Origin of the sequence: Bacteroides sp. PHL 2737, assembly GCF_004115325.2 — a bacterium.
GTDB classification, from domain to species: Bacteria; Bacteroidota; Bacteroidia; order Bacteroidales; family Bacteroidaceae; genus Bacteroides; species Bacteroides hominis.
The window spans coordinates 2883572-2941242 of record NZ_CP040630.1 but is presented as its reverse complement, the minus strand read 5'-3'; the positions used below and the strand labels follow the sequence as shown (position 1 = coordinate 2941242).

Below are 57671 nucleotides of genomic sequence, written 5' to 3'. Positions count from 1 at the left end.
TAATAGTTAGGATAGATCATTACGCTGTTCTGGTAAGAAACGATACCTTCATAATATTTGCCAGAGATCAGGAATGTCAGCTTCTTAGAAACCAATTGTCCTTTAACTCTATAGCCAATAATACCATAACCGCTCAATACGCTGATTTTAGCATAACCAACCTTCTGTACGAAACCGGCATTCTTATTCAAAGCTTTAGCAGCATTTGCAAGGAAAGCAGCCTGAATATCAGTAGAAACAGCGCCTTCTGCTCTTGTTGCAGGAGCAGCCACTTCTTTTACATCACCTGTAAGTTCACAACCTTCATTGTAGAAGTAAGGAACCAAGATAGCGGCATCTTTAACAGAGTTTGCAAATTCAAACGGAGTAGTAACCAAAATCGATCCATCAGCCTGAGCCTCAGCAGTAGTAGCTCCAGTAGTAACGTCACCGGTCAACTCTTTTGTAGTTTCCAGACCAGCCTTTTCCTCAGCTGTAGCTGTTGCGCCATCCCACATATTCTTAACTGTTTCAGCAGAAGGTTTAGCTTCTTCAGCTGCTTTAGTTACCAATGCTCCGGCTTCAGATTCAGTAACATCAGTCTTAGGATCAGTCGGAGAAACTACCGGAGGAATAGTTGCTGCTTCAACAGAAACCAAAGCAACGTCTACAGTAGCAACACTTGTCTGGCCGTCACTAACCTGGTTCAGGTATACTTGTCTTGTTACAGAATAATAACCGGTTGCAGAAACTTCCAAGCTATATCCTTCTGCTTTATAAGTAACTTCTTTGTTGAATGTAGCTCCAACTGATTCGCCACCCAATGTAACTTTAGCAGTAGTCAAAACCTGACCTGTAGTTGCGTCAGTAATAGTACCGGCAATATAATACTTTGCAGGGGCTGGTTTTGTTGCTTCATCAACTTCTGCTTTCTCGTAGCAGCTTGTAAACAGTGTACCGCAAACTGCCAAAACGGCTAACGCTAACTTAGCGCCATTACCGAAAAATTTACTTTTCATTTTCATCTCAATAAAATTAAAAATTTAATAATTCTGATTTTACAAAATATGGATTAAAACTATTATCATTCATTACATTATCACTTGCCTGAGAGTTATACCCTTTACCATATATACGTTCATTACCCGCATTATATTGGAATCCGAAATTATTAGGCATTACTCTTGGGATATACCCCTTTCTCTTATATTTGTATGGAGGCAAAGCTATCTGAAACAAGAAACCTCCATTCAGTCCTTTATTACCTGCATGTTGCACTTTCATTCCATAAAAGCCAATAGAGGCATAGCGAAAATGGCGAACCATATCAAAACGGACTCCATATTCTTCCTCCAAATATCGCTCTCCTTTTAAACTAAACTGTGTATTGTATTTCGGCCAATAGAAATTAGCTCCGATAGAACCGGTCAGAGTCCATTTGGTACCATGATAAAAGGCCCAATCTTCAAAATACCCTCTTCCGGTATACCCGATGCGCGCATCTACTGAAAAGCGCTCATCTTTAAAGAAGTGTTTTGCTTTTAAATCACCTCCCCAGCGAAACTTATTAAAAAATCCGACTGAGGCTGTCAGAAATGTGCGTTGAGGCAAACGCACAGTCTGTGACAAAGTCACAAATCCGGGACGGATCTGCTTATACCTTTGACCATAATCATTATAGATAGGGAAAATCACTTGTCCGGTCAGTTTCATTCCCTTCCACAAAGAAACTTCTATGGCAGGAGAGACATTAACCACAATTTCATAGACCTTAGACAAAATATAGTTTCTGAATAATAATTCCGGATATACCACTATATCTACCTTAAACAAAGAACTGTTTTGCTTCTTAATACGTCTTGCCTGCTTCCATCCTTCTCCCAAATCATAACTTACATTCCAGTCAGCCCGATTTGCTTCAGCAATACTATCTCCTTTCATCGGCTGATAATAGAGAGATATCTGAGGTATATTATTGTCCAAAACTATTAACCTACATGGCTTATTTTCGGGTAAACCCATCTTTTGAATCAAATCAACAGCTTTACCTATTCCGACTCCTTCAAGACGATAGGCTGAATTCTGTATCACAAAAACCCGTTCCTCATTATCTTCTGTCCACCCTACATTCTCAAATCCCATTTTCACCAGTGCGTCAACAGTAGCCTCTCCTGTTTGACATACACCTTTTAAAGGGAGTAAACAGAATGATATGAGTAAAATTCTGAGCAAAGTAGCGTCAATTGTTATGTTTTTCCTCATGTAAGGGCTTTTGTGATTCATTTGTTTGCTTTAAAACTTATGTACCCTAAAAATTATAGATACAAAATATGGTGCAAAAATAGACACAATTTTAATAATACCAAAGAGTTTTACATGTTTTTTCGCAGATTTGTATCAGTTTTTTTTCATTCGAACTCCTGCTTACTTAAAAATAGACCAGAAAAACCATTTATAATCTTAAATAATATCCATCATATATTTTAGAATCACTAATAGAGCAAGTTATATAAATAAAGAAATGATAAAATAAAATAGAAATATATATTAATACTAAATTTCCAATAAAATACCGCTATATTACAAATTTACTAAATCCAGGTAAAATCAAGTAGTAGCTAATCTAACCAAATCACAATTATTAACAACTAAAACAGAAATGCATCGGCAAGACCAGTATATATATAATAATGTATTCATATATTAATATAAACCTACTATATAAAGCAGTTGAATTAACAATGTTAACTACAAAAGCAGCCAATTATATTCTTAGATTTACGAAGTTAACCTTATGTATTTACGAAGTTAATATCTTGGGTTTACGAAGTTAACTTTAACACTGTGTTAAAGTTAACTTCGTAAACCCAAGATATTAGTATTTAATGTCACTGTTTGTCAACATCTTATGTCTTATTAGCTTTTTATCGTTACTCCACAACATTCAGGCATAAGATTGAGGTTCACATTTTCGCAACTACATACCCGAACCATTTATCACCCTCTCAAGTTATATCCGGAATCAGATCAATAGCTTTCTCTTTACTTTCATCTACTATCTTGGCATATATCTGAGTTGTTTGAATGTTAGTGTGTCCCAGGAGTTTGGACACGGTATAAAGATCAGCCCCAAGAGTAATCATCATCGTAGCATGAGTATGGCGTGCCGAATGAAATGTGATATGTTTTTGAATACCGGCTTTAGCAGCCCATCTTGGCAATATCTCATTGGTCCTTCCTAAACTGATCAGTCCTTTGAATACTTTCTCTGTATCCTGAGCCTTCCCACGGACCGGGAGTTGTTTTAAAGCTTCATTACTCAAAGGAAGCGAAAGGATTTCCTGAGTTTTCTGCTGTGTCATATGCAGTTCTATTTTCCCTATCTTATTTTTTTTCAGATTTCCCCATGTAAGTGCCACTATATCACTATGTCTCAACCCACAAAAACAACTAAATAGAAAAGCCCTCTTCAAAGTCTTATTATGAAAATCCGTTTGCGATAATGTTTTAACTTCATCAATAGTTAAAAAGGCCCTTTCGGTTCTTTTACGTTTAGGTTTTTCCTCTTTTTTTATCTTATCCATCGGGTTTGAGATTATAATTTCATCAATTATGGCACTATTAAGGCAATAATGAAAAACTTTATAATAATATACCTGAGTATTGGCATTTATATGCTTTATACTTTTGCAATGCTTCTGAGTTGCAGTTTTCAAGTACTCAATAAAGCCGAGTATATACTTTTTATCTATCTGCCTAAGCTTAATACCTAATTTATCATAACGCTGGAGATGATATATCAAAGTATACATAGACACTTTTCTTGAAGTTTTTTCTATATCCCTGTCTGCCAAATACTTTATATAGTCTATCAGTGTTATATCCTTTTTCTCTTTTTGATGGTTAAAGCCATATATTCCATTCTGCAATTCTACAATTCTTTGAGCTTTCACCGCATTAGCAAGCTTCATAGTACTCTGATTTAAATCTTTGTCTTCCCGCGTATGCTCAGGTATTATATATAACTTTAAAAACTCATATTGTCTCTTTCCATCTATATATATATCTAAATATATAGACTCACAACCATTCGACAGACACTTGGTTCTAATTCTAACCGGTTCTTTAATCCTTACTTCTTTTTTCATATTATTTGTTTGCATGTTATTAGTTATAAATATAGACATTATTCCGTTATAAGTAACAAAAGTCTCAGAAAAAAGATTTCTAAAGAAAAATGATTAGACGATATCCGCCTGCAGAATTCAAATAAACATCTGTTTTTTAGCTACTTATCAATTTCACAAAGATTCTTTATGAGTCTTAATTAAAGTAGCAGCTCGGTAACATACATACTTCATGAAAGTAAAGATCAATCAAAATCATAATAAACCAGGCAAAAGCAACATTTGCATAAAACACTATATATCAACAATCTAAAATCAAACAACAAGCAAAACCATATTATGCAAAACCATATATCGATTTCCCGAAAGAAAGCCATGTCGAATTATCGTTTTGAATAACAACGTTCCTCAGATTTCTCTTTATTATCAGCCATCTAAAAAAGACAGAACCATAGATATTAGCAAACAAGACTGGGAAGTCAGCTATAATCTTGGAAATAGCTGGAACAAAGTAAAAAGGAATAAAAAAAAGAATAGCTCTTTGTATAAAGTAGATATCACAATATATCCGGAATTATCACTAAAAAATCTGGTAATAACGCAAATCTATCAAGTACTTTTCAATTTATCACCCGCCATAGAAGTCTCTTTATGGAGAGGGATGAAATTCACCGCTCAAATGGTGATTCCGGTATACAATGACGGATATGCCAGCAGATACGATAAAGTGCATCCGGGTTTCCTTGAACTATCACAAACGGTCCGTTTACCTTATAACTTATGGGCAACACTGTCTGTAGGTAATTTTAATAATAGCCGATATGGCATTGATTTCAATCTGATTCATCATTTCAACGATGAACGTTTCAGCGTAGAAGGACGTATAGGATATACCGGAACCGGATATTGGGAAGGTTTTACTATGCACTACGGCACAAAGATGCGTACAACATGGTCATTGGGAGGAAGTTTCTATTGGCCCCGCTATAATGTAGAACTAAATGCAAGAATGGAACAATATCTACTGCAAGAAAAGGCGGTCAGAGTAGAAGCAATCCGGCATTTTCGCTATGCCTCTATCGGCTTTTATGCCATGAAAGCCAAGAATGTAAAAGCCAATGGAGGTTTCCGTTTCCAGATAGCCTTACCTCCTTACCGATATAAACGTAAAGGATATATCCCCCGGATCACGCCCTCCAACAATATGGGAATGTCCTATAATGCAGGAAATGAACAATATTACTATAAAACTTATCGGCCGGCACCCGATGACAACATAATGAAGAATAATAGTTTTAATCCATATTTTGTAAAATCTGAGTTATTAAATTTTTAATTTTATTGAGATGAAAATGAAAAGTAAATTTTTCGGTAGTAGCGCTAAATTAGCGTTAACCCTGTTAGCAATGTGCGGTATGTTCGCAAGTTGCTACGAAAAAGATGAGATTGATGTACCTAAAGTGACCGAGCCTACAGCAACAACATATCAAGTTGCAGGTATTGTTGCAGATGCTGAAAGCAATGCTGTGATGGATGGTGTAACGGTAACCAATGTTACAAACTCAAAGTCAATGACCACCGCCGCAGACGGTAAGTATGCTTTGGAAGCCAAAGTAGGAGAAACCAACGTAGTGACTTTTGCAAAGAGCGGCTACAAAACAGTGACAAGCTCTGTATTTGTTACCAAACAGGAAAATGGTTCTATCGTTGCCTATACGATTGATGCCAGAATGGAAAAAGGCAAAGAAACAAAACCGACAATGGATGTAGAATATCAGATTGAAGGTTCCGTATTTGATGCAGAAAGTGGTGAAGCCGTAGCTATTAAAGCTGCAACCATTCCGGGAGTACTGACAGCAACCATCCAGAACGGTAACAAATTCACAATGTCTAACGTAAGTCTGGGTCAGCATACAATCTATATTACTGCTGACGGATACAAACCGACTACTGCCAATGTTGCCATCAGTGAAGTAACAGGTCCGGAAGGCGAAGGTATTTTCATTGCAAAAACTCCGGTAACCGTTTCTATGCAGAAAAACGAAGTAGAGATTGCTCCTAAATATTATCTGTCAGGAAACATCTATAATCAAGATGGTGGTATGGTAACCAAGGCTGAAGTTACACTAAACCTTTCAGGATATGAAACTGTCGCAACTGCTTCCAACGGTTTTTATAAGTTCGAAATTCCAGCCGACAAGATAAAAGGGTTGACTAAAGCAACTGTAACAATCCGCCACAATAGCTATAAAATTTATGTATATACCGCATTTATAGCACCGGAAGGTAATGGTCAAGTATCTAACACCGTAGTCAACGTTACACTGATTCTGAAACCTGACACAGAAAAACCTGCTGATGACGATAATGTATTTATCGGCGGTAATGTAGATATCGAACTTCCAACAGAAAATGCCGTAGAAGCTGCTCCGGAAAAAGCAGAAGGTGAAAAAGTACCGAGCAAGTCTGCAGTAGAAGAATCAATCAACAAGGTATTGGAAGCTACAGGATCGGATATCAAGATCACTCCGGCACAAGCAGAGCAAGTGGTTAACACCATGGAGAAATACATCGCTAACGGAACTTTGACAGAAATCGATAAAGTAGCAGTTCTTCCGATCGAAAAAGAAACTACTTTCGAACTGAAATCTAAAGTGATCGATACCAATAACGACAAAGAAGAGATGGTTACTGACGAAATTGTTCTTCCGGCCAACACAGTGGTTATCTTCACAAGCGGCGTGGCAAGTACTCTGAACATCAGCCGCACCGACGAAGGTAAGGAAGGTGCTTCTATCCGCGAATATGACGGTACTCCTACCGGTACTATCTTCGTTACTCCGATGGAAGTGAAGTTCACACCTGCAGTTGTTGTTGCTCAGGGAGAAACTCCTGAAGTTGCACTGGCTACTCTCTACTTCAACGAAAAGACCAGCACTTGGGAAGCTGAAGAAAACTACGCAACTTATCAAAATGGTGTATTTGTAGGCAATGTTCACCACTTCTCTAAGTTTAAATTCGGTTTTGAAGAAGCTGACAGCCAAGCTGATGCAGAAGCTGCATTAGACACTATGAATTTTGATAAGGCATGCTACACTGAAGGTGAAACAGCTAAAGTAAAAATGGAAATCAACTGGAAGGGTGGCATCAAGTGCGAAAACGGTGCTTCTGTAGAAGAAATCGTTAAGAAAGCTCATTCTTCTTTGACCTCAACCACCATCAAGATGGTTGCTGCTGCTTTGGAAGAAGCTATTAAAGATGACAACGCTAATGTTACTCCGGGAGCAGCCTTTACTACAGATACAAAATTCACATACGAACTGGAAGTGCCCGCTTACACACAGTTGACCGGTTTCAAGGTAACAAGAAACGTTATCAAAACGACTTATACATTACCGTTTGCCGTTTACAACAAAGCGACCAAAGCTATTGAAAAGAAAACAGCTACAGTTACAATCAGCAAGGTTTCTTCAGTAGTAGTGGAAACTATAGAAGCAATCGGTCACGGACATGGTCACGGACACGGTGATGATCTGAATGCCGGTGGTGGTATCATCATCTCTGAATAATTGAGAAAATAAATGTAGTAATTGAAATCATTGAACCGAAAGCGTAGAGAATGTATACAATAAATTTAAAACGAATCCTCATCGTATCGCTATTTATAGCTATACCCTTTATGCTTTCGGCTCAATTGACCTACGGTACTACGGGATTACTGCATGCCCCTTCGGCAGAGATGCAAAAGGATAAAACAGTGATGCTGGGTGCTAACTTTATGAATAAGGAGATAACTCCTCCGACGTGGTATTATCATACGTACAATTACTACCTGAATGTAACCATTCTACCTTGGATGGAAGTGGCATATACTTGTACTTTGTTCAAGGCAGAAGCTCTTGGATTAAAGCCTTATGGTTACTCAGGGTTCACCAATCAGGACCGGTATTTTTCTCTCAGATTACGGGCATTGAAAGAGGGACAGTTCTGGAAATACATGCCCGCTGTGGTAATAGGAACCTCCGATCCTTTTACCTCGTCCGGTGACGGAGTTGTCGCCCCGACCGAAGGTAACGGATATTTCAGCCGTTTCTATGTCGCAGCCACCAAACATATCCGATTGGGATCAGAGACAATAGGAGTACACCTCTCCTACCTTTATAACAAACGGATAGAATACAAACTGAATGGGATCGCGGCAGGTATCAGCTACAATCCGTCTTTCCATCCGCAATTGAGATTGATTGCCGAATATGATTCGAAAGATTTTGCGTTAGGTGCCACCTATTTGCTTTTCAACCATCTACACGCACAAGTGGAATTACAAAAGATGAAGTACGTTACGGGAGGATTGACACTCCAGTTCCGCTTGTCAGGGAAAAATGGAATAAAAAAGCAAAAACGAAACAAAGAGTTAAAATAAAAAATGAAATAACATGAAAAGTAGAATAGCAATATTGTCTTTACTGTTGACAGGCGCAGCCATCTCCGCCTCAGCCCAGACCAAAGAGCATTATTATAGCGAGAAAGCTAAAGATAATATCTTTATCAGTGTGGGTGTGGGAGCACAGGGATGTGTAAACCCTGACAACTTTGATTATGGCTTCGGACATGCCATAACTCCGCTGATCCATGCATCAGTCGGTAAACTGTTCAACCCTATCTGGGGTATCCGCGGTCAGGTAGCCGGATGCTGGAGCACATTATACTCCGAATACGGCATGCCGGAAGGAGAATATAACAAAATGAAGAATAAAAAGTACTTCACTTTGCGTGCCGACGGATTGTTCAATTTGTCAAATGCCATCGGAGGCTACAACCCCGACCGTTTGTTCACCGTATCAGTGTTTGCCGGTCCGGGACTTACGTTTGCCAAGGCTTATGGCAACCAGGATAAACTGGATGCACTGATTAATGGTTCTGTTGGTCTGATGGGACAATTCAACATCAACAAATACCTGGACATTAATGTAGAGGCAAGAGGAGAAGTTTCCCCTTCCGTATTCGGACGCTATAGCTCAGCTCATACGGATGGCGCTGTTTCTCTGACAGCAGGTGTTACTTACACATTCGGAGGTAAGAGATTCGTATCTTGTGGTGCCCAGGTAGACCAAAGTGCTATTAACGAAGAGTTGAATCGTTACAGAAGTGAATTGTCAAAAGCTCAGTCTGACTTGGCTGATGCTAAGAACGCACTGGCTAACGTGAAACCTGTAACAAAAGAAGTTGTAAAAGAAGTTGAAGTAGCCGGTCCTCGTGCTGTTTTCTTCCAGATTGGCAAATCTAAAATCGATGACTACGGCATGGTTAACATCCAGTTGGCAGCTAAGATCCTGAAGGCTAATCCGGATAAGAAATACAAAGTGGCAGGCTATGCAGATGAAGCTACCGGTAGTGCAAAGTGGAACCAGAAACTATCTGAAGCACGTGCCCAAGCTGTATATGACGCTCTTATCAAAGAAGGCGTAAGCAAAGATCAACTGGAACTCATCGGTTTCGGTGGAACTGCCAACATGTTTGGCAAGAACTTCCTGAACCGTGTTGTAATTTTAGAATAATAGGGTTTCGATTTCCTAATAGAGCGGGAAACAAATTGCTCTATACTTTGAAAAGGTACGTCGCTGAGACGTACCTTTTTTTCTTGCCTTGTCAAGTCATGCCCCTCTCCGGAATATTTTCTTCCAATGTAAACTAATAAAAAAAGATGTGTCCATTATTCATGAACACATCTTCGCTTATCCTTTTCGTCTGACAGAGTCCTAATATACTAACTTCACATTGTCAATATAGAGCGAGTTTCCAGGCGATCCGATATATGCACCACCATGACTGGACGTAAACTGGAGTACCATATGTGTCGGTACATCGTCAGCTTCTCCCCATGCTACTTCATGGATTGGGACACTCTCCCCCTTACTGTTCACCGTAAAATACTCAGAAGCCTGAAGACGCATCATATGAGCCTTATATGCCGGATCATTAGTTATATCGCCATACATAATATTGTAAGTGGCACCATTTTTCCAATCAGTCGAATGATAATAATAGTTCACCATTGTCCCGATACGTTTGGCATATACATTCCCTTTGGCATCCTCCCAACGTTTCTGCAACAACAAAATAACAGCAGGGAAATCCTTGCCCGGCACGTCTGTTATCTTACTGAATCCCGTTGCCCGTATGCGGTTTTCACGATCGGACATTTTCACTTTATAGTCAAACTGGATAGCTGACGGACGTTCGGTAAACGGCACTCCCATCTGTAACATTTTATTAGGATTCTTAGTGCTTTTAATCGGTTCATGTACTGTCCCCAGAAACATAGATCCTGCCGCCAGAACTGTGATATCTACAATTCCGAGCACTTTCACACTCTCCATACGGGTATCCAGACGTGCACAAAAGCCATCTCCTCTTGCTTCAGGAAACACCGAAGTATTGGTCTTCGTAATCCCTGACACGCGTGCCATAACGTTAGAAGTAGCCCATGGAGACCCTCCTTTATTCGTATAAGGTTTCGCACCTACAATGGTTTCCGTAGGTCCAATGGCATATACTTTTTTGGTATTTCCACCAATAATACCCGATTCTTTTATCTCACGTGTCACCCACTGATCCATATTCCCAAAAGAGAACATCTCCACCTTCTGCTGCGCCACAGCAGGAGCAGAACACAAAGTTACCAGACCTGCCACCCATAAGCGATATGTCTTCTGAATCATCTTTCCTCCTTTCTTTTATAAACTATAATCCCATTGCTTCAGTGCAAAATCCCAATGATCCTGCACCAGCTGAACAGTACGGTCATCATACTTATATTTGTTTTTCTTATATCCTTTTTTACCTCCCACATACTTTTCTATTGCACCACGTGCTTCGGAGAATCCGGGAATATCCAAAGCATGATAAATATTCTCAGTCATTCCCATAGCGTCTGCCTCAAAATCCTCAAATTTCACTTCCATCAGGTTTCCCTTGGGAATGAACTGCTTATCAGCTTCATATTTATGGTACAATTTAGCATAAATGGAAAGAATATTGTCCTCCAACTCGGCGGGAGTAATATCCTGCAATTTCAATGGCTGAATCGTATTGGTAAAGAAACTCCGTGTAGATTCAAATACTGTATACGGATTGCGCATCAGATAAACAAACTTCGCATTGGGGAACATTTTCACCAGCTCCTTCACCCGTCCTGTATGAGGGGGATTCTTACTGAGAAACTGGGTACCTTGCGTATTCCATAAAGAAATCTTGATCAACTTGGTAAATGTCTCCTCAAAAACCTTCAATTCAGCTTCGCTGATATCATCAAAAAGCAAATATTTATCAGCATATTCTTGCTGGTATTTGGGTAGGAACCAGAAATTATAGTAGGTATAAGGCATCATATTGGCAAGTGCGAACTCTTCTTCCTGCGGTAAATCGACGGCCAGTTCCATATTATCCGTCGGACGCTTATCCGGCATAAGCCAACTCATATTTTTCTTGAAGAACGGCTGGCCCCACATCATTAAATGTGGAAATACGGTTTGATAAGTCGTGTTATAGCCGAAATGTGTATCGCATGAAAAAACATTGTGCACAAAAGTAGTTCCACTACGCCAGTGACCAAGAATAAAAACCGGATCATGCTCTAATGGTTTATCTGCCAGTATCTTCTCATAACGCTTATCCTGAAGAGGGGCCAAAGTAGACAGTAAACGGCAAACAGCCTTTGTCAGACGATATTTACCTTTATAGGGCGCATCGACCTCCCTTCCTCCCGTAATAGCTTTAAATGTTTGCCAGTCTGCACCCACCAGAGTATTTATAGGAAGTTTATTAAATTCAAGTAATCCCATAATAATGTGTTAGTTGTTAATGTGTCAACAGGCCGTAACCAGCCCGTCGGCACATCGAATCATTATTTACTTTTCTATTCTGACTTCGAAACCTTGTTCACTCAACGATTTCACAGCCTTTTCAATCGCTTCATAATGCTCAGTCGTTATGCCCAGTTTTGGCAGGTTCAGAACCGGAAGATCATCAGAAGCATTCATGTCTTTTCTTTCAACCCGATCGATAATCATCCCCACAGCACTGGTATTATTGGTAATCGGATCAATCAGAATGAACGAGCCACACGATTTATTCTTCTGATACGGATCAAAGAACAACTCTTTGGCTGTAGTAAACACCACACGTGCTATTTCGTTCAAAGAAAGGAAAGGGACAGATGAATGTTCCATCGTATTGACATCCACTTTATACTTAATGCTATCAATACGGGTACGGCTAACGTTCGTTGTCTGTTTGATAAAGAACGATTTGTTGACATCCATCGGTTCTTCATCCATCCACACCAACATCGCTTCAAAATTACGGTCTACAATAGGCAGGTTGTCCGGATGAACCAACATTTCTCCTCTCGATACATCTATTTCATCTTCAAGTGTCAGTGTAACCGACTGTGGAGGAAAAGCATACTCCTGTTCACCATCAAAAGTAACAATACTCTTAACATGAGATACCTTACCGGAAGGCAAAGCCATCACTTTATCCCCTTTACGTATAACACCGGATGCCACCTTACCGCAAAACCCGCGGAAGTCAAGATTCGGACGAAGTACATATTGTACGGGAAAGCGGAAATCATCAAAATTATTATCACTGTCGATATGCACCGTTTCCAGAAAATCGAGTAAGGAGAGTCCTTCGTACCACGGAGTTCTTTCCGACCTATCCACCACATTGTCTCCATCGAGTGCCGAAAGAGGAATGCAGGTTACATCAGGAATCCCCAGAGGAGCTACAAACTTTTTATACTCTGTTACTATTTCGTTGAAACGCTCTTCCGAAAAATCGACCAAGTCCATCTTATTGACTGCCAACACCACATGCTTGATTCCCAACAAAGAAACCAGGAAGGTATGACGTCTTGTCTGAGTGATCACTCCCATGCGGGCATCTACCAGAATAATAGCCAGATTGGCCGTAGAACCACCGGTTATCATATTACGGGTATACTGTTCGTGCCCCGGAGTGTCAGCAATGATAAATTTGCGGTTATTGGTAGAGAAGTAACGATAGGCCACATCAATCGTAATGCCTTGTTCGCGTTCGGCCTTCAGCCCATCCAGCAACAGAGCATAATCAATGTGTTCTCCTGCATTACCCAACCGTTTACTATCGCGTTCCAGCGCATCGAGCTGGTCTTCATACAATTTCTTGCTATCGAACAGCAGTCGCCCGATCAATGTAGACTTTCCATCGTCTACCGAACCTGCCGTCAACAGACGCAGCAAATCTTTCTGTTCGTCTTTATCCAGAAATGCTTTTATATCTAATTTATCTGCCATAGTTGTAATATTTAAAAATATCCTTCGCGTTTCTTCTGTTCCATGCTACCTTCCTGGTCGAAATCAATAACGCGGGTTGTACGTTCGCTCTTGGTAGTAGTCATCATCTCTTCCACAATCTTCTCAATGGTGTCGGCTTCGCTCTCGACAGCACCTGTCAACGGCCAGCACCCCAACGTACGGAAACGTACCATTTTCATCTCAATCTGATCACGGTATTTCTCCGGCAGACGCTCATCATCAGCCATAATCAGATTTCCGTCCATCTGCACCACAGGACGCTCCTTGGCATAATACAATGGTACAATCGGAATATTCTCCAAGCGAATGTATTGCCAGATATCCAGCTCGGTCCAGTTGCTCAACGGAAACACACGTATGCTTTCACCTTTATGTACGCGGGCATTGTAAATATCCCACAGTTCCGGACGCTGGTTTTTAGGATCCCATTGATGAAACTTATCACGAAAAGAGAATATGCGCTCTTTGGCACGTGATTTTTCTTCATCACGGCGGGCACCGCCAAATGCGGCATCAAATTTATATTTATCGAGTGCACGCAATAAAGCTTGTGTTTTCATCAGGTCGGTATGTACCTTACTTCCATGTGTAAACGGTCCTACTCCCGCATGAAAAGCTTCCATATTGCTTTCCACAATCAGATTCCAACCATACTTTTTAGCATATTCATCACGGAACTGAATCATTTCCTTAAATTTCCATTTAGAATCGATGTGCATTAAAGGAAACGGCACCTTGCCCGGATAGAAAGCTTTCTCGGCGAGGCGTACCATGACTGAAGAATCCTTTCCGATGCTATACAGCATAACCGGATTCTCAAACTCCGCCGCCACTTCGCGGATTATGTGAATGGACTCGGCTTCGAGTTCCTTTAAGTGGCTTAATTTATATTCCTCTTTCATTGTTATGATTATTTCTTCATCTATATTCTATTCATGTCTGCTCACACGGGGCAATACAATGTCCAACAGACGCTTGACTGACTCTTCAAGTGAAAGTGTTGAAGTATCAAGTGACAAGGCCGGATGCTCCGGAGCCTCAAATGGAGCGGATATCCCGGTAAAGTTTTTTATTTCTCCCCTACGGGCCTTGGCATACAACCCCTTCACATCGCGTTTCTCACATTCGGCAAGCGGAGTGCTGACAAATACTTCTAAAAAATCATCTTGCCCGATAATGCGGGCTGCCATCTCGCGGATATCATTATTAGGACTGATAAAAGCAGCAATCGTAATAATACCGGTATCAATAAAAAGTTTGGAAACCTCAGCTATACGACGAATATTTTCCACCCTGTCGGCTTCAGAAAAGCCTAAATTATTGTTTATCCCCGTACGGATGTTATCTCCGTCCAAGATACGGCACAACAATCCACGTTTATGCAATTCGCGTTCCAAAGCAATTGCAATCGTACTTTTGCCCGATCCGCTCAGACCGGTAAACCAAATCATCACGCCATGCTGCCTCAGGAGTCCTTCTTTATCCTGCCGGGTCAGCATCCGGTCGAATATTGGATATATGTTATTATTTTCTTCCATTATAATATGTTAGATGTTGTTTCAGTCATTAAAACGGCCAGATTAAAGGAATCAGGAAAATAGAAATCAGGAATGTTATAAGATTTAAAGGTAATCCGATACGGACAAAATCCATAAACTTATAGTTACCGATACCTTGTACGATCAGGTTAGTCTGATAACCAATCGGTGTAGAGAAACTGGCCGATGCAGCCATACAAATGACCACAAAGAACGGCATCGGATCGACTCCCAACTGGGTTGAAAGCGACAAAGCCAACGGAAAAGCCAACGCAGCGGCCGCATTGTTTGTAATCAGTTCCGTAAACAGATTGGTAATAATAAATAGAACCGCCAGCAATACATGGGGACCGTAATCATCGCTCATGCCGATTATGAACTCTGCCACCTTATCGGCCACTCCCGAGTTCACCATTGCCTTACTGATGGCAAAAGCACAAGCGATCGTTATCAAAATATCCCACGAAATATATTTAGTGTACTTGCGTGCCGGGAAGATTTTAGTCCAGGCCATGATAATAGTAGTAACGGAAACAAAGAAAAACATATCCAGTTTCATGTCCGGAAACATTTCCTTCACTATTGGAAGTTCTCCGACAGTAGCACCTGCTATCATCAGAATCAACAGAATCAATGCAAACCAGCGTTTCCCTTTTCCCGGTACAGGTTCGTTATCATTGCCGTTGGCCAACAACACAAACACAGAAGATTCTCCCCAAGTAGGAATAAATGTATCATCTGCCATCACTACCAATGTATCACCTTCACGCAAAACAACCTCTTCCAGGTTATTGACGAACCGCTGTCCGTTGCGTTTCTTGATTTCTTTGACCTCAGCACCATAATGACGCTTGAAATTAAACTCACCCAACGTTTTATTAATACCCGGAAAACGGGCACCAAGCACAGCTTCCACCCGGTGGAGTTTATCTCCTTCTTCTATCTCCTCATCAGGTACGGCCGTATCGGGACGTGCATCAGGGAGCAACTTTTTAGAAAAAGCAAACAGATAAATGATGCCGGCAATTGCAATAAAGATCCCCACTTTACCCAATTCAAACATCGTAAATCCTTCATGTCCGGATTCCAGTATCATTCCGTGCACAACCAAGTTGGTAGACGTACCGATCAAAGTACAAATACCTCCCAATATAGTCACATACGAAAGAGGAATTAAGAATTTGGTAGCAGGTAAGTGGACGGTACGCGCCCATCGTTTAATGATTGGAGCAAAAATAACAACAACCGGAGTATTATTCAAAAAAGCCGAAATAAAGGCAACGGAAGGTAATAAACGCAATTGTGCCCTGAATACCGTCGTTCGCTTCTGAGGAAGCAACTTTTTAATGACCTGCCCCAACGCTCCCGACTGGCGGATACCCTCGCTTACCAAAAAAAGCAGGGCTACGGTTATCATCCCTTTATTACTGAATCCCTCGAGCATCTCCTTCGGAGTCAAAATACCTGCACAGAGAAACAACACCACTACTGAAAAAAGTATCATGCCGGGACGCATCTTGTCCAGAATCAAAGCAATAACCATCCCCAATAAGGATAATAACACAAACGCAATTTCAAATGTCATAAACGCAAACAATTAGTGGTTTATCTTCTCTTCTCAACAATAAACCAAGGATTCAGCAAATTTTCTTTATTATACTGCAAGGGAACATCTTTTTTATCCGCCTGATAAACCTCCATTCCCGCAGCACGTGCTATAGCATGTCCGGCAGCAGTATCCCACTCCATAGTAGGAGCAAAACGAGGATAAACATCCGCTTTACCTTCAGCAACCAAACATATTTTAATAGAACTGCCACTGGATATCAACTCCACATCGCCGTGTTTCTGCTTCAATGCCTCAATGTATGTCTCTGTCTCCGGAGTCAGATGTGAACGGGAAGCAACAACCACAAATTGATTTTGCCGACCGCCCTGCGGTAGCCGTACGGAAGCGGCAATCAATTTATCAAGTGTGGCATTATCCTCTAAAGCTGTAATATCCGACAATTTATAAGCACCGATCTCTTCACCGGCAAAATAGAGTTCTTTTTTCACCGGCAGATAAATAACTCCGATAATAGGAACCCCCGCTTTCACCAAAGCTATGTTCACTGTAAATTCACCGTTTCGCTTGATAAATTCTTTCGTACCATCCAAAGGATCGACAATCCACAACATTTCCCACTTACGACGGGTATCATAATCCAAATGTCTCCCTTCTTCGCTCAGAACAGGAAAAGGAGTTTCATTCAAAATAGTGGAAATTATTATATGTGCTTTCCGGTCAGCAATGGTCAAAGGAGAATTGTCAGCTTTCCGCTCTATTTCGAAGTCCGAAGCCGGATCGGTATAAATAGACAATATCTCCTCTCCTGCTTTCAGGGCTGCATCAACAGCAATAAATAAGTATTTATGTTCCATTTTATTACGCAATTAAAACCTTGTTTCCGACAAGGCGTAAAATCCCCAGGTAAATAGAGACACAAAAGTAAAAACTTTATCTCTTTAAAAAGTTTTTAAATAGCTAATTATAACTTCTTTTAGTAGAAACCGGCAAAACCCTAAAAAACCTTTCATATCAAAAAAACTATTCAGCTATACCTCCAATTTTTTATATGACACAGACAGTGCTAAAAAGAAGCTTCAAAGATAAAACATACGCTCCAAACAACTTCTCTGACGGAGCGTACAAATTAACATTGTTAATTCCTCTTTTGTATCATTTGCTTTCCATTCACAAACATCAAACCTTTTGCATTAAAAAGACTTGATATTTACCCACAAAAGACTTGGTTTAACACAATGTTAAACCAAGTCTTTTCCAAGCTTAAAACAAGCACCGCCATATCACTGGTTATAAGCAAAATAGTACAATACAGCCTTCTTTATCTAAAGAATCTTTATCTTATAGTTTCGGAAAAGATAATTGCTATTTAAGCAAGTAGCAACTCTCCCATCTGAATATATGAAAATAACGAACGGTAATTATACAGCTTAAAAGATGATTTATATAAAGAGTTTGCAAGCCTCTTGCGAGTATTAGACTTTTTTAATAACTTCACGCCGTACTCCGCAAGGATTACGAAACCAACCTATTAAGATTTAAAATCAAAAAAAAAACACCAATAACTGATTATCAAAACCTACCACAATGAAGAAAAGCATTATTCTGCTATTTATCAGTCTACTTTTATCCCCGCTATGCATTAAAGCGCATCAGCCAGAATTCTCCACCGCCGGATTTTTCCGATTGGCCGATTCCGGTCGGGAGATCTATTCCATGAATCCTGCATGGCGCTTTTATAAAGGAAATTGCGTTGGCGCCGAAGCTGTTAACTTCAACGATCGATCATGGGAGGTAGTTTCCTTGCCCCATGGCATCGAATACTTGCCTACTGAAGCCAGCGGCTGTGTTAATTACCAAGGTGAAGTATGGTATCGCAAACATTTTACACCGGATGCAACCTTGAAAGGCAAGAAATTATTTCTGCACTTTGAAGCCATTATGGGTAAAAGTAAAATATATGTAAACGGTAAACTGCTATCCGAACACTTTGGAGGTTATCTACCTGCAGTTGTCGATGTGACAGATGCCCTGGAATTTGGCAAAGACAATCTGATTGCCGTATGGGCCGACAATAGCAATGACCCTAATTATCCCCCCGGAAAACAACAGGAAGTGCTGGACTTCACTTATTTCGGAGGAATATACCGGGACTGCTGGCTGGTGGCACATAATCAGATATTCATTACCGATCCGAATTATGAAAACGAAGAAGCAGGCGGAGGATTATTCGTCGCTTATGACAATGTATCGGATCTCTCGGCCGAAGTATTGCTCAAAATACAGATTCGGAACTCCGGAAAAAAAGCTTTTAAAGGAGTCGTCGAATACGAGCTTCAACAACCGGACGGACAACAAATAGCTTTTCTGAATTCCGTCATTCGTGTCAAATCCGGTAAGGCAGCCAGTTCATCTGATAAGCTGACGGTAAAAAATCCAATGTTGTGGAGCCCGGAGACACCTACACTATACAATCTGATTGTCCGCGTTCGTAACGAACAGGGCAACGTAATAGACGGATACCGCCGCCGAATCGGGATCCGCAGCATCGAATTCAAGGGAGAAGCCGGATTCTGGCTGAACGGAAGGCCTTATGAAACACCATTGATAGGAGCTAACCGCCATCAGGACTTCGCGATAGTGGGCAATGCAGTGCCAAACAGCATTCACTGGCGCGATGCCAAAAAGCTGAGAGATGCAGGGATGAAAGTAATTCGTAATGCACATTGCCCGCAAGACCCGGCTTTCATGGACGCTTGCGATGAACTTGGACTGTTTGTAATTGTCAATACACCGGGTTGGCAATTCTGGAACGATGCCCCTGTCTTTGCGCAACGGGTATACAGTGACATCCGGAATATGGTTCGACGGGACCGTAACCATCCCTGCGTATGGATGTGGGAACCAATCCTGAACGAAACCTGGTACCCGGCCGACTTTGCCCAGAATGCACATGATATAGTAAAAGCAGAGTATCCGTATCCATATTGTTACAGCGGATGTGATAGTGAAGCCAAAGGAAAAGAGCATTTCCAAATACTTTTCACCCATCCGCTCAATGGAGGCGGAGGAGCCTACTCAACCAACCATATCAAGAAACAGATCACTTACTTCACACGTGAATGGGGTGATAATGTAGATGACTGGAATTCTCACAACTCTCCCAGCCGGGTGGCACGCAACTGGGGTGAACAAGCCATGCTTATACAAGCGCAACATTATGCTTGCCCACCTTATAAATATACCAGCTATGATGCCTTATACCGCACTCCCCGACAACATGTAGGAGGCTGTTTATGGCATTCGTTCGACCATCAACGCGGTTATCACCCCGATCCGTTCTACGGAGGTGTGATGGATGTATTCCGACAACCCAAGTATTCTTACTATATGTTTATGTCCCAACGATCTCCCCGGAAAGAGAAGCGTCTTTTCAAGACAGGTCCGATGGTTTATATCGCCCATGAAATGACCCCGTTCTCCGGTAAAGATGTCACAGTCTATTCTAACTGCGACGAAGTGAGACTTACTTATCTCAAAGGTGGAAAAACACAAACCTATGTCCGCACCCCGGAGAAAGAAGGGATGCCTTACCCCATCATTACTTTCAAAGACGCATACGACTTTATGCAAGACAAAGCATTGTCACGCCAGGGCAAACAGGCCGACGTATACTTATTGGCAGAAGGGCTGATAGACGGCAAAGTAGTAGCTACGCATAAAGTTTATCCGGCACGACGACCGGAAAAACTACTCTTATGGGTAGATAATGAAGGAGTAGATCTGAAAGCAGATGGTTCTGACTTTGTCACTGTTATAGCTGCCGTTGCCGACAAGAATGGTAATATCAAACGTTTGAATAACTATACCATCAAATTCCAGGTAGAAGGTGAAGGACGTATCTTAGGCGGCGCAAATAACCTGGCTAACCCGGCATCTGTTCGATGGGGAACGGCTCCGGTATTGATTCAATCTACTTTAAAACCCGGCAAAATCAAAATCACGGCCAGTGTTTTATTCGAAGGGTCACAAATGCCAAGTAGTGCCGTATTAGAATTAGAGAGTAAACCGGGTATCTTCCCTCAAATTTACAGTCAGGAAGAATCTGCATTTATCCCGGCCTTTACCGGACAAGGAACAAACAGTCTAACTCTAAAGTCAGAAACACAACTGGAAAAAGAGAGATTGCAAAAAGCTGAAAATGCCGAAAAACTGAAAGAAGTAGAACAGCAACAGGAGGAGTTCGGCGAAAAGAAATAATCACATCCACTATTTGAAAAAGGCGGTAACTTCACAGTTACCGCCTTTATCCGGGAGCAAACATCTGTTGCTCCCGAAATTACCAAAAAGAATTTCTTTATTAATAGATTCTATATAACAACCAGGCACCCTGGAAGTCTTTTCTATTAGGATATTTAGCCTTGAAAGCATCACGTGCCTGTGCAGCAGAAGCTCTATCGGCAAATGTATTTACAATCACACGATACATGGCTGTTTCAGCATTAAAAGCAATAGTTGCATTATAACCTTCTTTATCCAAAAAATCTTTCAGACCTTCTGCATTTGCTTTCAAACCAAAACTACCGCATACTACGCTATAATCTTTCAATCCATCGGCACCTGAAACCACTGTTACCTTTTCCTGACGAACGCCTGCAGCATTATCAACAGCTTTTTTAGTTTCTACCGGAGCAGTAACCACCGGAGTGACCTCTACGGGAGCTTCTACCTGCGGTTCAGCCAATTCCTGTTGTTTAGCTTTCTCGTATGCCTTTTTATAAGCGCTTTCGCTGGATTTACATGAAGCAAATGCCAAGGCAACGCATACGCCCATCCCTAATACTACTAATTTTTTCATAATCTATACACATTTAGTTAATAATTTCGTATCCACTGTTTGAAGGGGACAAAATAATAGAATTTTTATCACCCCACAAAACAATCTTCCTAAAAAACACCTTTTCAGAAATCTCAGCAATCCTTTTTCCTATAAGAAATCGTACCGGTGGCCTGATAAGTGGGCATCACCAATACCTCGGCTATCTGTATATGCTCGGGGGCAGAAGCAGCATAATAAACGGTTTCAGCAATGTCATCTCCGGTCAGCGGACGAATGCCCTTATAAAAAGCATCGGCAGCATCTTTATCTCCACGATAACGGACGACCGTAAAATTAGTTTCCACCATTCCCGGTTTTATATTCGTAACCCGCAGGGGAGTATCTACCAAATCGATCCGCAGACCGTCCGAAAGTGCTTTGACGGCAGCCTTAGTAGCGCAATACACACTTCCACCGGGATAGGCTGCATCACCGGCTATCGAACCGATATTAATAATATGCCCGCGGCTACGCTCCACCATTCCGGGAACCACCATACGCGTGATAGCCAACAATGCCTTAATATTGGTATCAATCATAATATCCCATTCGTCCAAATTTCCTTCAAACTCTTTGTCCACTCCAATCACAAGACCGGCGTTATTCACCAACACATCGATATTTTTCCACTCTTCCGGTAAAGAGGCCAATGCTGCGGAAGCCGCTTTGCGGTCACGTACATCAAACGGCAACAAACAGACACGCACCCCATATTTAGTTTCCAGTTCCTTTTTCAGTTCTTCCAGCTTTGCCACATTACGGGCATTCAAGATCAAGTCCGAACCCTGTGAAGCAAACTTACGTGCACAGCCTTCACCAATACCGCTGCTTGCTCCTGTTATAAAAACGATTTTACCTTTCATTTCTCATATATTAATTTAGATTTCCCATATAATGAGACACAAAAGTACGCTTAAACCTCCGATGATATGCCCTACACCTTAGTTAAATAAGATTAAAGCATTACAGAAAAAAGGATTTACGTCTTACTATTGACCTATCTTTGTGCTATATAACATAACAGAGCCGAGAGGCTCATTCAATTATTGTACATGACATTTGAAAATTTGAATTTGATAGAGCCTATTTTAAAGGCTTTAAGACAAGAGGGTTACACCTCTCCCACCCCGATACAAGAACAGTCAATCCCCATTTTACTTCAAGGAAAAGATCTATTAGGTTGTGCTCAGACAGGCACCGGTAAAACGGCGGCTTTTTCTATCCCTATCTTGCAAAAATTGTATAAAACGGACCATCGCAAAGGGATCAAAGCATTAGTGCTGACACCAACCCGGGAACTTGCGATACAGATTGGTGAAAGTTTTGAAGCATATGGCCGTTACACCGGTCTGAAACATGCCGTTATTTTCGGCGGAGTAGGACAGAAACCACAGACCGACGCTTTACGGGGGGGGATACAGATATTGGTTGCAACTCCGGGCAGATTATTGGATTTGATATCACAAGGATTCGTTTCCTTGAATTCACTTGACTTTTTTGTTTTGGACGAAGCAGACCGAATGCTCGACATGGGATTTATCCATGATATCAAACGCATTCTGAAACTGCTTCCGACGAAAAGACAGACTCTGTTCTTCTCGGCTACCATGCCACCGGAAATAGAGACACTGGCAAACTCGATGTTGACAAAACCGGAAAAAGTGGAGGTAACCCCGGCTTCTTCGACTGTGGATATCATCTCTCAACAAGTTTATTTTGTCGAGAAAAAAGAAAAAAAAGACCTGCTGATTCACTTGCTGAAAGACGCCTCTATCGAGTCGGTACTTATTTTCACACGCACCAAATACGGAGCTGATAAACTGGCACGTATATTGACCAAAGCCGGCATCGGCGCAGAAGCGATTCACGGCAACAAAACCCAGAATGCCCGCCAACGGGCCTTGACCAACTTCAAGAATCACACCCTACGCGCCTTGATAGCAACCGATATCGCCGCACGAGGCATCGACGTAGATCAGCTATCGCACGTGATCAATTATGAGTTACCCAATGTACCGGAAACTTATGTGCATCGCATCGGACGGACAGGACGTGCCGGACATGAAGGTGTAGCCATCTCTTTCTGCGAATCAGAAGAACTTCCCTACCTGAAAGACATTCAAAAACTGATAGGGAAAAACATTCCTGTAGTGAAAGAACATCCGTTTGTCACTGCCGAAGGCGCCAAAGCTCAGGAAGAAAAACAAGAAGAGATTAAGGTCAAAGCAAAAGCCAACAAAGTATACCGTGGAAGCCGGGCGAACGGTGACTTCTGGAGACGGAAAAAACAAAAGCCTAACCAGCCTTCTTCTAATAAGCAAGAAAAAAGGAAATAATCCGTTGGCAATAGGGCAGATGTGATTTTCTTTCACATCAAAATATATAAATCAAGCCAATGGTAAATAGAACCCAAAAGCGCCATATACACAGCCCCATGGTATGAGAAAAATCTTGGAGATTTATAACTCCAAGAAAACACTCCATATAGAAGTATAAAGAAGGTGCGTCATAACTCTTTTCACCACGGAGTTGTGGTGAGTTTCGACACACACTCTTTATTGATTAAATATATCTCCCATACGAATATTCCCACAAAGAAGTGAATCTCCCGCTTTAGGGGCTTCAGATTTTAAACAGAGTATTATTTTCTAAAAAAATTAGGGCAAATAGAACAAGTTTTCAATAAAAATGTTAGCTTTGTAATATGATCATTTAAAAACAAAAGATTATGAAAGGACTTAATGTATTAGCAGCTTTTCTGGGTGGTGCAGCCGTAGGCGCAGCCCTGGGTATTTTATTTGCTCCTGAAAAAGGAGAAGATACTCGTCACAAAATCGCAGAGATTCTTCGCAAAAAAGGTATCAAGTTGAATCGTAACGAAATGGAAAATCTCGTTGACGAAATTGCAGCCGAAATCAAAGGTGAAGTAATTGACTAAATGAACAAGACCAAAACAGAGCTATCATGTTTACAGACGATAAAAGCATTGAAAATATCCAGCAACTGTTTGCTGAGTTCAAGAAGTTTCTTGTGCTCCAAAAAGAGTATACCAAACTGGAATTGACGGAAAAATTAACGATACTCCTATCCACGTTAATTATGATTTTAGTGCTTACTATCTTAGGTATGGTAGCCCTGTTTTATCTGCTTTTTGCCTTGGCTTACATTCTTGAGCCATTAGTAGGTGGATTGATGGTAAGTTTCGGCATCATAGCAGGCATCAATATCATATTGATCGCCATCATTTATTTTTTTCGCAGGCAACTTATCATTTCACCAATGGTAAATTTCCTTGCAAACCTGTTTCTCAACGATCCCGATAAAAAATGAAGCAATGAACAACAGCACACCTACTCCCCAAAAAATTACGCTGGAAGACATTGCTCAGCGTAAACAAGAAATATTGCAGGATATCCGCAACCAGAAACAAGCCATGGCGGATACTACCCGCCGGATTTTCGCCCCCCTTGCACCTGCAGCTTCAGGTGGTAGCTCACTGATGCGTTCTTTCAATACCGGTATGGCTATTTTTGACGGCGTCATGCTGGGCATGAAAATGATCCGCAAAGTTCGCGGACTTTTCCGGAAAAGATATTAAAAAAACACCCGGACATACATCATTGTATATCCGGGCGTCTACTATTATCATGTGATATCAAGGAAGTCTTTACACGTACGTTTCCAGTAATTTCACATTGCCACCTTGTGGAACAATCGTCACATCCTGAGTGGTGGCAGGAAGCAAAATCGTTTCTCCCGCACCAAGCGTCACCTCGTTGCCTTCATTATCGGTCATCAGACAAGAACCTTCTATACAAATGAAGATAACAAATGAATCCAGCTCTGAATAATCACAACTGATCTGCTCACTCATGTCATAAACCGACGTGGTAAAGTAAGGACAAGCCACCAACTCAACCGGTTCATCTTTCAGAGGTTCATATTTGGTACGATAGTCATCAAGCACTTCATAGTTGATTGCATCGAGTGCCTGGCTGGTATGCAACTCACGTGTTTTTCCATTCGCATCTTTACGATTGAAATCATAAATACGATAAGTAATATCCGAGGTCTGCTGGATTTCAGCGATGAATGCCCCCGCACCAATGCTATGGATACGTCCCGCAGGCAAAAAGAAAACATCGCCCGGATGGATTTCGTATTCCTGAAGCACATCTGTGATTGTATTATTGTACACGCGCTCTTTATATTCTTTCGGAGTAATCTGCTCAGAAAATCCCGAACGCAGTTTAGCCCCTTTATCGGCACCTACTACATACCACATCTCAGTTTTACCTTTTGAGTTGTGGCGCTTCTTAGCCAGTTCATCAGTTGGATGCACCTGTATAGACAGATCTTGCTTCGCATCGATAAACTTTATCAGCAAAGGAAACTCATTGCCAAAACGGGCATAGTTTGCTTCGCCTACCAGTTCCTCACGGTATTTTTTCACCATATCGGTCAGCGTAAGGCCTTTATCCGGACCATTAGCTACGACAGACTCGTTATTTTCTACGCCGGAAATTTCCCAGCTTTCCCCCACTCCCTTCAAATCATCTTTCAGATGCTTGAACGGGATAATTTTGTCGCCCCCCCAAAGCGTCTGCTTCAGAATGGGTTCGAATTTTAATGGATACATTTTTGTTTTTCTTGTTATAAACTTAGATTAAAAACTCATGATTTTAACAATCAAGGGACAAACATACGAAAAATATCAAATAATACACAAAATCCTGCCTTTTAATTAAAAGTAACATGAAAATTTTATCTTCACATTACAATTTTGGATGCTTTTTCGGGAAACGCTAAACTTTCCTAAATCGCCGAACAGATTTACAAGGAATAATTTGGGAGAACGAAAGAATTTCCCTTTATTTGCAAGAAATTTTAATAATACCAGACATGATTAACACATTCCCAACTGAAGGAAATCTGTCAGGGCTCAGCCGGAAAGATTTTCAAAAGGATATAAACGATAAGAAAACCGATTTGTTTATCCTCAAAAACAAGAAAGGAATGGAAGTTGCCGTAACAAACTACGGATGCGCCATTCTATCTATCATGGTTCCGGACAAAGACGGAAAATATGCCAACGTCGTACTCAGCTACGGCACACTGGATGCACTGATGCACGGACCGGAACCTTTCCTGAGCACCACTATCGGACGTTATGGCAACCGTATCGCCAAAGGTAAATTTACCTTGTATGGTGAAGAGCACAATCTCACAATCAACAATGGCCCTAATTCACTTCATGGCGGCCCCACAGGATTTCATGCCAGAGTTTGGGATGCCGAACAGATAGAGGAAGGCATGATCCGGTTTAACTATACTTCGGCAGACGGAGAAGAGGGCTTCCCCGGTAATCTGGAAGTGGAAATGATTTATCGCCTTGAAGAAGAAGAGAATGCAATTGTCATCGAATACCGTGCTACTACCGACAAAGCGACTGTCGTAAACCTGACCAACCACGGATTCTTTAATCTGGCAGGTACTGCCAATCCCACCCCAACAGTAGAAAACAACATCGTCACAATCAACGCAGATTTCTATACTCCGATAGATGAGGTATCCATTCCAACAGGAGAAATAGCCAAAGTAGAAGGCACTCCAATGGACTTCCGTACCCCGCACACCGTCGGTGAACGAATTAATGATAAATTCCAGCAATTGATACATGGTGCAGGTTATGACCATTGCTATGTACTAAACAAGATAGAAGCGGGTTCTCTGGACCTGGCAGCTACCTGCAAAGAGCCCAACAGCGGACGTACTATGGAAGTATACACCACAGAAGCAGGCGTACAACTATACACTGGTAACTGGCTGGGAGGTTTCGAAGGGACAAACGGAGCAACCTTCCCAGCACGAAGCGCAATCTGTTTCGAAGCGCAATGCTTCCCCGATACACCGAACAAAGCACATTTCCCGTCAGCTACGTTACTGCCGGGTGATGAATACCAGCAGGTAACTATCTATAAATTCGGAGTTGAAAAATAAATAAGGAAATAACTAACCTCATTTTTATAACTAACAACTTTTTAAAAACCATGACACAACAAAAAAAGAATTATGTGTTGCCTATTGCAATGATGTTTGCGCTTTTCGCAATGATTTCATTTGTAACAGGACTTACTAATCCGCTCGGACTTATTGTAAAAGAGCAATTCCAGGCTGCCAACTGGATGACGCAGCTGGGTAATGCAGCCAACTTCATAGCTTATGCCTTTATGGGACTGCCGGCAGGTATGATGCTCAAAAGAATCGGTTACAAAAAGACTGCCCTTACTGCCGTAGCCGTAGGATTTATCGGAGTAGGCATTCAAGTGCTATCGGGACAGATGGACTATCAGCCGGGCGAACTGACTGTATTCTGGGTTTATCTGACCGGTGCTTTTGTTTCAGGTTTCTCAATGTGTATGTTGAATGCGGTAGTAAACCCGCTGTTGAATACACTTGCAGGTGGTGGTAAAAAGGGTAATCAATTGATCCAGTTCGGTGGTTCTCTGAATTCTATTTCTGCTACGATCGTTCCGGTATTGGGTGGTTATCTGATCGGTACCATCAGCCAGGATACACGTATCAGTGATGCTAACCCTGCATTGTTCATCGCTATGGGTATCTTCGCTGTCGTATTCATCGTATTGGCCATCATGGACATTCCCGAGCCTCACAAAGAAAGTGCAAGCGATCATAAAGTAAAAGACACTCACAGCCCGCTTTCATTCCGCCACTTCGTTCTCGGAACAGTTGCTATTTTCGTATATGTAGGTGTGGAAGTAGGTATTCCTAACTTTATTAACCTGTTCCTGACCACTTCACCGGATGCGGCAGGTGCCAAAGGATTCGGTATGGATACAGCTATGGCAGGTTCAATCGTAGGCACCTATTGGTTCCTAATGATGATCGGCCGTCTGTGTGGAGGTGCTTTGGGAGCTAAGTTCTCAAGTAAAACTCAGTTGACAGTAGTTTCTTCACTGGCTCTGATCTTCTTGCTGATCGGTATGTTTGCCCCCAGTGCAACAACAGTAGCTATGCCTGTATTTAAAGGAGGTGCCAGCATCGGCTTCGGTATGGAAACAGTACCTGTAGGAATCATGTTCTTCGCACTTTGCGGACTCTGTACTTCTATCATGTGGGGTGGTATCTTCAATCTGGCAGTAGAAGGATTGGGTAAATACACAGCAATGGCTTCCGGTATCTTCATGGTAATGGTTTGCGGTGGTGGTATTCTCCCGCTGATCCAGGGCGCTGTAGCCGATGTAACCAGCAGTTATATTGCAAGTTACTGGGTAATCTTCGCAGCTGTAGCATACATGCTGTATTATGCACTTGTAGGTTGCAAGAATGTAAATAAGGATATTCCTGTTGAATAAAAAACATAAATAATAACTTTTAATACCAAAACGATCATGGATATAGAACACGTAAGAAGTCGCTTCATCAAACATTTTGATGGAACTACAGGATTTGTATATGCCTCTCCGGGCCGTATCAATCTCATTGGCGAACATACCGACTACAATGGCGGATTTGTTTTCCCGGGAGCTATCGATAAAGGAATGATTGCCGAAATCAAGCCAAATGGTACAGACAAAGTAAATGCTTATTCTATCGACCTGAAAGATTATGTTACTTTCGGATTGAACGAAGAAGATGCTCCGCGCGCCAGTTGGGCAAGATATATATTCGGCGTATGCCGTGAAATGATCAAACGTGGTGTTGATGTAAAAGGATTCAATACAGCTTTTTCTGGAGATGTGCCTCTGGGTGCGGGTATGTCCTCTTCAGCAGCTTTGGAAAGTACTTATGCTTTCGCACTGAATGATCTGTTCGGTGAGAATAAAATAGACAAGTTTGAATTAGCCAAAATAGGACAGGCTACAGAACACAACTATTGTGGTGTAAACTGTGGTATTATGGACCAGTTTGCTTCTGTATTCGGAAAAGAAGGCAGCCTGATCCGCTTGGACTGCCGTTCTCTGGAGTACCAGTATTTCCCGTTCAAACCGGAAGGTTATCGTCTGGTATTGCTTGATTCGGTTGTAAAACATGAACTGGCTTCATCAGCATACAACAAACGCCGTCAGAGCTGTGAAGCTGCCGTAGCTGCTATCCAGAAAAAACATCCTCATGTAGAATTCCTGCGTGACTGTACAATGGATATGCTGGCAGAAGCAAAAGCTGATATCAGCGCAGAAGATTATATGCGTGCCGAATATGTTATCGAAGAAATCCAACGCGTACTCGATGTATGTGATGCTCTGGAAAAAGGAGATTACGAAACCGTAGGCAAGAAAATGTATGAAACTCACCATGGCATGAGCAAACTTTACGAGGTAAGCTGCGAAGAGCTTGACTTCTTGAACGACTGCGCTAAAGAATGTGGCGTAACCGGCTCACGTGTAATGGGTGGCGGTTTCGGTGGTTGCACCATTAATCTGGTAAAAGACGAATTGTATGACAACTTCATCGAAAAAGCCAAAGAATCATTTAAAGCTAAATTCGGCAGAAGCCCGAAAGTGTATGATGTAGTTATCAGTGACGGTTCAAGAAAACTGGCATAAAGATTTAAAAACTAATATTCAGAAGGCAAGGCACATCCTAAACAGATGTGCCTTTCTTTTTGTTATGTAAAAAAGCTATCTTTTTATGGTAGATAAATCCCACTAAAAGGTTATCTTTGCGAAAAATCTGAAAAAACTAAATTAATCAATAGATATGAACGATAGTAAACTTATGAATCGTGCGGCTGATAATATCCGCATATTAGCTGCGTCGATGGTAGAAAAAGCCAATTCGGGACACCCGGGAGGCGCCATGGGCGGTGCTGATTTTGTGAACGTACTCTTCTCTGAGTTTTTGGTATACGATCCGCAAAATCCACGTTGGGAAGGTCGCGACCGCTTTTTCCTCGACCCGGGACACATGTCACCGATGCTTTATTCCGTATTGGCTTTCACCGGAAAATATACATTGGACGAATTAAAGCAATTCCGTCAGTGGGGCAGCCCTACTCCGGGACACCCTGAAGTGAATGTAGACCGTGGCGTTGAAAACACTTCCGGCCCGCTGGGACAAGGACACACTTATGCAGTAGGTGCAGCCATTGCAGCAAAATTCCTGAAAGCCCGCTTCGGCGAAATAATGAACCAGACTATCTACGCATACATATCTGACGGAGGTATCCAGGAAGAAATTTCCCAAGGTGCAGGCCGTATAGCCGGTACACTCGGACTGGACAACCTGATTATGTTCTACGATTCAAACGACGTACAGCTTTCTACTAACACAGAAGATGTGACAACCGAAAACGTAGCCATGAAATATGAAGCATGGGACTGGAAAGTAATCACAATCAACGGCAATGACCCGGACGAAATACGTAAAGCTTTGATTGAAGCCAAAGCTGAGAAGAGCCGTCCGACCCTGATCATCGGTAAAACCACCATGGGTAAAGGAGCACGCCGGGCAGATGGAACCAGTTATGAAGCCGATTGTGCAACACACGGTGCACCGTTAGGCGGTGACGCATATGTAAATACAATCAAGAATCTGGGTGGAAATCCGGAAGCTCCATTCACTATATTCCCCGAAGTGGCCGAACTGTACGCAAAACGCGCGGAAGAGCTGAAGAAAATTGTTGCCGGAAAATATGCAGCCAAAGCAGAATGGGCAAAGGCGAATCCCGAACTGGCCGCTAAATTGACAGAGTTCTTCTCAGGAAAAGCCCCGAAAGTAAATTGGGATGCCATAGAACAGAAAGCAGGCGGAGCAACCCGTGCCGGATCTGCAACCGTATTAGGTGCATTGGCCACTCAGGTAGAAAATATGATCGTGTCTTCGGCTGACTTGTCTAATTCAGACAAAACAGACGGTTTCCTGAAAAAGACCCATGCATTCAAAAAAGGCGACTTCAGTGGTGCCTTCCTGCAAGCAGGAGTTTCTGAGTTGAGTATGGCTTGCATCTGCATCGGTATGTCTCTGCACGGAGGTATTATTGCTGCATGCGGTACATTTTTTGTCTTCTCGGACTATATGAAACCGGCTCTTCGCATGGCTGCCCTGATGGAGCAACCGGTGAAGTTTATCTGGACTCACGATGCATTCCGTGTCGGAGAAGACGGACCTACTCACGAACCGGTAGAGCAAGAAGCACAAGTACGTCTGCTTGAAAAGCTGAAAAACCATAAAGGACACAACTCGATGTTGGTACTCCGTCCGGCAGATGTAGAAGAAACAACAATTGCGTGGAAGCTCGCCATGGAAAATATGTCGACTCCTACAGCACTGATCCTTTCACGCCAGAACATCGTTAACCTGCCCGCAGGAACCGATTATTCACAGGCTGCCAAAGGTGCTTACATCATTGCAGATGCCGATGAAAATCCAGATGTAATCCTGGTAGCTTCGGGATCGGAAGTTTCCACACTGGTTGCCGGTGCCGAACTTCTGCGCAAAGAAGGTGTAAAAGTCCGCATCGTTTCTGCTCCGTCCGAAGGATTGTTCCGCAATCAAAGTAAAGAATATCAGGAATCGATACTCCCTGCAGGTGCCAAAGTATTTGGTCTGACAGCCGGACTACCGGTGAATCTTGAAGGTCTGGTAGGTTCCAACGGTAAAGTATTCGGTCTTGAGTCCTTCGGTTTCTCCGCACCATACAAAGTACTGGATGAAAAGCTTGGATTCACAGCAGAAAACGTATACAATCAGGTAAAATCAATGCTCTGATCAATCATTCAATGTGCTAATGTGCCAGTTCTTCCGGACTGGGGCATTAGCACATTCACTATATTAGCACATTAAAGAAAAATGAAGAAAATTGGAATTTGTTGCGACCATGCCGGTTTTGAATTAAAAGAATATGTAAGAGGTTGGCTGGAAGCAAAAGGCTGGGAATACAAAGACTTTGGAACATACTCGACAGACAGCTGTGACTATCCCGACTTTGCCCACCCGCTGGCTCTGGCTGTAGAAGCCGGTGAATGCTATCCGGGAATTGCCATTTGTGGCAGTGGAAACGGTATCAGTATGACACTTAACAAACATCAAGGTATACGTGCGGCACTTTGCTGGTCAGCAGAAATTGCACACATGGCACGCCTGCACAACGATGCAAACGTACTGGTCATGCCCGGCCGTTATATCAGTACCGAAGAAGCGGACATGATTATGACGGAGTTCTTCTCCACTGAATTTGAGGGCGGACGCCATCAAAAACGTATTGATAAGATCCCGGTAAAGTAAAACCATACGGTCTCATATCAGTAGAACGCCAATTCTTATAATAATACGAGGCTGTGTCGAAACTCTTTTCACCATGGAGTAAGACAGAGTAGCACAGAGTCTTTTTTTGCTAATAATCAACAACTTAAAATCATCTCTGTGTTACTCTGTGTCCTCGGTGGTGAGTTTCGACACACCCTCTTCTATTTACAGGCAATCCGGCATACTTCTCTATCAGTGCTTCTCCTTACGTTCAAACTCACCTTCTTCAGTATAATATTTCCACGTACCTTTAGGTTGATTATTTGCATACTTCTCACGGAATTTCAGTTTACCATTTTCGTAATATTCACGGTAACGACCATGACGTTTTCCTTCTTTAATCTTCGCTTTTCAAAGCACCTTCCGGATAAAACTCCCGTAATACATTTCCCGGAAAAAGAAGTTCATTGATTACCTAGTGATAAGAATACCTTAAATTAAGCACATTAAGATATAAAAAACATAATTCTTCAAAAGTCTGATATAATCAAAGAATTGTAAACAGTAGGAGCTACAAATACCTACAAACACATCAAAAGAGTATCAGATTGACAAAGAGGTATACTATACTCAGATCTCTATTTTTTTCGGTTTTCCTATTTTTCACAATAGAGATGAACAGGTTAAAAGATAAAAAGCTATCTTTGTGACTCAATAATCCGGAAAATCAAAAGATATGGATCAACTGAAAACCATCAAAGAGCTTATCAACCAAGGAGATATAGAAAAGGCGCTTCAGGCACTTGACGAATTTCTCCGGACTGAACCAGTCGGAAAAGATGAAGCTTACTATCTGATGGGAAATGCTTACCGCAAATTGGGAGACTGGCAAAAAGCTCTCAACAATTATCAATCCGCCATCGAACTCAATCCCGACAGCCCGGCTCTCCAGGCACGCAAGATGGTGATGGATATTTTAAATTTCTACAATAAAGATATGTATAATCAATAAACGTAATAAAGACAGATTATGGCAAAAATCAAAGGAGCAATCGTAGTCGACACGGAGCGTTGCAAGGGGTGCAACCTGTGTGTGGTAGCTTGTCCGCTCAACGTAATATCCCTCGCCAAAGAGGTGAATGTAAAAGGGTATAATTATGCCCAGCAGATTCTTGAAGATACCTGTAACGGATGCAGTTCATGCGCAACTGTATGCCCGGACGGATGTATCTCTGTTTATAAAGTTAAAGTAGAATAAAAGAAAAGAATATGGCAGAAGAAGTTGTATTAATGAAAGGAAACGAAGCCATCGCCCATGCGGCCATCCGCTGTGGTGCCGACGGATACTTCGGATATCCTATTACTCCGCAATCGGAGGTGTTGGAAACTCTTGCCGAACTGAGACCCTGGGAAACTACCGGTATGGTAGTTCTTCAGGCAGAAAGTGAAGTGGCAGCTATCAATATGGTTTATGGCGGTGCCGGCAGCGGCAAAATGGTGATGACTTCATCATCAAGCCCCGGTGTCAGCCTGAAACAGGAAGGTATCTCTTATTTGGCAGGTGCCGAACTTCCATGTCTGATCGTGAATGTGATGCGCGGTGGTCCCGGATTGGGTACCATCCAGCCCAGTCAGGCAGACTATTTCCAGACAGTGAAAGGAGGAGGGCATGGCGACTATAAACTTATCGCACTGGCTCCGGCATCTGTTCAGGAAATGGCAGATTTTGTCGGACTCGCTTTCGAGCTTGCGTTTAAATATCGCAATCCGGCAATCATCCTTGCAGATGGTGTCATCGGACAGATGATGGAAAAAGTCGTTCTTCCTCCCGCCAAAGCTCGTCGTACGGAAGCAGAAGTCATAGCGCAATGTCCTTGGGCTTCTACCGGAAAGACGAAAGACCGCAAGCCCAACATCATTACTTCACTGGAGTTGCGTCCGGAAGAGATGGAAAAGAACAACCTGCGCTTCCAGGCGAAGTACAGAGTAATTGAAGAAAACGAAGTACGTTTCGAAGAAATAGACTGCGAAGATGCAGAATATCTGATCGTAGCTTTTGGCTCAATGGCACGTATCGGTCAGAAAGCCATGGAGCTGGCACGTGAAGAAGACATTAAAGTCGGTATGCTTCGTCCCATCACTTTATGGCCGTTCCCGACAAAAGCAATTGCCGAGTATGCCAATAAGGTAAAAGGTATGCTGGTAACCGAGCTGAACGCCGGACAGATGGTAGAAGACGTCCGCTTAGCGGTAAACGGAAAAGTGAAAGTAGAACATTTCGGCCGCCTGGGAGGCATTGTTCCCGACCCGGACGAAATAGTAACTGCATTGAAAGAACAATTAATCAAATAACTACAGTACGATGAATCCCGATAAAATAAGAAACGTATTGAACATACTGTTTATGATATTGGCCCTGGCGGCTATTATCACCTACTTCGTAGCGAAGGATGACTTTAAGGTGTTTATCTACGTATGCGGCGCGGCAATCTTTGTCAAGCTGATGGAGTTTTTTATACGGTTCACCAACAGATAAGTTTCTGAGTTTTTGTGTTTTCAAATCCGTGAGACTTAAAACCTCCGAACTTAAAACCATAAGTTCAGTGACTTAAAGATTAAAAAAAGAAGTTATGACGAAAGAAGAAATAATCAAGCCCGAGAATCTGGTTTATAAAAAACCGACTCTGATGAATGACAATGGCATGCACTATTGCCCGGGTTGCAGCCACGGCGTAGTACATAAACTGATTGCCGAAGTAATTGAGGAGATGGGATTGGAAGACAAAGCAGTCGGTATCTCACCTGTAGGTTGCGCTGTATTCATATATAATTACCTTGACATCGACTGGCAAGAGGCTGCCCATGGACGTGCACCCGCGCTTGCTACAGCCATCAAGCGCCTCTGGCCTGACCGCCTGGTATTTACTTACCAGGGAGACGGCGACCTTGCCTGCATCGGTACGGCAGAAACCATCCATGCACTGAATCGTGGTGAAAATATTACGATTGTCTTCATCAACAACGCCATCTACGGTATGACCGGAGGACAAATGGCTCCTACAACCCTGATGGGAATGAAGACGGCTACCTGCCCTTACGGACGTGATCCGGAACTCCACGGCTATCCGCTGAAGATTACTGAAATCGCTGCTCAACTGGAAGGTACAGCTTACGTAACCCGCCAATCGGTACAAACAGTTCCCGCCATCCGAAAAGCTAAAAAAGCGATTCGTAAAGCATTCGAGAACTCAATGAACGGAAAAGGTTCCAACCTGGTAGAAATCGTTTCAACCTGTAGTTCCGGATGGAAAATGACTCCGGAGAAAGCCAACAAATGGATGGAAGAACACATGTTCCCGTTCTATCCTTTGGGCGACCTGAAAGATAAATAATAATTTAATATTATTAAGATGAAAGAAGAAATAATTATAGCAGGATTCGGTGGACAGGGTGTACTGTCTATGGGAAAGATTTTAGCTTACTCCGGACTGATGGAAGGCAAAGAAGTGACCTGGATGCCGGCTTATGGTCCTGAACAACGTGGCGGTACAGCCAACGTTACAGTCATTGTAAGCGACGACAAAATATCCTCACCGATTTTGAGTAAATATGACACGGCCATCATTCTGAATCAGCCTTCACTTGAAAAGTTCGAAAGCCGTGTGAAGCCGGGAGGTATCCTGATTTATGACGGATACGGAATCATTAACCCTCCTACCCGCAAAGACATCAAAGTATACCGCATCGACGCAATGGACGCGGCCAACGAGATGAACAATGCCAAGGCATTCAACATGATTGTACTGGGAGGATTACTGAAGCTTCGCCCCATCGTTACATTAGAGAATGTAGTGAAAGGCCTGAAGAAAACATTACCCGAACGTCACCATCACTTGATTCCGATGAATGAAGAAGCCATCAAAAAAGGTATGGAACTGATCAGAGAGGTTTAAGCCGACCGAGAATTGAGAATCGAAATTTAAAAATTATTAGCTATGCCACAGCCCGGGAAACCGGATAATTTTTAAAATTCAATTCTCAATTCTCATTTTAATAAGTATCTTTGCGGCTAATTATGAGACGAATCCTACTTACATATATACTCCTTGTCGTAGGTTTACTGACCGCACAGGCACAGTTCAATCCTACACAACAAGTCGATCCCCGTACCGGTAGAGATGCCAACGGTAACCAGATAGACCCGGCCATGCGGGTGCATGAGGACAGTACAGACGTTGAAATACAAGGACTTCCCCCAAAACTCTATATGTGGCATGTCAGCGAAAACCTGGGAACAATCCAGAAAATACCCGCTGATACGGCAACCCACATGTTTCAAAACACCAATTTAGTGGAAGGCCTGAGAGGGCATTATAATTATCTGGGTAACTTAGGTTCTCCCCGCCTGTCACGCCTCTTTTTCGAACGCCGTGACGCAGAACCGACCATTTTTATGGAGCCATTCTCCAGTTTTTTTGTCCGTCCTGACGAATTCAACTTTACTAACAGTAACGTGCCTTTCACCAATCTTAGCTATTATAAAGCCGGTAATAAAGTGAACGGAGAGGAGCGATTTAAGTCCTATTTCTCAGTAAATGTAAACAAACAACTGGCATTTGGTTTCAATTTCGATTATCTGTACGGACGGGGATATTACAACAATCAAAACACTTCTTTCTTTAATGCCGCACTCTTCGGAAGTTATATAGGCGACCGCTACGAAGCGACATTGCTTTATAGCAACAACTATCTAAAGATGAATGAAAACGGCGGTATCACCGATGACCGTTATATCACCCGCCCGGAAGAAATGGCAGAGGGAAAAAAGGAATATGAATCACAGAACATTCCCACCCTGTTAAGCAAAAGTGCCAATCGTAACAAGGACTTTTACATATTCCTCACCCAACGTTACAAACTGGGATTCACTCGTGAAGTGGCCAAAGCCAAAGACGATACCACCAGTACGGAAAAGACGGAATTTGTTCCGGTTACCAGCTTCATCCATACAATGAAAGTGGAACGTGCCCGCCACCAGTTCACTTCGGAGGACGAATTGTACAAAATCTACCCGGAAGCGTATATCCAGCCGGGCAATAAGCTGGTGAATGACTCTACCAGCTATATCGGAGTAAAAAATACATTGGGAATCGCTCTGCTTGAAGGTTTTAATAAATATGCCAAAGCCGGATTGACTGCCTTTATCTCACATAAGCTAAGCAATTACCGGCTAATGGACAGAGACTCCGTGAGTGTAGATAAATACAGTGAACACGAAGTTTTTGTCGGGGGTGAATTGGCCAAACGTCAGGGAAAAACGCTCCATTACCGTGCCATGGGCGAAGTAGGTATTCTGGATAAAGCGATTGGGCAGTTCCGTGTCAATGCCGATCTCGACCTGAACTTCCGCTTATGGAAAGATACGGTCAGCTTTATTGCCCGCGGATCAATCAGTAATACCCTTCCGGCATTTTATATGCGTCATTATCATTCTAAATACTTCTACTGGGATAATGACAATATGGACAAAGAGTTCCGCACACGCCTGGAAGGCGAGCTGAACATCGAGCATTGGCAGACCCACCTGAAAGCCGGAGTAGAAAATATTAAAAACTATACGTACTTCAATCAAAAGGCACTCCCTCAGCAGAATGACGGTAATATTCAGGTGCTTTCCGCCACTCTGTCGCAGAATTTCCGATTGGGTATTTTCCATCTGGACAATGAAGTGACCTGGCAAAAGTCGAGCAACACTACCGTATTGCCCTTACCGGAGCTTTCACTTTACCATAATTTCTACATCCAGACAACCTTGGCGAAAAAAGTGCTTCATGTGCAGTTGGGAGCCGATGTACGCTATTTTACCAAGTATTATGCCCCGGCATATACCCCGGCCATCCAGCAGTTTCATCTGCAACCGGAAGACGATCAGGTAAAGATTGGCGGTTACCCCATCATCAATGTATATGCCAACCTGCAACTGAAACGCACGCGTCTTTTCGCAATGATGTATCACGTCAATCAGGGAATGGGTAACTCGAATTACTTCCTGTCGCCCCACTATCCCATCAATCCGCGCCTGTTTAAGATCGGTGTTTCCTGGAACTTCTACGATTAATCGCTACCATGAATCTATTGAAGCCTAAATATCTGAGATATGTAGTATTAGGACTGATATCAGCCCTCGTTGTCACATTCTGGCCTCGTAAAGAGAAGCCGCAAGGACATCCGCGCGACTACGCAGAGATCGAAGAAAGCGGCATCCTCCATGCCGCCACGGAATATAACTCCATCAGTTTTTATGTGGATGGAGATACCGTTTCGGGATTTCATTATGAACTGATAGAGGCATTTGCCCGTGACAAGGGCTTGCAAGTACAGGTCTCCCCGGTGATGAGTTTCAACCAACGGCTGGAAGGATTGGCCAATGGCACCTATGACGTAGTAGCTTATGGTATACCGACAACAAGTGAACTGAAAGACTCCCTGCTCCTCACCTCACCCATTATCTTGAGCAAACAAGTCCTGGTGCAACGCAAAGCCGAAGAAAACGACTCGCTTGCCATCAGAAGCCAACTCGACCTGGCCGGCAAAACACTGAACGTCGTAAAAGGTTCTCCATCCATTCTTCGGATACACAACCTCAGCAATGAAATAGGTGATACAATCTACGTAAACGAAGTAGCAAAATATGGTTCCGAACAACTGATCGCAATGGTTGCGCATGGAGATATCGATTTTGCCGTATGCGACGAGAGTATAGCCCGGATGGCCGCAGATTCATTGCCTCAACTCGATATTAATACCGCCATCAGTTTCACCCAATTTTACTCGTGGGGAGTCAGCAAGCAGTCCCCTGCTCTGCTCGACAGCCTGAATACATGGCTGTCCGGCTTCCGAAAGAAAGGTGAATATCAGGCCATCTATCGTAAATACTACGGAAAGCAGTAACAACTCCCTCCCCTTCTTTCCAATTCATTTAAAGACTACGATTACCAGTTGCGCAACTGGTAGCATACGGAGTTGTGCAACCGGAGAATGTTAACTAAGAAACGGGCACAGAGAGTCTCTATTATGATAACTGTAAATCATTCGTCGCTTTCAGCAGAATTGAGTATATTTGCGGATAGATAAATAAAAAAGATATGAGCGATAAGATTATAAAATGGGGATTCATTGGTTGCGGAGAAGTAACCAAATACAAAAGCGGACCTGCCTTTCAGAAAGTAGAAGGTTCCAAAGTCATAGCAGTCATGAGTCGTGACGGCAATAAGGCCAAAGCTTATGCCAAAGAACGGAACATTTCGAAGTGGTATGACGATGCACAGGAGCTGATTGACGACCCGGATGTAAATGCCGTATACATAGCCACTCCTCCCTCTTCACACGCCACTTATGCCATCATGTCCATGAAAGCCGGAAAACCGGTATATATCGAAAAGCCAATGGCACAAACTTACGAAGAATGCGCCCGTATCAACCGTATTTCTCAAGAGACAGGAGTGCCTTGCTTTGTAGCTTACTACCGACGTTATCTGCCTTACTTTATGAAAGTCAAGGAACTGGTAGACAAAGGAATTATCGGAAATGTGATTAACGTACAGATCCGTTTCGCTCAACCCCCACGCGACCTGGATTACAACAGAGAGAACCTGCCTTGGCGTGTACAGGCAGACATTGCCGGAGGAGGATATTTTTATGACCTTGCCCCCCACCAGATCGATCTTCTACAGGAAATGTTCGGTTGTATTCTTGAAGCCAGCGGATATAAGAGTAACCGTGGGGGACTTTATCCAGCAGAAGATACATTGAGTGCTTGTTTCCAGTTCGACAACGGTCTGGTAGGAAGCGGTTCATGGTGCTTCGTTGCCCATGATTCGGCTCGCGAAGACCGCATTGAGATTATCGGTGATAATGGCATGATCTGTTTCTCCGTATTCACCTATGACCCGATTGCCCTTCACACCGAAAGAGGACGTGAAGAAATAGTTGTAGAAAACCCCGAACACGTGCAGCAGCCTTTGATTCAAGCCGTGGTAGACCATCTTCTTGGAAAATCGACTTGTTCCTGTGACGGCGAAAGTGCCACAACTACCAATTGGGTCATGGATAAAATACTTGGAAAGATCTAAACGATAAACGTTTTGAACGATGAATGAATCATCCACGCTGAACGATCAACGGTGAACAATGACTGATGAACAATAGAGATTGTTTTTTCCTTATGCTTTCGGCCTATTAAAGCACCATTCATCATTGATCGTTCAGCGCTGATAATTAGTTCATCGTTTTTTTTATCTTTTCCATGTCACGTTTTCCTTCCTCTTCCGTCTTGCTTATGTAAATGGAACTAAAACAATTCAAAATAGCCGTTCTTCCACTCCGCAACAAATTACTTAATTATGCGCGGAAGTTGACCGATGACCATTCGGATGCTGAAGATGCCGTGCAAGAAGTAATGCTGAAACTATGGAACCTCCGCCTGAAACTGGACGAGTACCACAGCATTGAAGCACTTGCCATGACAATGACGCACCATACCTGTATGGACATCTGGCGGGGAAAACATATGGACAACCTATCGCTCGACAGCGTACAAGCTGCCAGTCCGTCTGCCACCCCCGAACGCTTACTGGAAGAGAAAGACGAATTCCGCCTGATGCGCGAAATAATCGGCACGCTACCACCTCTGCAACAAACCATCCTGAGGATGAAAGATGTTGAAGAGTATGAAAACGAGGAAATCGCCGAGATAACAGGATGCGGTGCCGAAGCCATCCGCAGCAACCTAAGCAGGGCACGGAAAAAAGTGAGAGACATTTACCTACAAACCATACAACAAAGAAAAAGGAGAAACGAAGCATGAATATAGAAGAATTATTGAACAAGTATTTTGAAGGGGAAACCAACTGTGAGGAAGAACGTGAGCTCCGCCGTTTTTTCACTCAGGGCATCGTACCGGAACATCTGCAGATGTATGGCCCGATGTTTGCTTTCTTCAGCGAAGAGAACCGGCAAAGCAAGATTGCCGGCTCCGGAGTTCCGAAAACTTCCGTTCCTCTGCGCTGCCGTCTGCTATACATATTCAGCGGAATAGCTGCCGGAATGTTGATTGTGCTGGGTATCGCCGGCCTCAACCAACATTTCAGCACCTCTACCGGAAATTATGTAATCATCGACGGAAAATGCTATACCGACACCCGACTGGTGCGCGAACAGGCCATGGTAGCATTCCGTGATGTCAGTATCAGCGAAGAGGAAGTGTTTGCCACGCTATTCTCCGAATAAAAAAAGAAAACAATAAAAGAAACGATGTATGAATAAAGTCATTCGCACCACATGGATTGTCCTGCTGCTCACCGTTGCCTCGGGCATGGTAAGAGCACAACAGGGACTGCAAATAGCTTCCGTATTCCAGAAATACGGCAAACAGAAAGGAGTGACTATGGTAGAGTTATCCAATGAGATGCTGGAAACCTATCAGATGACTCTCTATAAAAGCCTTGTTTTTAAAGACGTCGAAGAAGCTTTGCCCGATATTCTCAACTGCCTGGAAGCCGACAAGAGAAAGGCCAGGAAAGTAAAGGAAGTAGTAGCAGGCGGACAAATACAGTCCGGCTATTATCAGTTACCCCAACTAAAAGAAGATGTCAACCGGTTCATCCTCTTCAAAACCGGCAAGAAAGGCTCGGCTACCTTGATTTACATCGAAGGCGAGTTGGATGCAGATGATTTGGTAACCATGTTATTTATGAAGAAAAACTAAACATTATAAGAGTATGAAACACATTTATTTATTACTGTTTATGCTGATCCCGATGGCGGGAATGGCTCAAGAAAGCGTTTCGCAAGACACGACTCTTTACGTAAACGGACGCAAAATCCTGATTAAAGAAAAAGAGGGGAAAATAAAGGTAAAACTTTACGAACAGTCTTCGCGCGGTGATACGATAGAGAACGATCAGATATTCGAAGGAATCTATACGGACGGACAAACAACCGAACGCCGCACAGCATTCACCATGCCTTTTGTTAAGAGAAAGAACTATTATCGGTTTGAACCGCATATTGCCGGGATCTATATGGGATACACACGGCTCTCCGACGGTATCAATTTCAACACTCCGAACGGATTGGACGTCAATGCAAATAAGTCTTGGGAAATTGGTTTTAACCTGTTTCAAGGTTCCCTGACGCTCTCACGTGATCGCCAATGGGGCATAACGACAGGCTTAGGCTGGGGATATCGCTCCTTCCGTCTGGGTGGCAACTACGCTTTCAGACAAACCGATGGAATCACAAACATTGTTCCGGGGATTCCAGATGAAGAAGTTTACAGCAAAAGCCGGTTACGCTATTTCTATTTCCGCATTCCGGTAACATTGGAATGGCAAAAAAGATTTAGCCACAGTAACGGACACGGTCCTCTATTCTTCTCAGCCGGACTTGAGGCAGAAATCCGCCACGGGGTTAAGTCAAAGGCGAAAGTAAACGGACATAAAGAAAATTTAGGCAATAACCTGAATGTTCATCCGATAGGCATCAACCTTTTAGCACAGGCAGGTTATGGCGATATCGGAGTTTATTTGCGCTATTCTACCTACAGCCTCTTCGAACACAAGAAAGGCCCCGAACTTTATCCTTATTCTTTCGGCCTCTGCTGGTATTGGTAACAATAGCCCCCAGCGGTCAGCCGCCGCATCCCGGCAGATGAAAGTAACCTGTCAATCCGTAAAGAATAGGCCGATTTCTTAACTTGAAGGAACAATCTATCGTTCTTATTGTTTATATTTGCAAAAAACAGATAACAATATCAACGATAGATTTTTTTATATCACATGACCAAAGAAGAACTAATGCGGAAAGCGATTGAGCTTTCCAAAGAAAATGTAGCAAACGGAGGAGGCCCTTTCGGAGCCGTTATCACAAAAAATGGAGAAATAGTAGCCACAGGTGTTAACCGTGTAACAGCTTCGTGCGATCCCACCGCTCACGCAGAAGTAAGCGCTATCCGTGCTGCCGCCTCAAAACTGGGAACTTTTAACCTGAGCGGTTACGAGATTTACACCTCTTGCGAACCATGTCCCATGTGCCTGGGTGCTATCTATTGGGCACGATTAGACAAGATGTACTATGGCAATAACAAGACAGATGCCAAAAACATCGGATTCGACGACTCGTTTATTTACGATGAATTGGAACTGAAACCTGAGGACAGGAAGTTGCCATCCGAGATATTACTTCACGACGAAGCAATCAAAGCTTTTGAGGAGTGGATGAAGAAAGAAGATAAGATAGAGTACTGATAAAACAAGAATCCCCGAAGAACACTGCATCGTTCTTCGGGGATTTCTATACACACAAAAGTTATAATTTAATTGCTTGGGAATCTGTTTAGAAACGCAGACCTAAAGTTAACAATACCTGGCTACGGGTATTTGTTACTTTGGTTGTTTCCGGTGTCAGTACCGTAGTTGCGTTGTTCTCCTCATACTTATTTACGAACGGATAGAAATCTTCTTTATATGCAGAGAATTTGTAAGCCAAATCTGCATAGAACATAGATCCACGATATCCAATACCCAAAGTATAATTGCTCAAAGCTTTCGTATTTGCCCAATCAGTATCTGTCTGGATAGAATAAAAAGGCATATCTTTGAAAGCATCTCCATGGAAAATTGCCGAAGAGTAATTATAACCGGCACGCAAAGCAAATTGGGGAATCACTTTATATTCAAGGCCAAGACGGAGGGTATTTACACCTTTCATCATAGGTCTCGTGCTATTTTCAAACGTAAACTCTGAACTTGAACCGGTCGGTCCTCGGAACTTCATCGTTGAATAATCCTGATATTCATATTCAGCACCTAATGCCAGACTGGTACCCACGGTGTATCCTAAACTTACATTGTAAGTCCACGGAGTCTGAAGCCGGAATTCACGTACCATATCTCCATTTCCGGGTAACTTGTCCCTTGTATCTATAGACCACTGATCTATCTTCCCTGTCTCAACATTCAGCACATCCGATTCCAAATAAGCACTGGTCTTATAATCCAAATTATAGAATGTAGGAGTATGGATAGCAAGACCGATACGGAACGGAGAATCTTCGAACGGACGAAGAATTGTACCTAATTTTACATCAAAGCCCGAACCTCTTACTTTATTCCAACTTCTTAAGTTGTAATTCTGTGGTGCATGTGCTCCTGTATATGCTTCGGAATAATAAGTGTACTTACTATAATCAACAGCATATGCTCCAATAGTCAATCCCAGATAAAACCGATCATTAAAATTGAAAGCAATATTAAAATCATACTGATCGATTCCTCCACGTTCCTGTGAGCTAAAGTTGGCAACACCATCATCATACATACCATAATAATTGCCCGGTGTTGTATACAGTGGTTTACCATTGACGTCATATCTTTGATTCCCATCTTTATCCACATACGGAGGATTAGGCTTGCCGGCTGCATTCATTTTATCAGTTGTAATATCACTAATCAACCAACCGTCATATCCCAATATGGAAAGCCATCCTATCTCCGGATCATCGTAAGGATGATCTCCCCATTTTGATATACCGCTTGCCTGTTCGGCCATCTGATAGGTCTGCGAACTGTTACCAAGTCCTCCTGTCATCTTCATATTCTTATAAAAAGACTTAGCCTTGTGATAGTTAAATCCAAAATTCACATAACGCAATGAAGTTGCATTACCTATTTTTGTAGCAAACACAAAACCCAGGTTATCAAAAGAGCCTTGGATTTTATCCGAGCTTAATTTATTCCCCAAATACTTACTTTCGGTCCCATACGAAGAAAAGCCAAAAGAAGTCATAAAATCATTGCTACGATAAATACCGATACCCGCAGGGTTAGTTCCAATTGTAGAGATATCACCTCCCAAAGCCCCCATAGCACCGCCCATTCCTACAAAACGGGCTGTTCCATTCAGATCTTTTCCTGTTATCTTGGCAGCATCGTACACAGTTTGTGCACCTATTGGGGCTGCTGCTACCAGCAGCCCTAAAGTTGCTAAAGTTATTATTTTTTTCATCGTCAAATGCCTTTTAAAGTTAATATCTCCATTATTATCTTCTACCTCTTGAAGAGCCGCCACCTCCACCGGAAGAACGGGAAGAACCACCGCCGCCACCAGTAGAATAACTACGTGAACTGCTACCGGATGGTGAAGAATAACTGCGCGTAGACGAGCTACTGCGAGAAGGAGTACTGTTGTACGAACGACGAGTGGTACCTTCATTAGAATAACTGCGTGAAGGAGTTGCCGAACTGCCACGGGTATAAGTAGAACTACTTCTAGTACTTGCCCTTCTGCCTCCCTCAGAGTAAGAAGGAGAACCGGTAGTAGCACCACCGCGAGTACCCTCGTAAGAAGAACTACTGCGTGTACTACTTGGACGCGTATAAGTGCTTCGGCGTGAAGAAGAAGCATCTGTACGGGTAGTAGATCCCGGACGTTCTCCCACTACACGTGTACCAATCACACGTCTGGCAGAATTTTGTCCTCTGCTATAAGAGGAGGTTCCGGACGAACGAACAGCAGAACCACTATTGGAACGAACCGCACCTGAACCATACCGACGAACAGTTGAAGGACTTCCATAGCTACTTCTTACAGCAGACGAACCACGGCGGGTATAAGTATCGTATCTTCCTGCCCAACTGCCTCCACCACCCCATCCGGGATGATAATGATGGTGATGTCCCCAGTAGCCGCCGCCATACCAGCCGCCCCAGTAACCACCCCAGTAACCACCCCAGTAGCCACCCCAATAACCAGGATAATAGCCTCCCCAGGCGTAATAAGGTGAAGACCATCCCCATCCCCAGCCCCATCCGGGACCATAAGAGTTATAACGCCAATCCCACCACAAGCGGTTGGTAAACGTTGGGAACGCATAAGCATAGAAACCGTCTGTATAAACATTCCAATCCCAAGAATTAGCTCCATAAACAATGTCCCAGTAAAGCGGGCTGCTAATGCTTACCGCAAAACGGGGATTACGGAAACGAATGATGCGTTCGGCGTACTCGTAGTCATCCTGTGAGCCATTGAACCCGTTCACCCATTCACCATCCGGATCGGAGACAGCTTTTTCTTTTACATATAATGTATCGTCCTCCATTGCGAACTCATTATCTTTAGCATCGTAACGGCGGTTATACTCATCCACATCACGCATATCGCGTTTGTTTCCTTTACGGTCCTGAACCACTACCGTAGTACCCGGAGCCGTATAAATATTCGTGGTGACTGTCCTTTTTTCCGGTACCTTCTTTACAGGAGTCTTTTCTGCTTCCTGCTTTTTCTCCTTAGAAGGCACGAAATAAAGGTCGTCATTATTGCTTTGTGCCATCACAGCCAGTGGAAGGCACAGGGCAAACAGCGATAATAAAACAATCTTTTTCATATTTCCGTGGTTTATTGGTTACTTTATCTTTTTATTCACGTTACAAAGATAAGCAAGGTATTCACGCTACCGGATAGATTTTCCCCAAACAATAATAGGGATTTCCCTATTTTGCCGTTCTTTAACTTAACAAATCTCAACCCGATAAAAACAATGTTTACTTTGTTTCTATCTCTTTAAATCGTACTTTTGCAAATAAAAAAAACACTTATGAAGTACTTTGAGTTCACTTTTGATACCCATCCTTGCACCGAAACGGTGAATGATGTACTGGCTGCCGTGTTGGGTGAGGCCGGATTTGAAAGTTTTGTCGAACGGGAAGGCGGACTGACTGCTTATATTCAACAATCACTCTACAATGAAGAGACGCTGAAAACTGAACTGGCAAACTTCCCGATACCGGATACGGAAATTACTTATGTATTTACCGAAGCTGAAGATAAAAACTGGAACGAAGAGTGGGAAAAGAATTTCTTTCAGCCCATTGTGATCGGAAACCGTTGTGTGATTCATAGTACATTCCATCAAGACGTGCCCAAAGCGGAATATGACATCGTGATCAATCCGCAGATGGCTTTCGGGACGGGTCACCATGAAACAACCAGCCTGATTATCGGTGAACTGTTAGATAGTGAGCTAACCGGTAAGTCCTTGCTGGATATGGGATGCGGAACTTCAATCCTGGCCATCCTTGCACGGATGCGGGGAGCTCAACCTTGTACAGCCATCGATATTGACGAATGGTGTGTACGTAATTCGATAGAGAACATCGAACTGAACGGAGTGACAGATATTGCCGTTTCTCAGGGAGATGCTTCGGCTTTGGCAGGAAAAGGACCATTCGATGTAGTAATAGCCAATATCAACCGGAATATCTTACTGAATGACATGAAACAGTATGCAGCATGCATGCACCCGGGATCGGAGCTATATATGAGCGGATTTTATGTAGATGATATTCCGGTCATCCGACAGGAAGCGGAAAAGAACGGATTTACATTTGTACACCATCAGGAAAAGAATCGGTGGGCAGCAGTAAAATTTGTACTCTAATTAAAGTTCCTTTGAACATTCATCCTGTGCTCAATCATCTAAAAGAGCAGGAAACATAGCAATAAACGCAAATCCCACAAATATTCTGATTTTGTATCCATCAAAGAAATTAGTGGGATTTGCGTAGCTTACCTCTGAATAAAGTTCTTTGTTACTCTTGAAAGGTCCTTATTGGCTCTCAAACTCTTTTTTTACCTGTTTGCACCAGTCTTTTATTCGTTTATCAGTCATTTCCGACTGATTTTCAATATCAATAACCAGTCCACACCACTTGTCATCCCGCAAAGACCGTGAGCGTTCGAAACTATATCCGTCAATAGAGGTGAAACCAACAAGTGTGGCTCCGTCATTCTCAAATACTTCGGCAAGAATACCAATACCATCGGCAAAGTTTTCAGGATATTTCACTTGGTCGCCAAGTCCGAAGATGGCAACTTTCTTCCCTTTCAACTGAAGAGTACGGAGTTCGGGAAGTAGTTCGTCCCAATAAGTGGGCAACTCACCATCGAACCACGTGGAAGCTCCGACAATAAAGTTGTCATAAGCCTCAAAATCGTTTTGCCAGGCATTTTCGATAGCCACAGACTCGGCGGAAGCACCAAATTCCTTTTGTATCTTTTCAGCTACCCAAGAGGTTTTATCAGCTTTGGCAGCATAAAATATTCCTATCTTTTTCATGATTGCTTGCTTTTAATTAAAATTCCAGCAACTCCTTGGCTGCTTTATATATCTTTTCATCATTCGGCAGGATGGCACGCTCCAATATCGGATTGAAACCTACCGGAGTAAAGGTGGAGCCAATACGCTGTACCGGAGCATCCAGATAACGGAACATCTCTTCGGCAATCTGCGCGGCAATCTCAGCACCGAAACCGGAGAAGACTTTATCTTCATGTACAACCAATACTTTACCGGTTTTCTGCACAGAGGCAAAAATAGCCTCTTTATCCAATGGGATCAACGAACGGAGATCGATGACTTCGACACTGCCCAACCCCTCCTGAGCAAGACGTCCGGCTACGTTCAGGCAGAAATGAGTCGTATTCCCATAAGTAACTACAGTCAGGTCGGTTCCTTCACGACGGATACGGGCTTTACCAAAAGGAACTTCAAATTCTTCGGGCACAACAGCAGCAGCCTCTACTGAGTTGTAAAGTGCTTTCGGCTCCAGATAAAGAGTGAAACCTTTGGAACGCATACTGGTGCGGAGTAATCCGGCAGCATCGTCGGCAAACGACGGACAAACGATGCGGGCACCGGGTAAAGTCGTAAGAGCCCCTTCGAGGTTCTGCGAATGATACAATCCACCGCCAATGTAACCACCGGAAGCCAGACGAAGTGTTATATTAGGAGTAAACTTACCGTTACTACGCCAATACTCGTGCGTACACTCCACGTACTGTTCTACGGCTGGCCAAAAATAGTCGGCAAACTCAGCTCCTTCGATAACAACATGTATTTTAGGGTCGAAGCGACACATACCGTTAGCGGTTCCCACAATATAGTCTTCAGCAATCGGGGCACTGAATACACGTGCATCACCAAACTCTTGCTGCATACCTTTGGTTACATTGAATACACCTCCTTTATCCTTATTGGCTACGTCCTGTCCCCAGATAAATGTATCGGGGTTACGACGGAACTCTTCTTTGAGAGTTTCGTTGATGGCATTCACCATAAAACTCTTCTCTCCTTCAACAGGTCCCGGAAGCCCGTCTTTATACTTTTGAGGGATATAAGGTTCGGGAAGTACAAAATCATAAATACTTTCCGGTTTCGGATCGGGAGCAGCCAAGGCCTTACGATTGGCTGCGGCAAGTTCCTTTTTAGCGGCAGCCTCTATTTGCTGGAGATCTTCCTCTGTCAGGCGTTTATAGCGCAATAGCATGCGGCGGAATTTCATCAACGGATCGGCCTCTTTCACATAAGCCAACTCGTTTTCGTCACGATAAAGCGTATGCTTATCCGAATTGGAGTGCGAACCGATACGGACACAATTAGCATGGACAATGACCGGAGTACGATTGGCAATAGCAAACTCACGAGCTTCGGTCATGGCATTCATCGAGTCGAACACATCTTTCCCATTGCAATGGATGATACGGAGATTCTTAAAACCGGAGAAATTATCGGCCACTTTACGGTTGGCTGTCTGATCCTTTTTGGGAACAGAAATGCCGTAACCGTTGTCCTGAAACACAAAGATCACCGGAAGACGTTCGTTACTGGCACCGTTGATAGCTTCATAGACAAAGCCTTCGGAAGTGGCGGACTCTCCGTGTGAAGTGATCGCAACACCTTTATGTCCATAATATACCATGGCGCGTCCCACGCCTGCCGCATGAAGATCATGTGTGCCGGTAGCAGAAGAGATATTCTCGATGTGCCATTCCGGTTTGGCAAAGTGATTGGACATATGACGTCCGGCACTGCCCGGATCGGTAGCTTTCGAAATTCCGTTCAAAATCAGCTCCTCCGGTGTCATTCCGGCAGAAAGAACCGTAAGCATATCCCGGTAGTAAGGGAAAAGATAGTCTTCACCAAGGGTAAAGACCTGCCCTATAGCGAGCTGGATACCGTCATGTCCGGCATAAGGAGCATGATAAGACCAGCCAAGGGATTGCAGCAGATAGGCGGGTGCTTTCTCATCGAGAGCGCGGCCCAGGGTCATCAAATGATACCACTTGCGGAGGGTCTGTTCGTCAGTGGTTTTTATATCATATTTCTTCATTTTCAATCTTTTTAGTTAGTTTCACACAGCAGTCACTCTTTCCAGTTCTCCAGATAATCGGCAATGAAATGCAGGAAGTTACCTCCCAGCGAACCATCCACCACCCGATGATCGTAAGAGAGCGACAAGTACATCTTATGACGAATGGCAATCACATCGCCTTCGGGAGTCTCCACTACGGCCGGCTTTTTTTCGATAACTCCCACGCCAAGTATTGCTACCTGCGGCTGGTTAATGATCGGCGTACCGAACAACATCTTAAAAGTGCCGAAATTGGTAATTGTAAACGTACCTCCGTCAATATCATCGGGCATCAGCTTATTCACCCGGGCCTTTTTCGCCAACGAATCGATAGCTACGGCAAGTCCGTTAAGATTCAGGCGATCAGCGTCGTGAATCACAGGGACAATCAGGTTTCCGTCATCCTGAGAAACCGCAATGCCGACATTAATATGTTTCTTATACAGAATGTTATATCCATCCACAGACACATTCACTTGCGGATAGGTAGCCAATGCCTGCGCCGTAGCCTCAGCAATGGCAGGCATATAAGTCAGTTTCACCCCTTCACGACGGAAGAAAGCATCCTTATTCTTTTCACGCCAGCGAACCAACCGGGTGACATCGACTTCAACCACGTTGGTCACATGCGGAGAAACTTTCTTCGACATCACCATATGGTCGGCGATAATGCGACGAACACGATCCATCTCTTTCACCTCTACCGATGCGTCCGAAACAGAGGGGCTGAGGGACTGGGAAGCCACAGCTACAGGTTTCTTTGGCATTTCAGCAGCAACCGGAGTCGCAGGTGAAGAAGCAGGAGTGTTTACCTTAACCGCTGAAGACACCACAACAGGGGCATCGGCAACCGGAGCACCTTTTTTCATTTCAATATAATGACGGATATCTTTTTTACTTAACCGTCCTTCATAACCTGTCCCGGGGATCGCATCCAGTTCTTCCTGGGGAATCTTTGCCTCCCGTGCCAGTAGGAGCACCGCCGGTGAGTACCAACGTTCTACTTTCGAGACAGTAGTTTCCGCTTTCACATTCGGAGCAGACGCGGCACTTGAAACTTCCGCCGCTTCGGAAACAGATGTATCTTCCGCGGAACCTTCAGTTTCCGATGTTTCTACGGAGTCTTCTCCATCCATATCTACAATAGCAACTACAGTGCCCACGGGCACTGTATCACCTTCTTTAAACAATATCTCCACCACCTTTCCGGAAACGGGAGAAGGGATCTCCGCACTCACCTTAGCGGTGTTTACTTCAAAAAGCACATCATCTTCATTGATCCTGTCACCCACTTGTACCGACCATGACAGAATGGTTCCTTCGGTAATACTTTCGCCCAGTTTGGGCATTTTTATTTCGAATCTTGCCATACATACAATTATTTATTCTTTCACTTGTTTAAGTAGAACAAGATTTTGAAAAAGAATGTTTTAAGTTAGTGTTTTTTTTAAGTAATAGCTTGAAAAAAGAAGATTGCCAAGTAACTGATAAAGCCCCCATCACTCCCCCTGAAATTCACCGGGCGATTATACAAAAATGTTCTTAGCGAACATTTTGGAATATTTTAAAGTGAAATTCAAAAATAATAGGTTGTACTGCTCAAAAAAGCGTTTCCAAGATACTGCTTTAATGAAAAATTACGTATTTTTGTATACTTGTTTTTAAACTGTAACGTTTTTCACTAAAATCAGTAACAAGGATATGACATATTTATTAACTCTTCTGCTTCTCCTGACATCTTGTGCCGTCATTATCTTATCAGTCATTCTGATCCGGATGTCAAGGCACCGACGAAGTACGGCAAACGCACTGCAAGATGCTTACGAAACACTAAAACTGCAAAACCTACGTACCGAAGCGATTTTAGGTGATCTTCCTGTTGGTGTAGAAGTATATTCCAAAGAAGGAGTTCTGATAGGATTGAATGAACGTAGTTGCAAAATCTTCGGAGTAACCGATAAAAAAGAGTTACTTGGCTCCATACCAATCATGAAAAACCCCGTCATTCCACTGGCTGTGAAAGAAGCTTTTCAGCACCAGAAGAAAATACAAATAGACTTTCCTTATGATTTCTCTATCGTGAATAATACAGGTTTCTACAACACTAACCGCAGTAATGAAATAAAACGTATCAGCTGTAACGGTACACCGGTATTCGACTCTTATGGTAAAATGCAGAATTACGTTTTTATCATGAATGACATTACCAAAGAGTATGAACAAGCAAAGCAACTGGAAGAAAGCATCCGGCTATCTCATGAAGCTATACAGGCTTCAAACCTGGTACTCTGGCGATATGACAACCGGAGTCGTTTGTTTTCATCCTATAACGATCCGGTGACCAATTATAACAATGATGCATTGATGCCAACCGAAGAATATATTAGCGCAATGCATCATCTCGAAGACCTTGCCAATGTCCGCGAATATATCAATGCAATGGATGAAGGAAAGGATTTTTCTTATGAGATCCCCATACGGGTGAAAACAGCATACGATCCCGACTGGCAGGACTGTATCATAAGCGGTACTCCCTTTCTGAAAGATAAAAATGGAAAAGTATTGGTTTATACCGGCTTCCGTCGTAACATCTCGTCATGGAAAAAACTGAATGACGCGCTCCTGAAAGCCAATCAACAGAACGAACTGATACTCAATAACAGTAATTCCGGTCTGGTTTATATCTCAACTGACCATATAGTACAATGGACTAACCTGGGCACCTGCTCCACCAGCATCTCAAACGAAGCTTATAAGAAAGGAACATTCTGCTATCAATCCACATACGGTCGCAATACTCCCTGCGAAGATTGTGTAATGCAAAAAGCAATGCTTTCCCGGCAAACAGAACGACATGTCCTCAATTTGAATAACCGGCTGATAGAATCCTATGCTACACCTATTTTTAACAGCCATGATAAGGTAGAAGGTGTAGTGCTCCGGCTTAACGATGTTTCGGAACGCGAACGCCTGATCTCAGAACTAAGTGAAGCCAAAGAACGTGCAGAACAATCGGACAAATTAAAATCGGCATTCCTGGCAAATATCAGCCACGAAATACGGACACCGCTCAATGCCATAGTCGGCTTCTCAAGCTTGCTGATGAATACTGAAAGTCAAGAAGAAAAAATGGAATTTAACCGGATTATCACTACAAATACGGACTTGCTGTTGCGCTTGATTAACGACATACTTGACTTATCGAAAATTGAAGCCGGATTTGTAGACCGGAAGATAGATAAACTCGACTTGGCAATCTACTTCAATGAGCTATATCACTCGGCACAACAACGAATGACAAATCCGGACGTGAAACTAATCTGCGAAAATCCATACGAACACTGTATCGTACAATTAGATAGCAAACGAATGGCACAAGTGGTGCTGAATTACACGACGAATGCAATCAAATATACTCCCAAAGGAACTATCCGCATGGGATATGAACGTTGTGACGGAGGGCTCCGCTTCTATGTGTCAGATACAGGTATTGGCATTTCGGAAGAGAATAAACCCCGTGTGTATCACCGCTTTGAGAAATTAGACGAATTTGCACAAGGTACAGGATTAGGTCTTTCTATTTGTAAGGCAATTACCGAAGCCTGTGGTGGACGATTAGGTTTTGAGACAAAAGAAGGTGTAGGATCTACTTTCTGGTCATGGATTCCATGTGAGTTCTGCGAACCTGACACAAAAGAGACTGACATTATCGAAGTTTCGGACTCCGACTCTTCATCCAGAGCTATACAGAAACCATCAGCCGGATTCAATGATCTGACAGATCCCCAGCCAAAGAAAATATTGGTAGCTGAAGATATCGATAGCAACTACCGGCTGATAACCGCCTTATTAAAACACACCAACTATAGCCTCCATCGGGCAATGGACGGAATCGAAGCTGTAGAAAAAGCAAAGGCAGAACAGTTTGACCTGATATTAATGGATATGAAAATGCCACATCTTGATGGGCTGGAAGCTACACGAAGGATAAGAAGAACAAATGAAAGCCTACCCATTATCGCCTTAACAGCACATGCATTCAACTCGGACAAAGAAGCAGCACTTGAAGCCGGTTGTAACGCATATATCGTAAAACCGGTAAACAAGGAACTTCTGCTAAAGACTTTACACGAATATCTTGATTAACATCATATTGCAGGCCATCCTATGATTATTCATCAAGTGCATTGTATTTGTTCCTACGCAACTCTTTAATGACTGTTTGTTCTGCCTTGTTGAATCCCTCGGAGACGGATGTTTCTGCAAAATATCTGAAAATCCAATTCCGGAACCTATCTGTAGGTATAGCCGGATAAAAATACTCTTTCAGATTCGTCACCTCACTACGGACCGAACGTACAGAAGGATGTAATCTGATATTTTCCTCTGACGGGGCTACGGCAAGCAGTGTATTCAGCAGTTTCAAATCCGTATCATACAGCAATGTGCAATGATACATCGCACGATTGCGATGTACGCATTGCGCACTGCCCGAAACCTTTCGCCCACCGACATAAATACCCAACCGTTCATCACCCGTCGCTGCCACTCCGGCAGCACTCAGCATTGTAATCGTTTTCTCCAGATAAGTCTCAAAACGTGCCAGGCGGGTAGTCTCAATAAATGTAAGATTGATATTACCCAGATCGTGATATACTGCGCCACCACCGGAAAAACGGCGGAATACAGGGATCTGTTTTTCACCTGCTACCGTTAAATTTACTTCCGCTTCCATCCGTTGATGCTTACCGATAATTATGGAAGGAGCACTTTGCCAAAGCATGAATACATCTTCCGTACCCTGTTTCAGCAAATACTCCTCAGCTGCCAAGTTAAAACCGGCATCCGTTGAAAGACTGTTGATGAAACGCATCAGGCAAACAGTGTTTCGTGATAAATCTCACCAACTGTCGGGTGTGGGAAAACACTCTTTCTGAATTCATCGACCGTATAGCCCCGTTGGATAGCAATGCCCGCCACGACAATAATTTCCGAAGCCGGATTACCCAGCATGTGACAACCGATAATTCGATCATTATGATCGATAATCAATTTGCAGAGTCCGTTACCTAATTCATTCTCGGCAACAAAACGTCCCGAATAAGCCATTGGGAGCTTCTGTATCCGATAGTAAATACCCTTAGCCATCAATTCTTCCTCTGTTTTACCAACGCCGGCAAGTTCAGGATTAGTATAAACCACACCGGGAACACAATTATAATTCATTGAATCATCTATACCCAAAATATGGTTAACAGCCACCTCTGCCTCACGGATAGCGGTATGTGCCAACAGTGAATAACCGGTAATATCACCACAAGCATATACACGTGGATGAGAGGTCAACATATGTTCATCCACTACTACACCGTTCCGGTGTAATTCGATATTCAGTTTATCCAATCCTACCTGAGTGATATTAGCTTTCCGACCTACACTTACCAATATCCGGTCGGCTTCAATAAACGAGCTCTTTCCATCCTTCTCCACTGTCACCCCTTTATCACTCACTTCTGTTACTTTTGTATTCAAATAGAAGTTTATACCTTTCTTTGTATAGTCTCCACGCAACATGGCACTGGTTTCTTTATCCATTGCCCCGAGAATTTCCGGCATCATCTCAATAACCCGTACCCTGACGCCCATACTGTTAAAGAATGAGGCAAATTCCATTCCGATTACTCCCCCACCGATAATGGCAAGTGAAGAGGGAAGAACGGTACTGTCCAATGCTTCACGCGAAGTCCAGTAATCTATATCCGAAAGCCCCTTTATAGGAGGAATCACTGTATCCGATCCTGTACAAACCATCAGATAGGTCGCCTCGTAAACATCTCCGTCACAATGGATGCGGAAGCCATTTTCACCCTCACCTTCTATCACCGCTTCTTTATCTATAATGGTCACTCCGTAAGAGTTCACCGTCATTCTTACCCCACCCGTCAGTTTCTGTACCGTCTTATTTTTCCGGTTAATCATTTTTTCCATATCAAATGTGGGAGCACTATCTACAGAGACACCATATTTCGGGGCAATCTTGATGCTATCAAGTATCTTGGCAGAATAGAGTAATGCCTTCGTAGGAATACATCCTTCATTGAGACACACGCCACCCATTGCTTTTTTCTCAAACAAAACGGCACGTAATCCGTTTGCTCCTGCCCGCTCGGCAGCGGTATATCCAGCGGGTCCCCCGCCAATGATAGCTATATCATATTTCATAATCGTATAATTTTTAAGTTATTCCTACTATTAACAACAAAAAAGGATAGAGCTTAGTTTTAAGTTGATCCTGTATCTTTCATATGAAGAAGGAGAACAAAAGTAACAAGTCGCTTTTTTACCATAAACATAAGAAGGAAATATGTACTTTTGCAGCATCCATTAAAAATGGTCATAACATTATCATTAATAAAAAGAAGAAATGACACTGTTGATGTTAATCATAATCCTTTTAGTATTATTGCTGGGGCTCTATGCTTACTTGGGCGGATTCTCCGAGATTAAAGTAAGTACCCAAAAGTCCGGTGGAGAAACTATTGTCTACCAAGAAGTAACAGGCGACTATAAACAGACTAAAGCAATAACCAACAAGATCTATTATTACTTGTTGCACAAACTTAAAATAGAAGCCAACAGAGGCATAGGTATCTTTTATGATAATCCGAAAGAAATAGCCAAGGATAAGCTACGTTCGGAAATCGGTTGCATCATTGAGTCTAAAGACACTAACCGTTTGTCTATCAACGAATGCATGTACAAA

General features: G+C 42.9%; 50 protein-coding genes and 3 pseudogenes (2 of these 53 running past the window's edge). 31 read left to right on the top strand and 22 right to left on the bottom strand.

Translation table 11 applies throughout. The features are described from left to right. The 3 genes from DBK98_RS12000 to DBK98_RS11990 all read right to left on the bottom strand — a co-directional run. Positions 1 to 1004 carry the 5' portion of a DUF3869 domain-containing protein gene (locus tag DBK98_RS12000; protein ID WP_005776467.1) on the bottom strand. It extends 73 nt beyond the left edge of the window, so the window shows 1004 of its 1077 coding nt (coding positions 1–1004); its start codon is at positions 1002 to 1004; its stop codon lies beyond the left edge, outside the window. Positions 1005 to 1014: 10 nt separating this feature from the next. Further along, on the bottom strand, positions 1015 to 2262 hold the full coding sequence (locus DBK98_RS11995; RefSeq protein WP_005776466.1) for a hypothetical protein: 1248 nt from the start codon (positions 2260 to 2262) through the stop codon (positions 1015 to 1017). Positions 2263 to 2984: 722 nt separating this feature from the next. Continuing rightward, entirely contained in the window at positions 2985 to 4127 is a 1143-nt protein-coding gene (locus tag DBK98_RS11990) for a site-specific integrase (protein ID WP_005809037.1), read from the bottom strand. 370 nt (positions 4128 to 4497) lie between these two features. Between DBK98_RS11990 and DBK98_RS11985 the strand changes: the two genes are divergently transcribed. Genes DBK98_RS11985 through DBK98_RS11970 form a run of 4 tightly spaced genes read left to right on the top strand, consistent with a single transcriptional unit; the run spans position 4498 to position 9664 of the window. Beyond that, positions 4498 to 5442 (top strand): hypothetical protein, encoded by a 945-nt coding sequence (locus tag DBK98_RS11985; RefSeq protein ID WP_032536318.1) that lies wholly within the window; start codon positions 4498 to 4500, stop codon positions 5440 to 5442. 10 nt (positions 5443 to 5452) lie between these two features. Then, positions 5453 to 7675, top strand: coding sequence for a carboxypeptidase-like regulatory domain-containing protein (locus DBK98_RS11980; RefSeq protein WP_005809040.1), 2223 nt, complete (start codon positions 5453 to 5455; stop codon positions 7673 to 7675). 50 nt (positions 7676 to 7725) lie between these two features. Further along, a complete protein-coding gene (locus DBK98_RS11975) occupies positions 7726 to 8529 on the top strand; it encodes a YjbH domain-containing protein (RefSeq protein ID WP_005809042.1) in 804 nt (267 codons plus the stop codon). Positions 8530 to 8542: 13 nt separating this feature from the next. Continuing rightward, complete coding sequence (locus DBK98_RS11970; RefSeq protein ID WP_005776459.1) at positions 8543 to 9664, top strand: OmpA family protein; 1122 nt, start codon at positions 8543 to 8545, stop codon at positions 9662 to 9664. Between the two features lie 201 nt (positions 9665 to 9865). Here the strand turns inward: DBK98_RS11970 and DBK98_RS11965 are convergent, their stop codons facing one another. The 7 genes from DBK98_RS11965 to cysQ all read right to left on the bottom strand — a co-directional run bounded on the left by DBK98_RS11965 (position 9866) and on the right by cysQ (position 17430). Beyond that, the gene (locus DBK98_RS11965) at positions 9866 to 10828 is read right to left on the bottom strand and encodes a PCMD domain-containing protein (protein ID WP_005776458.1); all 963 of its coding nucleotides are present in this window, start codon (positions 10826 to 10828) and stop codon (positions 9866 to 9868) included. 15 nt (positions 10829 to 10843) lie between these two features. Further along, positions 10844 to 11950, bottom strand: coding sequence for a sulfotransferase (locus DBK98_RS11960; protein WP_005776457.1), 1107 nt, complete (start codon positions 11948 to 11950; stop codon positions 10844 to 10846). A gap of 66 nt (positions 11951 to 12016) precedes the next feature. Beyond that, positions 12017 to 13447 carry a sulfate adenylyltransferase subunit CysN gene (cysN, locus tag DBK98_RS11955; protein ID WP_005776456.1) on the bottom strand — a complete coding sequence of 477 codons (1431 nt, stop codon included), beginning with the start codon at positions 13445 to 13447 and terminating at the stop codon, positions 12017 to 12019. An 11-nt stretch (positions 13448 to 13458) separates the two neighbouring features. Next, the gene (gene cysD, locus DBK98_RS11950) at positions 13459 to 14370 is read right to left on the bottom strand and encodes a sulfate adenylyltransferase subunit CysD (RefSeq protein ID WP_005776455.1); all 912 of its coding nucleotides are present in this window, start codon (positions 14368 to 14370) and stop codon (positions 13459 to 13461) included. 27 nt (positions 14371 to 14397) lie between these two features. After that, positions 14398 to 15006: an adenylyl-sulfate kinase gene (gene cysC, locus DBK98_RS11945; protein ID WP_005776453.1), complete on the bottom strand. Its 609-nt coding sequence runs from the start codon at positions 15004 to 15006 to the stop codon at positions 14398 to 14400. 28 nt (positions 15007 to 15034) lie between these two features. Continuing rightward, entirely contained in the window at positions 15035 to 16591 is a 1557-nt protein-coding gene (locus DBK98_RS11940; RefSeq protein WP_005776452.1) for an SLC13 family permease, read from the bottom strand. A 20-nt stretch (positions 16592 to 16611) separates the two neighbouring features. Next, positions 16612 to 17430 (bottom strand): 3'(2'),5'-bisphosphate nucleotidase CysQ, encoded by an 819-nt coding sequence (gene cysQ, locus DBK98_RS11935; RefSeq protein WP_005776451.1) that lies wholly within the window; start codon positions 17428 to 17430, stop codon positions 16612 to 16614. Positions 17431 to 18160: 730 nt separating this feature from the next. Between cysQ and DBK98_RS11930 the strand changes: the two genes are divergently transcribed. Continuing rightward, positions 18161 to 20833: a glycoside hydrolase family 2 TIM barrel-domain containing protein gene (locus DBK98_RS11930; protein ID WP_005809048.1), complete on the top strand. Its 2673-nt coding sequence runs from the start codon at positions 18161 to 18163 to the stop codon at positions 20831 to 20833. 100 nt (positions 20834 to 20933) lie between these two features. On the opposite strand, the gene DBK98_RS11925 is transcribed toward DBK98_RS11930, so the two are convergent. Beyond that, positions 20934 to 21431 (bottom strand): SPOR domain-containing protein, encoded by a 498-nt coding sequence (locus DBK98_RS11925; RefSeq protein WP_005809050.1) that lies wholly within the window; start codon positions 21429 to 21431, stop codon positions 20934 to 20936. Positions 21432 to 21544: 113 nt separating this feature from the next. Next, positions 21545 to 22315 (bottom strand): SDR family NAD(P)-dependent oxidoreductase, encoded by a 771-nt coding sequence (locus DBK98_RS11920; protein ID WP_005809052.1) that lies wholly within the window; start codon positions 22313 to 22315, stop codon positions 21545 to 21547. Positions 22316 to 22504: 189 nt separating this feature from the next. Here DBK98_RS11920 and DBK98_RS11915 point away from each other — a divergent pair, with 189 nt between their 5' ends. From DBK98_RS11915 to DBK98_RS11900, 4 genes are all read left to right on the top strand, one after another. After that, positions 22505 to 23788 carry a DEAD/DEAH box helicase gene (locus DBK98_RS11915; protein WP_005776446.1) on the top strand — a complete coding sequence of 428 codons (1284 nt, stop codon included), beginning with the start codon at positions 22505 to 22507 and terminating at the stop codon, positions 23786 to 23788. 392 nt (positions 23789 to 24180) lie between these two features. Then, positions 24181 to 24390 (top strand): YtxH domain-containing protein, encoded by a 210-nt coding sequence (locus tag DBK98_RS11910; protein WP_005776445.1) that lies wholly within the window; start codon positions 24181 to 24183, stop codon positions 24388 to 24390. A 26-nt stretch (positions 24391 to 24416) separates the two neighbouring features. Beyond that, a complete protein-coding gene (locus tag DBK98_RS11905) occupies positions 24417 to 24782 on the top strand; it encodes a phage holin family protein (RefSeq protein WP_005776444.1) in 366 nt (121 codons plus the stop codon). A 4-nt stretch (positions 24783 to 24786) separates the two neighbouring features. After that, on the top strand, positions 24787 to 25050 hold the full coding sequence (locus tag DBK98_RS11900; RefSeq protein WP_005809055.1) for a hypothetical protein: 264 nt from the start codon (positions 24787 to 24789) through the stop codon (positions 25048 to 25050). A 69-nt stretch (positions 25051 to 25119) separates the two neighbouring features. Here the strand turns inward: DBK98_RS11900 and DBK98_RS11895 are convergent, their stop codons facing one another. Further along, positions 25120 to 26091 (bottom strand): type I phosphomannose isomerase catalytic subunit, encoded by a 972-nt coding sequence (locus tag DBK98_RS11895; RefSeq protein WP_005776441.1) that lies wholly within the window; start codon positions 26089 to 26091, stop codon positions 25120 to 25122. Between the two features lie 263 nt (positions 26092 to 26354). Here DBK98_RS11895 and DBK98_RS11890 point away from each other — a divergent pair, with 263 nt between their 5' ends. The 5 genes from DBK98_RS11890 to rpiB all read left to right on the top strand — a co-directional run bounded on the left by DBK98_RS11890 (position 26355) and on the right by rpiB (position 32699). Beyond that, positions 26355 to 27452: an aldose epimerase family protein gene (locus DBK98_RS11890; protein ID WP_005776439.1), complete on the top strand. Its 1098-nt coding sequence runs from the start codon at positions 26355 to 26357 to the stop codon at positions 27450 to 27452. 50 nt (positions 27453 to 27502) lie between these two features. Then, positions 27503 to 28828 carry an MFS transporter gene (locus tag DBK98_RS11885; protein WP_005809061.1) on the top strand — a complete coding sequence of 442 codons (1326 nt, stop codon included), beginning with the start codon at positions 27503 to 27505 and terminating at the stop codon, positions 28826 to 28828. Positions 28829 to 28864: 36 nt separating this feature from the next. Beyond that, positions 28865 to 30019 (top strand): galactokinase, encoded by a 1155-nt coding sequence (gene galK / locus DBK98_RS11880; RefSeq protein ID WP_005776437.1) that lies wholly within the window; start codon positions 28865 to 28867, stop codon positions 30017 to 30019. 154 nt (positions 30020 to 30173) lie between these two features. Then, positions 30174 to 32183 carry a transketolase gene (locus DBK98_RS11875; protein ID WP_005776436.1) on the top strand — a complete coding sequence of 670 codons (2010 nt, stop codon included), beginning with the start codon at positions 30174 to 30176 and terminating at the stop codon, positions 32181 to 32183. An 81-nt stretch (positions 32184 to 32264) separates the two neighbouring features. Next, positions 32265 to 32699: a ribose 5-phosphate isomerase B gene (gene rpiB, locus DBK98_RS11870; protein ID WP_005776435.1), complete on the top strand. Its 435-nt coding sequence runs from the start codon at positions 32265 to 32267 to the stop codon at positions 32697 to 32699. A gap of 213 nt (positions 32700 to 32912) precedes the next feature. On the opposite strand, the pseudogene DBK98_RS23240 reads toward rpiB, so the two are convergent. Beyond that, a pseudogene (locus tag DBK98_RS23240) lies at positions 32913 to 33117 on the bottom strand (DUF3352 domain-containing protein); the annotation flags it as partial. A gap of 279 nt (positions 33118 to 33396) precedes the next feature. On the opposite strand from DBK98_RS23240, the gene DBK98_RS11865 reads away from it, so the two are divergent. From DBK98_RS11865 to DBK98_RS11800, 14 genes are all read left to right on the top strand, one after another. Next, the gene (locus DBK98_RS11865; RefSeq protein ID WP_005776433.1) at positions 33397 to 33672 is read left to right on the top strand and encodes a tetratricopeptide repeat protein; all 276 of its coding nucleotides are present in this window, start codon (positions 33397 to 33399) and stop codon (positions 33670 to 33672) included. 18 nt (positions 33673 to 33690) lie between these two features. Further along, a complete protein-coding gene (locus DBK98_RS11860; RefSeq protein ID WP_005776432.1) occupies positions 33691 to 33918 on the top strand; it encodes a ferredoxin family protein in 228 nt (75 codons plus the stop codon). An 11-nt stretch (positions 33919 to 33929) separates the two neighbouring features. Further along, a complete protein-coding gene (locus DBK98_RS11855; protein WP_005809070.1) occupies positions 33930 to 35012 on the top strand; it encodes a 3-methyl-2-oxobutanoate dehydrogenase subunit VorB in 1083 nt (360 codons plus the stop codon). A gap of 10 nt (positions 35013 to 35022) precedes the next feature. Beyond that, positions 35023 to 35196, top strand: coding sequence for a hypothetical protein (locus DBK98_RS11850; protein WP_005776430.1), 174 nt, complete (start codon positions 35023 to 35025; stop codon positions 35194 to 35196). A 94-nt stretch (positions 35197 to 35290) separates the two neighbouring features. Further along, positions 35291 to 36052, top strand: coding sequence for a thiamine pyrophosphate-dependent enzyme (locus DBK98_RS11845; protein ID WP_005776427.1), 762 nt, complete (start codon positions 35291 to 35293; stop codon positions 36050 to 36052). A gap of 18 nt (positions 36053 to 36070) precedes the next feature. Further along, positions 36071 to 36613, top strand: coding sequence for a 2-oxoacid:acceptor oxidoreductase family protein (locus tag DBK98_RS11840; RefSeq protein WP_005776426.1), 543 nt, complete (start codon positions 36071 to 36073; stop codon positions 36611 to 36613). A 122-nt stretch (positions 36614 to 36735) separates the two neighbouring features. Beyond that, the gene (locus DBK98_RS11835; RefSeq protein WP_005809075.1) at positions 36736 to 38778 is read left to right on the top strand and encodes a putative porin; all 2043 of its coding nucleotides are present in this window, start codon (positions 36736 to 36738) and stop codon (positions 38776 to 38778) included. A gap of 8 nt (positions 38779 to 38786) precedes the next feature. Then, a complete protein-coding gene (locus DBK98_RS11830; protein ID WP_005809076.1) occupies positions 38787 to 39611 on the top strand; it encodes a transporter substrate-binding domain-containing protein in 825 nt (274 codons plus the stop codon). Positions 39612 to 39805: 194 nt separating this feature from the next. Further along, positions 39806 to 40792 carry a Gfo/Idh/MocA family protein gene (locus DBK98_RS11825; protein ID WP_005809077.1) on the top strand — a complete coding sequence of 329 codons (987 nt, stop codon included), beginning with the start codon at positions 39806 to 39808 and terminating at the stop codon, positions 40790 to 40792. A gap of 212 nt (positions 40793 to 41004) precedes the next feature. Then, positions 41005 to 41526 carry an RNA polymerase sigma factor gene (locus tag DBK98_RS11820; protein WP_005809078.1) on the top strand — a complete coding sequence of 174 codons (522 nt, stop codon included), beginning with the start codon at positions 41005 to 41007 and terminating at the stop codon, positions 41524 to 41526. Beyond that, on the top strand, positions 41523 to 41948 hold the full coding sequence (locus tag DBK98_RS11815) for a hypothetical protein (RefSeq protein WP_005809079.1): 426 nt from the start codon (positions 41523 to 41525) through the stop codon (positions 41946 to 41948). The genes DBK98_RS11820 and DBK98_RS11815 overlap by 4 nt, the downstream gene beginning before the upstream one ends. Before the next feature lie 28 nt (positions 41949 to 41976). Next, the gene (locus DBK98_RS11810) at positions 41977 to 42426 is read left to right on the top strand and encodes a DUF6108 family protein (RefSeq protein ID WP_005809082.1); all 450 of its coding nucleotides are present in this window, start codon (positions 41977 to 41979) and stop codon (positions 42424 to 42426) included. 13 nt (positions 42427 to 42439) lie between these two features. Continuing rightward, complete coding sequence (locus tag DBK98_RS11805) at positions 42440 to 43333, top strand: hypothetical protein (RefSeq protein WP_005809084.1); 894 nt, start codon at positions 42440 to 42442, stop codon at positions 43331 to 43333. 165 nt (positions 43334 to 43498) lie between these two features. Beyond that, positions 43499 to 43966 (top strand): nucleoside deaminase, encoded by a 468-nt coding sequence (locus DBK98_RS11800; RefSeq protein WP_005809086.1) that lies wholly within the window; start codon positions 43499 to 43501, stop codon positions 43964 to 43966. Positions 43967 to 44054: 88 nt separating this feature from the next. On the opposite strand, the gene DBK98_RS11795 is transcribed toward DBK98_RS11800, so the two are convergent. Together DBK98_RS11795 and DBK98_RS11790 are read right to left on the bottom strand one after the other, a co-directional pair. Further along, positions 44055 to 45725, bottom strand: coding sequence for an OmpP1/FadL family transporter (locus DBK98_RS11795; RefSeq protein ID WP_005809088.1), 1671 nt, complete (start codon positions 45723 to 45725; stop codon positions 44055 to 44057). A gap of 34 nt (positions 45726 to 45759) precedes the next feature. Further along, entirely contained in the window at positions 45760 to 47103 is a 1344-nt protein-coding gene (locus DBK98_RS11790) for a hypothetical protein (RefSeq protein WP_005809090.1), read from the bottom strand. Positions 47104 to 47313: 210 nt separating this feature from the next. Between DBK98_RS11790 and prmA the strand changes: the two genes are divergently transcribed. Continuing rightward, entirely contained in the window at positions 47314 to 48156 is an 843-nt protein-coding gene (prmA, locus tag DBK98_RS11785) for a 50S ribosomal protein L11 methyltransferase (RefSeq protein WP_005776412.1), read from the top strand. Positions 48157 to 48324: 168 nt separating this feature from the next. On the opposite strand, the gene DBK98_RS11780 is transcribed toward prmA, so the two are convergent. From DBK98_RS11780 to DBK98_RS23625, 4 genes and pseudogenes are all read right to left on the bottom strand, one after another. Further along, complete coding sequence (locus tag DBK98_RS11780) at positions 48325 to 48834, bottom strand: flavodoxin (protein ID WP_005809092.1); 510 nt, start codon at positions 48832 to 48834, stop codon at positions 48325 to 48327. Between the two features lie 16 nt (positions 48835 to 48850). After that, positions 48851 to 50887 (bottom strand): thiamine pyrophosphate-dependent enzyme, encoded by a 2037-nt coding sequence (locus tag DBK98_RS11775; RefSeq protein ID WP_005809093.1) that lies wholly within the window; start codon positions 50885 to 50887, stop codon positions 48851 to 48853. 32 nt (positions 50888 to 50919) lie between these two features. After that, positions 50920 to 51909, bottom strand: a pseudogene (locus tag DBK98_RS11770) (dihydrolipoamide acetyltransferase family protein); the annotation flags it as partial. A 201-nt stretch (positions 51910 to 52110) separates the two neighbouring features. Continuing rightward, positions 52111 to 52257, bottom strand: a pseudogene (locus DBK98_RS23625) (biotin/lipoyl-containing protein); the annotation flags it as partial. Positions 52258 to 52609: 352 nt separating this feature from the next. Here DBK98_RS23625 and DBK98_RS11765 point away from each other — a divergent pair. Further along, positions 52610 to 55054, top strand: coding sequence for a PAS domain-containing hybrid sensor histidine kinase/response regulator (locus tag DBK98_RS11765; RefSeq protein WP_005809096.1), 2445 nt, complete (start codon positions 52610 to 52612; stop codon positions 55052 to 55054). A gap of 25 nt (positions 55055 to 55079) precedes the next feature. Here the strand turns inward: DBK98_RS11765 and DBK98_RS11760 are convergent, their stop codons facing one another. Both DBK98_RS11760 and lpdA read right to left on the bottom strand, forming a co-directional pair. Continuing rightward, positions 55080 to 55781 (bottom strand): lipoate--protein ligase family protein, encoded by a 702-nt coding sequence (locus DBK98_RS11760; RefSeq protein ID WP_005809098.1) that lies wholly within the window; start codon positions 55779 to 55781, stop codon positions 55080 to 55082. Beyond that, positions 55781 to 57130 (bottom strand): dihydrolipoyl dehydrogenase, encoded by a 1350-nt coding sequence (lpdA, locus tag DBK98_RS11755; RefSeq protein WP_005809100.1) that lies wholly within the window; start codon positions 57128 to 57130, stop codon positions 55781 to 55783. The genes DBK98_RS11760 and lpdA overlap by 1 nt, the downstream gene beginning before the upstream one ends. 202 nt (positions 57131 to 57332) lie before the next feature. On the opposite strand from lpdA, the gene DBK98_RS11750 reads away from it, so the two are divergent. Continuing rightward, a protein-coding gene (locus DBK98_RS11750) for a hypothetical protein (RefSeq protein ID WP_005809102.1) crosses the window boundary here: on the top strand, positions 57333 to 57671 show its 5' portion. The gene runs 210 nt beyond the window's last position; only the first 339 of its 549 coding nucleotides appear in the window; the start codon lies at positions 57333 to 57335; its stop codon lies off the right edge, out of view.

Bases quoted from the DNA above. Each gene is read 5' to 3' on its own strand.
- DBK98_RS11995 (WP_005776466.1), bottom strand. From the start codon at position 2,262: ATGAATCACAAAAGCCCTTACATGAGGAAAAACATAACAATTGACGCT.
- DBK98_RS11990 (WP_005809037.1), bottom strand. From the start codon at position 4,127: ATGAAAAAAGAAGTAAGGATTAAAGAACCGGTTAGAATTAGAACCAAG.
- DBK98_RS11980 (WP_005809040.1), top strand. From the start codon at position 5,453: ATGAAAATGAAAAGTAAATTTTTCGGTAGTAGCGCTAAATTAGCGTTA.
- DBK98_RS11975 (WP_005809042.1), top strand. From the start codon at position 7,726: ATGTATACAATAAATTTAAAACGAATCCTCATCGTATCGCTATTTATA.
- DBK98_RS11970 (WP_005776459.1), top strand. From the start codon at position 8,543: ATGAAAAGTAGAATAGCAATATTGTCTTTACTGTTGACAGGCGCAGCC.
- DBK98_RS11965 (WP_005776458.1), bottom strand. From the start codon at position 10,828: ATGATTCAGAAGACATATCGCTTATGGGTGGCAGGTCTGGTAACTTTG.
- DBK98_RS11960 (WP_005776457.1), bottom strand. From the start codon at position 11,950: ATGGGATTACTTGAATTTAATAAACTTCCTATAAATACTCTGGTGGGT.
- cysN (WP_005776456.1), bottom strand. From the start codon at position 13,447: ATGGCAGATAAATTAGATATAAAAGCATTTCTGGATAAAGACGAACAG.
- cysD (WP_005776455.1), bottom strand. From the start codon at position 14,370: ATGAAAGAGGAATATAAATTAAGCCACTTAAAGGAACTCGAAGCCGAG.
- cysC (WP_005776453.1), bottom strand. From the start codon at position 15,006: ATGGAAGAAAATAATAACATATATCCAATATTCGACCGGATGCTGACC.
- DBK98_RS11940 (WP_005776452.1), bottom strand. From the start codon at position 16,591: ATGACATTTGAAATTGCGTTTGTGTTATTATCCTTATTGGGGATGGTT.
- cysQ (WP_005776451.1), bottom strand. From the start codon at position 17,430: ATGGAACATAAATACTTATTTATTGCTGTTGATGCAGCCCTGAAAGCA.
- DBK98_RS11930 (WP_005809048.1), top strand. From the start codon at position 18,161: ATGAAGAAAAGCATTATTCTGCTATTTATCAGTCTACTTTTATCCCCG.
- DBK98_RS11925 (WP_005809050.1), bottom strand. From the start codon at position 21,431: ATGAAAAAATTAGTAGTATTAGGGATGGGCGTATGCGTTGCCTTGGCA.
- DBK98_RS11920 (WP_005809052.1), bottom strand. From the start codon at position 22,315: ATGAAAGGTAAAATCGTTTTTATAACAGGAGCAAGCAGCGGTATTGGT.
- DBK98_RS11915 (WP_005776446.1), top strand. From the start codon at position 22,505: ATGACATTTGAAAATTTGAATTTGATAGAGCCTATTTTAAAGGCTTTA.
- DBK98_RS11910 (WP_005776445.1), top strand. From the start codon at position 24,181: ATGAAAGGACTTAATGTATTAGCAGCTTTTCTGGGTGGTGCAGCCGTA.
- DBK98_RS11905 (WP_005776444.1), top strand. From the start codon at position 24,417: ATGTTTACAGACGATAAAAGCATTGAAAATATCCAGCAACTGTTTGCT.
- DBK98_RS11900 (WP_005809055.1), top strand. From the start codon at position 24,787: ATGAACAACAGCACACCTACTCCCCAAAAAATTACGCTGGAAGACATT.
- DBK98_RS11895 (WP_005776441.1), bottom strand. From the start codon at position 26,091: ATGTATCCATTAAAATTCGAACCCATTCTGAAGCAGACGCTTTGGGGG.
- DBK98_RS11890 (WP_005776439.1), top strand. From the start codon at position 26,355: ATGATTAACACATTCCCAACTGAAGGAAATCTGTCAGGGCTCAGCCGG.
- DBK98_RS11885 (WP_005809061.1), top strand. From the start codon at position 27,503: ATGACACAACAAAAAAAGAATTATGTGTTGCCTATTGCAATGATGTTT.
- galK (WP_005776437.1), top strand. From the start codon at position 28,865: ATGGATATAGAACACGTAAGAAGTCGCTTCATCAAACATTTTGATGGA.
- DBK98_RS11875 (WP_005776436.1), top strand. From the start codon at position 30,174: ATGAACGATAGTAAACTTATGAATCGTGCGGCTGATAATATCCGCATA.
- rpiB (WP_005776435.1), top strand. From the start codon at position 32,265: ATGAAGAAAATTGGAATTTGTTGCGACCATGCCGGTTTTGAATTAAAA.
- DBK98_RS11865 (WP_005776433.1), top strand. From the start codon at position 33,397: ATGGATCAACTGAAAACCATCAAAGAGCTTATCAACCAAGGAGATATA.
- DBK98_RS11860 (WP_005776432.1), top strand. From the start codon at position 33,691: ATGGCAAAAATCAAAGGAGCAATCGTAGTCGACACGGAGCGTTGCAAG.
- DBK98_RS11855 (WP_005809070.1), top strand. From the start codon at position 33,930: ATGGCAGAAGAAGTTGTATTAATGAAAGGAAACGAAGCCATCGCCCAT.
- DBK98_RS11850 (WP_005776430.1), top strand. From the start codon at position 35,023: ATGAATCCCGATAAAATAAGAAACGTATTGAACATACTGTTTATGATA.
- DBK98_RS11845 (WP_005776427.1), top strand. From the start codon at position 35,291: ATGACGAAAGAAGAAATAATCAAGCCCGAGAATCTGGTTTATAAAAAA.
- DBK98_RS11840 (WP_005776426.1), top strand. From the start codon at position 36,071: ATGAAAGAAGAAATAATTATAGCAGGATTCGGTGGACAGGGTGTACTG.
- DBK98_RS11835 (WP_005809075.1), top strand. From the start codon at position 36,736: ATGAGACGAATCCTACTTACATATATACTCCTTGTCGTAGGTTTACTG.
- DBK98_RS11830 (WP_005809076.1), top strand. From the start codon at position 38,787: ATGAATCTATTGAAGCCTAAATATCTGAGATATGTAGTATTAGGACTG.
- DBK98_RS11825 (WP_005809077.1), top strand. From the start codon at position 39,806: ATGAGCGATAAGATTATAAAATGGGGATTCATTGGTTGCGGAGAAGTA.
- DBK98_RS11820 (WP_005809078.1), top strand. From the start codon at position 41,005: ATGGAACTAAAACAATTCAAAATAGCCGTTCTTCCACTCCGCAACAAA.
- DBK98_RS11815 (WP_005809079.1), top strand. From the start codon at position 41,523: ATGAATATAGAAGAATTATTGAACAAGTATTTTGAAGGGGAAACCAAC.
- DBK98_RS11810 (WP_005809082.1), top strand. From the start codon at position 41,977: ATGAATAAAGTCATTCGCACCACATGGATTGTCCTGCTGCTCACCGTT.
- DBK98_RS11805 (WP_005809084.1), top strand. From the start codon at position 42,440: ATGAAACACATTTATTTATTACTGTTTATGCTGATCCCGATGGCGGGA.
- DBK98_RS11800 (WP_005809086.1), top strand. From the start codon at position 43,499: ATGACCAAAGAAGAACTAATGCGGAAAGCGATTGAGCTTTCCAAAGAA.
- DBK98_RS11795 (WP_005809088.1), bottom strand. From the start codon at position 45,725: ATGAAAAAAATAATAACTTTAGCAACTTTAGGGCTGCTGGTAGCAGCA.
- DBK98_RS11790 (WP_005809090.1), bottom strand. From the start codon at position 47,103: ATGAAAAAGATTGTTTTATTATCGCTGTTTGCCCTGTGCCTTCCACTG.
- prmA (WP_005776412.1), top strand. From the start codon at position 47,314: ATGAAGTACTTTGAGTTCACTTTTGATACCCATCCTTGCACCGAAACG.
- DBK98_RS11780 (WP_005809092.1), bottom strand. From the start codon at position 48,834: ATGAAAAAGATAGGAATATTTTATGCTGCCAAAGCTGATAAAACCTCT.
- DBK98_RS11775 (WP_005809093.1), bottom strand. From the start codon at position 50,887: ATGAAGAAATATGATATAAAAACCACTGACGAACAGACCCTCCGCAAG.
- DBK98_RS11765 (WP_005809096.1), top strand. From the start codon at position 52,610: ATGACATATTTATTAACTCTTCTGCTTCTCCTGACATCTTGTGCCGTC.
- DBK98_RS11760 (WP_005809098.1), bottom strand. From the start codon at position 55,781: ATGCGTTTCATCAACAGTCTTTCAACGGATGCCGGTTTTAACTTGGCA.
- lpdA (WP_005809100.1), bottom strand. From the start codon at position 57,130: ATGAAATATGATATAGCTATCATTGGCGGGGGACCCGCTGGATATACC.